Origin of the sequence: Leucobacter sp. BZR 635 (assembly GCF_048061935.2) — a bacterium.
In the GTDB taxonomy this organism is placed as follows: Bacteria; Actinomycetota; Actinomycetes; order Actinomycetales; family Microbacteriaceae; genus Leucobacter.
In genome coordinates, this window is record NZ_JBLUNZ020000056.1 from 1 (window position 1) to 57,671 (window position 57,671).

43 protein-coding genes, 1 tRNA gene, 3 rRNA genes and 2 pseudogenes (1 of these 49 running past the window's edge) are annotated in these 57,671 nt (G+C 65.0%); 37 read left to right on the forward strand and 12 right to left on the reverse strand.

Annotation, left to right across the window (positions count from 1 at the left end; all coding sequences use genetic code 11):
- The first annotated feature begins 250 nt into the window (after positions 1 to 250).
- The 6 genes from ACI1US_RS11485 (at position 251) to ACI1US_RS11510 (ending at position 10,013) form a co-directional block, all read left to right on the forward strand.
- Positions 251 to 1,773 (forward strand): 16S ribosomal RNA (locus ACI1US_RS11485).
- A gap of 446 nt (positions 1,774 to 2,219) precedes the next feature.
- Positions 2,220 to 5,329, forward strand: a 23S ribosomal RNA gene (locus tag ACI1US_RS11490).
- Positions 5,330 to 5,469: 140 nt separating this feature from the next.
- A 5S ribosomal RNA gene (rrf, locus tag ACI1US_RS11495) occupies positions 5,470 to 5,586 on the forward strand.
- The 16S, 23S and 5S rRNA genes sit together here, the layout of an rRNA operon.
- A gap of 129 nt (positions 5,587 to 5,715) precedes the next feature.
- Positions 5,716 to 8,301 carry a tetratricopeptide repeat protein gene (locus tag ACI1US_RS11500; protein WP_461640568.1) on the forward strand — a complete coding sequence of 862 codons (2,586 nt, stop codon included), beginning with the start codon at positions 5,716 to 5,718 and terminating at the stop codon, positions 8,299 to 8,301.
- A gap of 4 nt (positions 8,302 to 8,305) precedes the next feature.
- Positions 8,306 to 9,343, forward strand: a complete 1,038-nt coding sequence (locus ACI1US_RS11505; RefSeq protein WP_461640569.1) for an HAD-IIA family hydrolase — start codon at positions 8,306 to 8,308, stop codon at positions 9,341 to 9,343.
- 52 nt (positions 9,344 to 9,395) lie between these two features.
- Positions 9,396 to 10,013, forward strand: coding sequence for a PepSY domain-containing protein (locus tag ACI1US_RS11510; RefSeq protein ID WP_461640570.1), 618 nt, complete (start codon positions 9,396 to 9,398; stop codon positions 10,011 to 10,013).
- A 28-nt stretch (positions 10,014 to 10,041) separates the two neighbouring features.
- Here the strand turns inward: ACI1US_RS11510 and ACI1US_RS11515 are convergent, their stop codons facing one another.
- Positions 10,042 to 11,295 carry an Nramp family divalent metal transporter gene (locus ACI1US_RS11515; protein WP_461640572.1) on the reverse strand — a complete coding sequence of 418 codons (1,254 nt, stop codon included), beginning with the start codon at positions 11,293 to 11,295 and terminating at the stop codon, positions 10,042 to 10,044.
- A 97-nt stretch (positions 11,296 to 11,392) separates the two neighbouring features.
- Here ACI1US_RS11515 and ACI1US_RS11520 point away from each other — a divergent pair, with 97 nt between their 5' ends.
- The 13 genes and pseudogenes from ACI1US_RS11520 to ACI1US_RS11580 all read left to right on the forward strand — a co-directional run bounded on the left by ACI1US_RS11520 (position 11,393) and on the right by ACI1US_RS11580 (position 24,434).
- Positions 11,393 to 11,596, forward strand: a complete 204-nt coding sequence (locus ACI1US_RS11520) for a hypothetical protein (RefSeq protein ID WP_461640574.1) — start codon at positions 11,393 to 11,395, stop codon at positions 11,594 to 11,596.
- A gap of 4 nt (positions 11,597 to 11,600) precedes the next feature.
- Positions 11,601 to 12,449 (forward strand): TlyA family RNA methyltransferase, encoded by an 849-nt coding sequence (locus tag ACI1US_RS11525; RefSeq protein ID WP_416550132.1) that lies wholly within the window; start codon positions 11,601 to 11,603, stop codon positions 12,447 to 12,449.
- Positions 12,446 to 13,531: an NAD kinase gene (locus ACI1US_RS11530; protein WP_416550133.1), complete on the forward strand. Its 1,086-nt coding sequence runs from the start codon at positions 12,446 to 12,448 to the stop codon at positions 13,529 to 13,531. The genes ACI1US_RS11525 and ACI1US_RS11530 overlap by 4 nt, the downstream gene beginning before the upstream one ends.
- Positions 13,528 to 15,213: a DNA repair protein RecN gene (gene recN, locus ACI1US_RS11535; RefSeq protein WP_416550134.1), complete on the forward strand. Its 1,686-nt coding sequence runs from the start codon at positions 13,528 to 13,530 to the stop codon at positions 15,211 to 15,213. The genes ACI1US_RS11530 and recN overlap by 4 nt, the downstream gene beginning before the upstream one ends.
- A 206-nt stretch (positions 15,214 to 15,419) precedes the next feature.
- Complete coding sequence (locus ACI1US_RS11540; RefSeq protein WP_416550135.1) at positions 15,420 to 16,673, forward strand: AI-2E family transporter; 1,254 nt, start codon at positions 15,420 to 15,422, stop codon at positions 16,671 to 16,673.
- A gap of 45 nt (positions 16,674 to 16,718) precedes the next feature.
- On the forward strand, positions 16,719 to 18,413 hold the full coding sequence (locus tag ACI1US_RS11545; RefSeq protein WP_416550136.1) for a CTP synthase: 1,695 nt from the start codon (positions 16,719 to 16,721) through the stop codon (positions 18,411 to 18,413).
- Between the two features lie 30 nt (positions 18,414 to 18,443).
- On the forward strand, positions 18,444 to 19,076 hold the full coding sequence (locus ACI1US_RS11550) for an NUDIX domain-containing protein (protein WP_416550138.1): 633 nt from the start codon (positions 18,444 to 18,446) through the stop codon (positions 19,074 to 19,076).
- 2 nt (positions 19,077 to 19,078) lie between these two features.
- Positions 19,079 to 20,110, forward strand: coding sequence for a site-specific tyrosine recombinase XerD (locus ACI1US_RS11555; RefSeq protein WP_416550137.1), 1,032 nt, complete (start codon positions 19,079 to 19,081; stop codon positions 20,108 to 20,110).
- 416 nt (positions 20,111 to 20,526) lie between these two features.
- Entirely contained in the window at positions 20,527 to 21,381 is an 855-nt protein-coding gene (locus tag ACI1US_RS11560) for a ParA family protein (RefSeq protein WP_416550139.1), read from the forward strand.
- A gap of 10 nt (positions 21,382 to 21,391) precedes the next feature.
- Positions 21,392 to 22,216, forward strand: coding sequence for a segregation and condensation protein A (locus ACI1US_RS11565; protein WP_416550141.1), 825 nt, complete (start codon positions 21,392 to 21,394; stop codon positions 22,214 to 22,216).
- Positions 22,209 to 22,841 carry an SMC-Scp complex subunit ScpB gene (scpB, locus tag ACI1US_RS11570; protein ID WP_416550140.1) on the forward strand — a complete coding sequence of 211 codons (633 nt, stop codon included), beginning with the start codon at positions 22,209 to 22,211 and terminating at the stop codon, positions 22,839 to 22,841. Before ACI1US_RS11565 ends, scpB begins: the two co-directional genes overlap by 8 nt.
- 85 nt (positions 22,842 to 22,926) lie before the next feature.
- Positions 22,927 to 23,727: pseudogene (locus ACI1US_RS11575) on the forward strand (pseudouridine synthase); the annotation flags it as partial.
- A gap of 320 nt (positions 23,728 to 24,047) precedes the next feature.
- Positions 24,048 to 24,434 (forward strand): GNAT family N-acetyltransferase, encoded by a 387-nt coding sequence (locus ACI1US_RS11580; RefSeq protein WP_461640580.1) that lies wholly within the window; start codon positions 24,048 to 24,050, stop codon positions 24,432 to 24,434.
- Between the two features lie 146 nt (positions 24,435 to 24,580).
- Here the strand turns inward: ACI1US_RS11580 and ACI1US_RS11585 are convergent, their stop codons facing one another.
- The 3 genes from ACI1US_RS11585 to ACI1US_RS11595 all read right to left on the reverse strand — a co-directional run bounded on the left by ACI1US_RS11585 (position 24,581) and on the right by ACI1US_RS11595 (position 28,952).
- A complete protein-coding gene (locus tag ACI1US_RS11585; RefSeq protein WP_461640582.1) occupies positions 24,581 to 25,111 on the reverse strand; it encodes a PACE efflux transporter in 531 nt (176 codons plus the stop codon).
- Between the two features lie 236 nt (positions 25,112 to 25,347).
- Complete coding sequence (locus tag ACI1US_RS11590) at positions 25,348 to 26,595, reverse strand: MFS transporter (RefSeq protein ID WP_461640584.1); 1,248 nt, start codon at positions 26,593 to 26,595, stop codon at positions 25,348 to 25,350.
- Between the two features lie 236 nt (positions 26,596 to 26,831).
- A complete protein-coding gene (locus ACI1US_RS11595) occupies positions 26,832 to 28,952 on the reverse strand; it encodes a choice-of-anchor Q domain-containing protein (protein WP_461640586.1) in 2,121 nt (706 codons plus the stop codon).
- A 184-nt stretch (positions 28,953 to 29,136) separates the two neighbouring features.
- Here ACI1US_RS11595 and ACI1US_RS11600 point away from each other — a divergent pair, with 184 nt between their 5' ends.
- From ACI1US_RS11600 to ACI1US_RS11620, 5 genes are all read left to right on the forward strand, one after another.
- Entirely contained in the window at positions 29,137 to 30,225 is a 1,089-nt protein-coding gene (locus ACI1US_RS11600; protein WP_416550142.1) for a prephenate dehydrogenase, read from the forward strand.
- Between the two features lie 6 nt (positions 30,226 to 30,231).
- Positions 30,232 to 30,957 carry a (d)CMP kinase gene (gene cmk / locus ACI1US_RS11605; RefSeq protein ID WP_461640588.1) on the forward strand — a complete coding sequence of 242 codons (726 nt, stop codon included), beginning with the start codon at positions 30,232 to 30,234 and terminating at the stop codon, positions 30,955 to 30,957.
- A 146-nt stretch (positions 30,958 to 31,103) separates the two neighbouring features.
- A complete protein-coding gene (gene der / locus ACI1US_RS11610) occupies positions 31,104 to 32,519 on the forward strand; it encodes a ribosome biogenesis GTPase Der (protein ID WP_416550144.1) in 1,416 nt (471 codons plus the stop codon).
- Positions 32,520 to 32,786: 267 nt separating this feature from the next.
- Positions 32,787 to 33,656 carry a DUF817 domain-containing protein gene (locus ACI1US_RS11615; protein ID WP_461640590.1) on the forward strand — a complete coding sequence of 290 codons (870 nt, stop codon included), beginning with the start codon at positions 32,787 to 32,789 and terminating at the stop codon, positions 33,654 to 33,656.
- Between the two features lie 88 nt (positions 33,657 to 33,744).
- Positions 33,745 to 34,719 carry a bile acid:sodium symporter family protein gene (locus ACI1US_RS11620; RefSeq protein WP_461640592.1) on the forward strand — a complete coding sequence of 325 codons (975 nt, stop codon included), beginning with the start codon at positions 33,745 to 33,747 and terminating at the stop codon, positions 34,717 to 34,719.
- A 259-nt stretch (positions 34,720 to 34,978) separates the two neighbouring features.
- Here ACI1US_RS11620 and ACI1US_RS11625 read toward each other — a convergent pair whose 3' ends face one another.
- The 3 genes from ACI1US_RS11625 to ACI1US_RS11635 form a co-directional block, all read right to left on the reverse strand.
- Positions 34,979 to 35,497, reverse strand: coding sequence for a DUF4190 domain-containing protein (locus ACI1US_RS11625; RefSeq protein ID WP_461640594.1), 519 nt, complete (start codon positions 35,495 to 35,497; stop codon positions 34,979 to 34,981).
- A gap of 114 nt (positions 35,498 to 35,611) precedes the next feature.
- On the reverse strand, positions 35,612 to 37,189 hold the full coding sequence (locus tag ACI1US_RS11630; protein ID WP_461640596.1) for an MFS transporter: 1,578 nt from the start codon (positions 37,187 to 37,189) through the stop codon (positions 35,612 to 35,614).
- Positions 37,186 to 37,803 carry a TetR/AcrR family transcriptional regulator gene (locus ACI1US_RS11635; protein WP_461640598.1) on the reverse strand — a complete coding sequence of 206 codons (618 nt, stop codon included), beginning with the start codon at positions 37,801 to 37,803 and terminating at the stop codon, positions 37,186 to 37,188. The genes ACI1US_RS11630 and ACI1US_RS11635 overlap by 4 nt, the downstream gene beginning before the upstream one ends.
- A 173-nt stretch (positions 37,804 to 37,976) precedes the next feature.
- On the opposite strand from ACI1US_RS11635, the gene rraA reads away from it, so the two are divergent.
- Together rraA and ACI1US_RS11645 are read left to right on the forward strand one after the other, a co-directional pair.
- The gene (rraA, locus tag ACI1US_RS11640) at positions 37,977 to 38,444 is read left to right on the forward strand and encodes a ribonuclease E activity regulator RraA (RefSeq protein ID WP_461640600.1); all 468 of its coding nucleotides are present in this window, start codon (positions 37,977 to 37,979) and stop codon (positions 38,442 to 38,444) included.
- Positions 38,444 to 39,175, forward strand: coding sequence for a lysoplasmalogenase family protein (locus ACI1US_RS11645; protein WP_461640602.1), 732 nt, complete (start codon positions 38,444 to 38,446; stop codon positions 39,173 to 39,175). Before rraA ends, ACI1US_RS11645 begins: the two co-directional genes overlap by 1 nt.
- Positions 39,176 to 39,381: 206 nt before the next feature.
- Here the strand turns inward: ACI1US_RS11645 and ACI1US_RS11650 are convergent, their stop codons facing one another.
- From ACI1US_RS11650 to ACI1US_RS11660, 3 genes are all read right to left on the reverse strand, one after another.
- A complete protein-coding gene (locus ACI1US_RS11650) occupies positions 39,382 to 40,278 on the reverse strand; it encodes an NUDIX domain-containing protein (RefSeq protein WP_461640604.1) in 897 nt (298 codons plus the stop codon).
- 139 nt (positions 40,279 to 40,417) lie between these two features.
- Positions 40,418 to 42,409, reverse strand: a complete 1,992-nt coding sequence (locus ACI1US_RS11655; protein ID WP_461640606.1) for a hypothetical protein — start codon at positions 42,407 to 42,409, stop codon at positions 40,418 to 40,420.
- 276 nt (positions 42,410 to 42,685) lie between these two features.
- Positions 42,686 to 43,150, reverse strand: a complete 465-nt coding sequence (locus ACI1US_RS11660; protein ID WP_461640608.1) for an SRPBCC family protein — start codon at positions 43,148 to 43,150, stop codon at positions 42,686 to 42,688.
- Between the two features lie 396 nt (positions 43,151 to 43,546).
- On the opposite strand from ACI1US_RS11660, the gene arfB reads away from it, so the two are divergent.
- The 3 genes from arfB (at position 43,547) to ACI1US_RS11675 (ending at position 44,933) form a co-directional block, all read left to right on the forward strand.
- Positions 43,547 to 43,969, forward strand: coding sequence for an alternative ribosome rescue aminoacyl-tRNA hydrolase ArfB (gene arfB, locus ACI1US_RS11665; protein ID WP_461640610.1), 423 nt, complete (start codon positions 43,547 to 43,549; stop codon positions 43,967 to 43,969).
- A 66-nt stretch (positions 43,970 to 44,035) separates the two neighbouring features.
- A complete protein-coding gene (locus ACI1US_RS11670) occupies positions 44,036 to 44,383 on the forward strand; it encodes a hypothetical protein (RefSeq protein WP_461640612.1) in 348 nt (115 codons plus the stop codon).
- Between the two features lie 100 nt (positions 44,384 to 44,483).
- Complete coding sequence (locus tag ACI1US_RS11675) at positions 44,484 to 44,933, forward strand: hypothetical protein (RefSeq protein ID WP_461640614.1); 450 nt, start codon at positions 44,484 to 44,486, stop codon at positions 44,931 to 44,933.
- Positions 44,934 to 45,002: 69 nt separating this feature from the next.
- Here ACI1US_RS11675 and ACI1US_RS11680 read toward each other — a convergent pair whose 3' ends face one another.
- Positions 45,003 to 45,374, reverse strand: a complete 372-nt coding sequence (locus ACI1US_RS11680) for a DUF2200 domain-containing protein (protein ID WP_416550146.1) — start codon at positions 45,372 to 45,374, stop codon at positions 45,003 to 45,005.
- Positions 45,375 to 45,466: 92 nt separating this feature from the next.
- Between ACI1US_RS11680 and ACI1US_RS11685 the strand changes: the two genes are divergently transcribed.
- The 4 genes from ACI1US_RS11685 (at position 45,467) to ACI1US_RS11700 (ending at position 49,921) form a co-directional block, all read left to right on the forward strand.
- On the forward strand, positions 45,467 to 46,984 hold the full coding sequence (locus ACI1US_RS11685) for a class I adenylate-forming enzyme family protein (RefSeq protein WP_416550147.1): 1,518 nt from the start codon (positions 45,467 to 45,469) through the stop codon (positions 46,982 to 46,984).
- Complete coding sequence (locus ACI1US_RS11690) at positions 46,981 to 48,375, forward strand: beta-ketoacyl-[acyl-carrier-protein] synthase family protein (RefSeq protein WP_416550148.1); 1,395 nt, start codon at positions 46,981 to 46,983, stop codon at positions 48,373 to 48,375. Before ACI1US_RS11685 ends, ACI1US_RS11690 begins: the two co-directional genes overlap by 4 nt.
- Before the next feature lie 42 nt (positions 48,376 to 48,417).
- Positions 48,418 to 49,620, forward strand: a complete 1,203-nt coding sequence (locus tag ACI1US_RS11695; protein ID WP_416550149.1) for an acyl-CoA dehydrogenase family protein — start codon at positions 48,418 to 48,420, stop codon at positions 49,618 to 49,620.
- Between the two features lie 227 nt (positions 49,621 to 49,847).
- Positions 49,848 to 49,921 (forward strand) — tRNA-Pro (locus ACI1US_RS11700).
- Positions 49,922 to 50,033: 112 nt separating this feature from the next.
- Here ACI1US_RS11700 and ACI1US_RS11705 read toward each other — a convergent pair.
- A complete protein-coding gene (locus ACI1US_RS11705; protein ID WP_461640618.1) occupies positions 50,034 to 50,252 on the reverse strand; it encodes a hypothetical protein in 219 nt (72 codons plus the stop codon).
- Between the two features lie 114 nt (positions 50,253 to 50,366).
- Here ACI1US_RS11705 and ACI1US_RS11710 point away from each other — a divergent pair.
- The 4 genes and pseudogenes from ACI1US_RS11710 to ACI1US_RS11725 all read left to right on the forward strand — a co-directional run.
- Positions 50,367 to 51,589, forward strand: a protein-coding gene (locus ACI1US_RS11710; protein WP_461640620.1) for an IS3 family transposase whose coding sequence is annotated in 2 segments (ribosomal slippage) — positions 50,367 to 50,652 and positions 50,652 to 51,589 — 1,224 coding nt in all. Because the reading frame shifts where the segments join, the coding sequence is not laid out codon by codon here.
- Positions 51,590 to 51,730: 141 nt separating this feature from the next.
- The gene (locus ACI1US_RS11715) at positions 51,731 to 55,444 is read left to right on the forward strand and encodes a YobI family P-loop NTPase (protein ID WP_461640622.1); all 3,714 of its coding nucleotides are present in this window, start codon (positions 51,731 to 51,733) and stop codon (positions 55,442 to 55,444) included.
- A 184-nt stretch (positions 55,445 to 55,628) separates the two neighbouring features.
- A pseudogene (locus ACI1US_RS11720) lies at positions 55,629 to 56,793 on the forward strand (IS3 family transposase).
- A 155-nt stretch (positions 56,794 to 56,948) separates the two neighbouring features.
- On the forward strand, positions 56,949 to 57,671 hold the beginning of the coding sequence (locus tag ACI1US_RS11725) for a hypothetical protein (protein WP_461640624.1). The gene runs 1,212 nt beyond the window's last position; only the first 723 of its 1,935 coding nucleotides appear in the window; the start codon lies at positions 56,949 to 56,951; its stop codon lies off the right edge, out of view.

The window sequence follows — 57,671 nt, forward strand, 5'->3', positions numbered from 1 at the left end:
AGTTGCTCTTCGGAGGGTCTCTTGGTTGAGGCCGGTACGGTGGGTGTCTGGTTCTTGAGAACTCAATAGTGTGCACTTAAATTGTCAAATGCCAATTTATTATCCCCGGCATCAGGCCTTTTGGTTTGGTGTTGGAGATTCCTTTTTTGGATAACAAACGAAATTTCGTCAGTATTGATGAGTTTCTGTTGTCAGGTTAAACTCGCTCGCTTACACGGCTTATTCCGCGGTGTTGGTGGGCATGTAATTTTTTACGGAGAGTTTGATCCTGGCTCAGGACGAACGCTGGCGGCGTGCTTAACACATGCAAGTCGAACGATGAAGCCCAGCTTGCTGGGTGGAAGAGTGGCGAACGGGTGAGTAACACGTGAGTAACCTGCCCTGAACTCTGGGATAAGCACTGGAAACGGTGTCTAATACTGGATACGACCTATCACCGCATGGTGTGTAGGTGGAAAGATTTATCGGTTCTGGATGGACTCGCGGCCTATCAGCTAGATGGTGAGGTAATGGCTCACCATGGCGACGACGGGTAGCCGGCCTGAGAGGGTGACCGGCCACACTGGGACTGAGACACGGCCCAGACTCCTACGGGAGGCAGCAGTGGGGAATATTGCACAATGGGCGCAAGCCTGATGCAGCAACGCCGCGTGAGGGATGACGGCCTTCGGGTTGTAAACCTCTTTTAGTAGGGAAGAAGCGAAAGTGACGGTACCTGCAGAAAAAGCACCGGCTAACTACGTGCCAGCAGCCGCGGTAATACGTAGGGTGCAAGCGTTGTCCGGAATTATTGGGCGTAAAGAGCTCGTAGGCGGCTTGTCGCGTCTGCTGTGAAATCCCGGGGCTCAACCCCGGGCCTGCAGTGGGTACGGGCAAGCTAGAGTGCGGTAGGGGAGATTGGAATTCCTGGTGTAGCGGTGGAATGCGCAGATATCAGGAGGAACACCGATGGCGAAGGCAGATCTCTGGGCCGCTACTGACGCTGAGGAGCGAAAGCATGGGGAGCGAACAGGATTAGATACCCTGGTAGTCCATGCCGTAAACGTTGGGAACTAGATGTAGGGCCTGTTCCACGGGTTCTGTGTCGTAGCTAACGCATTAAGTTCCCCGCCTGGGGAGTACGGCCGCAAGGCTAAAACTCAAAGGAATTGACGGGGGCCCGCACAAGCGGCGGAGCATGCGGATTAATTCGATGCAACGCGAAGAACCTTACCAAGGCTTGACATAACCGAGAACGCTGTAGAGATACAGAACTCTTTGGACACTCGGTTACAGGTGGTGCATGGTTGTCGTCAGCTCGTGTCGTGAGATGTTCGGTTAAGTCCGGCAACGAGCGCAACCCTCGTCCTATGTTGCCAGCACGTAATGGTGGGAACTCATGGGATACTGCCGTGGTCAACACGGAGGAAGGTGGGGATGACGTCAAATCATCATGCCCCTTATGTCTTGGGCTTCACGCATGCTACAATGGCCGATACAAAGGGCTGCGATACCGCGAGGTGGAGCGAATCCCAAAAAGTCGGTCTCAGTTCGGATTGGGGTCTGCAACTCGACCCCATGAAGTCGGAGTCGCTAGTAATCGCAGATCAGCAACGCTGCGGTGAATACGTTCCCGGGCCTTGTACACACCGCCCGTCAAGTCATGAAAGTCGGTAACACCCGAAGCCGGTGGCCTAACCCTTGTGGAGGGAGCCGTCGAAGGTGGGACTGGTGATTAGGACTAAGTCGTAACAAGGTAGCCGTACCGGAAGGTGCGGCTGGATCACCTCCTTTCTAAGGAGCATCTGGCACCCAGCAATGGAGTGTCCAGGCGCCAGATCGAGACCGAATGTGTTTCGCTGGTTAGCTCATGGGTGGAACATTTGATGACGTAGATCATAGTGCGAGTGTTTGGACGTAGTACGCCGCTTTCGAGTGGTTGGAACGGTTCGGGCAGTTGTGTTGTGGTTTCTTTGAGTGCATACTGTTGGGTCCTGGAGACCCAGACCACCTGATTGCGGGAACGTGATTGTGGTGTCTGTGTTTCTTCAGCCCGCGTGTCTAGAACGTGTTGTCTAGATGGGTGGGATTGACCGTACGTTGAGAACTACACAGTGGACGCGAGCATCTTCGATACACGCACTTGATCAGCCTTTGGGTTGGTGGGTGTGTGTCTCATTGGTTCGTGTCATTGACCTTTCGGGGTTGGTGATGCGTTTCTAAATAATTTACTTATGTAATTTCAAGTTTCGAAGAGCAAACGGTGGATGCCTTGGCATCTGGAGCCGAAGAAGGACGTAGTAATCTGCGATAAGCCTCGGGGAGCCGATAAACGGGCCTTGATTCGAGGATTTCCGAATGGGGAAACCCCGCCAGCACGCATGCGTAGCTGGTGACTCCCGCCTGAATATATAGGGCGGGTAGAGGGAACGTGGGGAAGTGAAACATCTCAGTACCCACAGGAAGAGAAAACAACATGTGATTCCGGTAGTAGTGGCGAGCGAACCCGGAAGAGGCTAAACCGGTGGTGTGTGATACCTGGCAGGGGTTGCATCATCGGGGTTGTGGGACGTGACTGAAAGCGCTGCTGAGCTTTCGACGTGAATGATCAGGTTATAGGGGAACCGCTTGGAACGGCGGACCGGAGTGGGTGAGAGTCCCGTACCCGAAATGACCTGGCTGCGTGTGGCGTATCCCAAGTAGCACGGGGCCCGAGAAATCCCGTGTGAATCTGTCAGGACCACCTGATAAGCCTAAATACTCCCAGATGACCGATAGCGGACTAGTACCGTGAGGGAAAGGTGAAAAGTACCCCGGGAGGGGAGTGAAATAGTACCTGAAACCGTTTGCTTACAATCCGTTGGAGCAGCCTTGTAGCTGTGACAGCGTGCCTTTTGAAGAATGAGCCTGCGAGTTAGCGATATGTGGCGAGGTTAACCCGTGTGGGGAAGCCGTAGCGAAAGCGAGTCTGAATAGGGCGATTCAGTCGCATGTCCTAGACCCGAAGCGAAGTGATCTATCCATGGCCAGGCTGAAGCGCGTGTAAGAGCGCGTGGAGGGCCGAACCCACTTAGGTTGAAAACTGAGGGGATGAGCTGTGGATAGGGGTGAAAGGCCAATCAAACTTCGTGATAGCTGGTTCTCTCCGAAATGCATTTAGGTGCAGCGTTGCGTGTTTCTTGCCGGAGGTAGAGCTACTGGATGGCCGATGGGCCCTACAAGGTTACTGACGTCAGCTAAACTCCGAATGCCGGTAAGTGAGAGCGCAGCAGTGAGACTGTGGGGGATAAGCTTCATAGTCGAGAGGGAAACAACCCAGATCACCATCTAAGGTCCCAAAGCGCGTGCTAAGTGGAAAAGGATGTGGAGTTGCTGTGACAACCAGGAGGTTGGCTTAGAAGCAGCCACCCTTGAAAGAGTGCGTAATAGCTCACTGGTCAAGTGATTCCGCGCCGACAATGTAACGGGGCTCAAGCACGCCACCGAAGTTGTGGCATTCATATAACAGGTAGGCCTTCGTGGTCCAGCCGTATGGATGGGTAGGAGAGCGTCGTGTGGCGAGTGAAGCGGCGGTGTGAACCAGCCGTGGATGCCACACGAGTGAGAATGCAGGCATGAGTAGCGAAAGACGGGTGAGAAACCCGTCCTCCGGAAGACCAAGGGTTCCAGGGTCAAGCTAATCTTCCCTGGGTAAGTCGGGACCTAAGGCGAGGCCGACAGGCGTAGTCGATGGACAACGGGTTGATATTCCCGTACCGATTAGTAACCGTTCAAGACCTAAGCAGTAGTGCTAAGCAAACCAAAGCTTTACGGATCCTTCGGGTGATGTGGGGTGGCGGCTGCGAACCCGAACTGTGGTGGTGAGCGTGAGGTGTGACGCAGGAAGGTAGATGATCCCGGGCGATGGTTGTCCCGGGCTAAGCATGTAGCCCGAGTCGTTGGCAAATCCGCGACTCGTTGAAGGGTGAGATGCGATGGGGACCCGTATGGGGAAGTCATTGATCCTATGCTGCCAAGAAAAGCATCGACGTGAGGTTGCTAGTTGCCCGTACCCCAAACCGACACAGGTGGTCAGGTAGAGAATACTAAGGAGCTCGAGATAATTATGGTGAAGGAACTCGGCAAAATGCCCCCGTAACTTCGGGAGAAGGGGGGCCATCCGCCTATTAGGATTTACTCCGAAAGGGTGTGGTGGCCGCAGAGACCAGTGGGGAACGACTGTTTACTAAAAACACAGGTCCGTGCTAACACGCAAGTGGACGTATACGGACTGACGCCTGCCCGGTGCTGGAAGGTTAAGAGGAGCGGTTAGTGTCTTCGGACGCGAAGCTGTGAATTTAAGCCCCAGTAAACGGCGGTGGTAACTATAACCATCCTAAGGTAGCGAAATTCCTTGTCGGGTAAGTTCCGACCTGCACGAATGGCGTAACGATTCCCCAGCTGTCTCCACCATAAACTCGGCGAAATTGCAGTACGAGTAAAGATGCTCGTTACGCGCAGAAGGACGGAAAGACCCCGTGACCTTTACTACAGCTTGGTATTGGTGTTCGGTGTGGCTTGTGTAGGATAGGTGGGAGACTGTGAAGCTGGCACGCTAGTGTTGGTGGAGTCATTGTTGAAATACCACTCTGGTCATATTGGATATCTAACGACGAACCCTGATCGGGTTTTCGGACAGTGCCTGGTGGGTAGTTTAACTGGGGCGGTTGCCTCCTAAAAAGTAACGGAGGCGCCCAAAGGTTCCCTCAACCTGGTTGGCAATCAGGTGGCGAGTGTAAGTGCACAAGGGAGCTTGACTGTGAGACTGACAGGTCGAGCAGGGACGAAAGTCGGGACTAGTGATCCGGCAGTGGCTTGTGGAAGCGCTGTCGCTCAACGGATAAAAGGTACCTCGGGGATAACAGGCTGATCTTGCCCAAGAGTCCATATCGACGGCATGGTTTGGCACCTCGATGTCGGCTCGTCGCATCCTGGGGCTGGAGTCGGTCCCAAGGGTTGGGCTGTTCGCCCATTAAAGCGGTACGCGAGCTGGGTTTAGAACGTCGTGAGACAGTTCGGTCCCTATCCTCTGCGCGCGTTGGAAATTTGAGAGGATCTGACCCTAGTACGAGAGGACCGGGTTGGACGAACCTCTGGTGTGCCAGTTGTTCTGCCAAGGGCATGGCTGGTTGGCTACGTTCGGGATGGATAACCGCTGAAAGCATCTAAGCGGGAAGCCGGCCTCAAGATGAGATTTCCGTAGGGTTTAACCCTGTGAGGCTCCCAGTAGATTACTGGGTTGATAGGCCAGATGTGGAAGCGCGGTAACGTGTGGAGCTGACTGGTACTAATAAGCCGATGACTTGATTTTTTCCCTCCCTGTTTGGGTGGGGCATGAGTGAAGTGTTGTAACGATGTTCGCGTCTACTTTGTGGTTCTTGACGTACGGCCACAACCCCTGACACCCTGTGTGGCGTGTTTGATAGGTGGGTTGGGTTATGTCAATAGAGTTTCGGTGGTTATAGCGTCAGGGAAACGCCCGGTCACATTCCGAACCCGGAAGCTAAGGCTGACAGCGCCGATGGTACTGCGAGGGGGACCTCGTGGGAGAGTAGGACACCGCCGAACAACTTTTATAAGGGGTTGTTCAGATGAATTCGACCATGTTTGGTCAGTTCGTCTGAGCAGCCCCTTTTTTCATTTTGTACACTAAGAAGTACTGTCTCTCAGAGACAACAACCACATAGGGAGCACCATATGAACGACCGTAAGGACCGACCCGAGGATACCGGGCGACCCCGCCGTTCTGATGGTGATCGCCCCCGCAGCGGTGGATACGACCGCGCACCCCGCAATGACCGCAATGACCGCAACGAGCGGTCGGAGCGCAGCGATCGCAAGCCGTTCCGCGATGACCGCGGTGCACGCGGTGCAGAGCGCCCGTACCGTGGCGACCGACCCGCAGGCGGAGAGCGTGCTCCCTACCGCGGAGATCGCCAATCGGGTGGGGATCGCGCCCCGTTCCGCGGTGATCGCAGCGAGCGCACCGGGGGCGACCGTGCTCCGTACCGTGGTGGCGATCGGAACGATCGTTTCCAGGGCGGCGACAAGCCCCGCTCAGGTGGTTACGACCGGAACGATCGCGACCGCAAGCCGTTCCGCGACGACCGCCAGGGCGGCGGTGATCGCGCCCCGTACCGTGGTGGCGATCGGAACGATCGTTTCCAGGGCGGCGACAAGCCCCGCAGCGGTGGCTACGACCGGAACGACCGCGACCGCAAGCCGTTCCGCGACGACCGTGGCGGCCGCGACGAGCAGCGTCCATTCCGCGGTGACCGTCCAGCAGGCGGCGACCGTGCTCCGTACCGCGGTGATCGGAGCGAGCGCCCAGGTGGCGACCGTGCCCCGTTCCGCGGTGGCGACCGCAACGACCGCCAGGGCGGCGGGGATCGTGCCCCGTTCCGTGGCGGCGACCGCGATCGCAAGCCGTTCCGTGACGACCGTCAGGGCGGTGGCGACCGCGCCCCGTACCGCGGTGATCGCAGCGAGCGTCCCGCGGGCGACCGTGCCCCCTACCGTGGTGGCGATCGGAACGATCGATTCCAGGGCGGCGACAAGCCCCGCTCAGGTGGTTACGACCGGAACGATCGCGACCGTAAGCCGTTCCGCGATGACCGCCAGGGCGGCGGGGATCGTGCCCCGTTCCGTGGCGGCGATCGTGACCGTAAGCCGTTCCGTGACGACCGCCAGGGTGGTGGCGATCGCGCCCCGTACCGTGGTGGCGATCGCAACGACCGTTTCCAGGGCGGCGATAAGCCCCGCTCAGGTGGTTACGACCGGAACGATCGCGACCGTGCTCCGTACCGCGGTGATCGGAGCGAGCGCCCGGGTGGCGACCGTGCCCCGTTCCGCGGCGGCGACCGTAACGACCGCCAGGGCGGCGGGGATCGCGCCCCATACCGTGGCGATCGACAGGGCGGTGGAGACCGGAAGCCGTTCCGTGACGATCGTGGCGGACGCGACGACCGCCGTTCGGGTGGCGACCGTGCGCCCTACCGCGGCGACCGCCCCTCGGGCGACCGGCCGCCGTACCGCGGCGACCGTGAGACAGGTGGTGGCCGTCCCCCTTTTCGCGGTGACCGCGACGACCGCGGGTACCGTCAGGACACTGACTCCCGCGGCCGTGGCGGAACCCGTGGCGGCGGCCGCAGCGACCGCGGTGGCCAGGAGCGCGAGTTCACTGAGGAGGAGCGGCTGCAGCACTCGCTGCGTCCCGTACGCAGTGAGCACGACGACCCGATCATCGCGGAGCACATTCAGCCGAGCGACCTGCATCCCTCGGCCCGTAACGAGCTGAAGACGCTCCAGCCCGAGGTGCAGGAGCGTGTCTCGCTGCACCTCGCGATGGTTGCCGAGCTGATTGAGGACGATCCCGAGCTTGCGCACCAGCACGCGATCTCGGCGAGCCGCCGCGCGGGCCGGATTCCGGTGACGCGCGAGACGCTCGCGATGACCGCGTACCGCACCGGTGATTTCGCGCTCGCGATTCGCGAGCTGCGTACCTTCCGCCGTCTGAGCGGGCGGGACTCTCACCTGGCGATCATGGTGGACTCGGAGCGCGGTCTCGGCCGCCCCGAGAAGGCGATCGAGACGGGTCTCGAGGTCGACGTGTCGACGCTCGAAACGCCGGACCGTGTCCGCCTGGCCATCGCGATGTCGGGCGCGCGCCTCGACCTCGGTCAGACCCAGCAGGCGCTGTTCGAACTCGAGATCCCTGAGCTGGACCCGAAGACCGGCTTCTCCTGGAGCCCCGAGCTGTTCGGCGCATACGCGACCGTGCTTGAGGATCTCGGCCGTGACTCCGAAGCCGCCGAGTGGTTCGCTCACGCGGATCGCGCGCAGGCCGCGCTCGAGGAACACTTCGGTGGACTCGACGAGCTCGAGGTTATCGAGATTCTCGAGCACGAGGATCTCCACGAGGAGGAGCTCTCGGAAGCCGATCGCTACGCGGACGAGTACGACGAGTTCTCCGAGGCTCATCAGGCTGATGCTGATGCTGATGCTGATGCTGATGCTGATGCTGATGCTGGTGCTGCCGGCTCCGAAGCCGCAGCGGATACTGACACTGAGGCAGCGGCCGAAACTGAGGCAGCAGAGCTTCCCGCAGCAGCCGACGACACCGCAGCAGCCGACGACACTGACGCTGCCGACGAGACCGACGAAGCCGACGAGACCGACGAAGCCGACGAGACCGACGAAGCCGACGCGTACCTCGATGCGTACGTCGAGGCGGAGTCCGCAGAAGCAGAGACGCCCGAGACCGGGCAGGACGACAAGGAGTAGCTTGATGGCGCTGTTCGGTAGGCGTGAGAAGTTCGACCCGGCCCCCATCGAGGGGCGTGAGCTGCTGCTCACCGACCTCGACGGGGTGATCTACCGGGGCGAGGGCGCGATCGCGGGAGCGGTCGATGCACTGAATCTCGCCGCCGAACGGGTGCGCGTGGGCTATGTCACGAACAATGCCGCGCGCACCGACGCGACCGTTGCAGCCCATCTCACCTCGCTCGGCCTGCGTGCCGCGACTGAGGATGTCATCACCTCGCCGCAGGCAGCGGTAGCGCTGCTGCGCGAGGTGGTGCCCCCGGGCTCCCGAGTGCTCGTGGTCGGCGGCGAGGGGCTCACGCACGAGCTCGAGAAGGCCGGCTTCGAGTGGACGCGCAGCGCCGACGACAACCCGGTCGCGGTCGTGCAGGGCTTTGCCCAAGACGTGGGCTGGGAGCAGCTCGCGGAGGCCGCGTACGCGCTCCAGGAGGAGCCGGGCCGGCCACTCCTGCCGTGGATCGCGACGAACACTGACTGGACGATCCCGCGCGCTCGCGGCATCGCGCCAGGCAACGGAACGCTCGTGTCCGCCGTGCACACCGCGGTTCAGCGGCTGCCCGACTTCGCTGGTAAACCCGAGACGCCGATCTTCGAGGCCTCGTTTGAGCGTTTCGGTTCGCGTAACGCGCTGATGCTCGGTGACCGACTCGACACCGACATCAAGGGCGCGGTTGCGGCCGGGATCCCCTCGCTGTTCGTGCTCACCGGGGTGGATCGACCGAAGCAGCTCATCGCCGCCTCTGCCGAGATGCAGCCCACGTACACGGTTGCCTCCCTCGCTGAACTCCACGAGCCCTACCAGCGGGCGGAGACGCTTCGCGACGGCACTGTGCGAGTTGGAGCAGCGAAGGTGCGCATGGACGGGCACATCGTGAGCGTGGCCGCCGAGGGTGACACCCCAATGGAGCTGTTGCGCGCGGGCTGCGCCGCGATCTGGGCCTCGGGGCTCGCGATCTACGGCTTGAAGGTGCCCGAGATTCTCCTGGAGGATCACTGGCGCTAAGCCTGCTTTGTGTTTCGCTCTGTAGTCTCTAGGCAACAAACGAGGAGATGCCATGAGTAAGAGCGCACGACGAATCGCGGCAGCAGCGGCCATCGGCAGTGCGCTGCTCCTCACCGGCTGCTCGGTGGTGAAGCCGGTTCCGCCGGCCGATACGCAGCAACCGGCTGATCCCGCTCCCGGCGATCAGGGCGGCACGGGCTCCGGGCAGGGCACGCCACAGGGCACTGACCTCGCGGGCGCGACATTCGAGATGAGCTGGACTGACGCACTCGACGCGGCGGCCGAGCAGTTCGCCGGCGACCCGGTGTCGCTCGCGCTCGAGTGGAAGCGCTCCGGCTTCGCCTACACCGTCGAGTTGGTGAACGACACCGAGAGCTTTGAGGTGCGTTTCAACGCCGACACCGGTGAGCTGGTCGAGCAGCAGGCGGAGAAGGAATCGGCTTCCGATATCGCCGAGAAGCGGCTCGGGATCATCAAGCCCGACGAACTCATCGACCCCGCCGCTGCGATGGCCGCGGCCGTCGCTGCCGAGGCCGGCCCGGTCACCGAGTGGGAGATCGACGACGAGAACGGCCAGCTGACCTACGAGGTGCAGATCACCACCGGGACCGGCGATGCTGACGTGCGAGTCGACGCCCGCTCAGGCGAGATCCTGAAGGTCGATCGCTAGGCGCTCGCCCGCCGCGAGACGGGCGCTGCTACGCGCCCCAGACGATGGTTGAGAAGATGAGCCAGAGGTTCAGCGCAACGATCGCCAACACCACGAAGAGCGCGACATAGCGGAGCGGTTTTCCGTTCGTGAACTCACCCATCACATCCGCCCTGCCGGTGAGATTGATGAGCGGAATGAGCGCGAACGGGATCCCGAACGACAACACCACCTGGCTGAGCACGAGCGCCCATGTCGGGTCGATGTTGAAACCGAGCAGAATCAGCGCCGGGAGAATAGTGATGACCCGCCGGGTGAGGATCGACACCCGCACCTTCAGCAACCCCGCCATGATCTCCGCGCCCGCGTACGCGCCGACCGAGGTTGAGGCGAGGCCAGAGACGAGCAGACCGATCGCGAACAGCAGGCCGACAACCGGGCCGACGTGCGTAGTGATCGCCGCGGCGGCACCCTCGATGGTGTCTGTCCCGTCGATCCCGGGCAACGACGCGGCGGCGAGCAGCAGCATCGCAATGTTCACCCCTCCGGCGACGACGAGCGCGAGCACGACGTCGAGCTTCGTTGCGCGGAGCAGATGCCGGATGCGCTGCGCCCGGCCATCAACGTGGTCTTCGGGGGTGTGGCCGTGCCGATCCCGTGCGAGCGAGGAGTGGAGATAGATGGCGTGCGGCATCACCGTCGCCCCCAGCATGCTTGCCGCCAGCAGCACCGACTGCGTGTCAACGAAACGGGGAACCAGACCCGCGAACATAGCCCCCAGATCGAGCTCGCTCACGAACAGGCCGCCCACGAAACCGATCGTGATGATGAGCAGCATCGCCATAATCACCGCCTCGAACCGGCGCTGATACTTGCCCTGCAGCATGAGGATCAGCAGCGATACCAGCCCCACGATGACGCCTCCCGCGAGCAGCGGCACTCCGAACAAGATGTACAGCGCAATCGCCCCACCAATCACCTCGGCGAGGTCGGTTGCCGCCGCGACGATCTCGGCCTGTGCCCAGTACAGCCTGCGGTTTCTCGGGCGCAGACGCTCGCCGAGCAGCTGCGGCAGGCTCTTGCCCGTGACCAGCCCGAGCTTCGCCGACAGGTACTGCACGATGACCGCCATAGCGTTGGCTGCGACAAGCACCCAGAGCAGCGTGTAGCCGTACTTTGCTCCCGCCGACAGGTTCGCCGCAACATTGCCAGGGTCGACGTAGGCGATTGCAGCAACGAACGCGGGACCAAGGAGGTGGAGGAGTCTGCGTTCCGGGCGCGTCTTCACGCTGGGGGAGGTCATGCGACCATAGTAAGTACGGAAAGCCGCACAATCAAGTTCGACCAATCGAACATGCAGATTCTGGCGGGTGTCAGAGGCCTGCGGCTAAGCTTGGGGCATGGAACGCGACGCAGAAAACGGGCAGACGCCCCACGCAGAGCAGTCGCGTGAGCCAGCCCCAGAACTCGGCGGAAGCGACGGCCTGCTCGACAAGCTCGGACTTATCGAATCGCAGCCGCTCGACCAGCGCGCCCGTGGCTTTGAACAGCTCCACGACGAGCTCCTCCAAGAGCTCCAGCGCAGTGATCAGGACGGGGTATAGCCCGGTGCAGGTTGCAGATCACTGGGCCGGGGCCGCTGAACGTCTCGACCGCGCCCTTGTCGAACTCGGCCTCGTGCGCTCACGCAGCCGCGCGGCCGAACTTATCGCCGCAGGCAGCGTCGACATCGACGGCAACCCCGCGGGCAAGCCCGGCGCTCGCGTGCGCGAGGGATCCCTCGTGACCGTGCGCGGCGACGACCACTACGTGAGCCGCGGTGCCCACAAACTCCTCGCTGCCCTCGACCGCTTCGGCATCGACCCTGGCGGCAGGCTCGCGCTCGACCTGGGGGCCTCCACCGGGGGCTTCACCCAGGTGCTGCTCGAACGCGGCGCGCGCGAAGTGCTCGCGGTCGACGTCGGCCACGACCAACTCGCCCCCGAGCTGCGCGCGGACGACCGTGTGCGCGTTGTCGAGGGCTGCAACGCCCGAGCGCTCGACGCCGAGGTCTTGGCCAGGCTCACCGGAGTCGACGAACGCCCGACGCTCGTCGTCGCAGACCTGTCGTTCATCTCGCTCACCCTGATCCTCCCCGCAATCACCCGCTGCACGGGCGAAGGCGCTGATCTCGCGCTGCTCATCAAACCGCAGTTCGAGGTCGGCCGCGTGCGCGACGGGATCGTCACCGACCCGGCGCAGTGGGCCAGCGCGATCGACAAGGTGCTCGCAGCTGCCGCGGCGAACGAGCTCCGGGTGCTCGGCCTCGAACCGTCGCCAATCGCGGGCGGCGAGGGCAACCGAGAGTTTCTCGTGCATCTCGTGCGCGGCGTCCCCGCCGATCCGAGAGAATGGGAAGCGCGCATACGCGAAGTCTGCGCCACAGTTCGCGAGGGCGAAGAAGGAGGCCGTGAGTGAGTGCTTCGACTGGAGAGCGGTGCATGCTCATCGTCTCCCACACCTACCGGGCCGAGGCGATCGAGGCGACCGCCGCCGTGGTTGACGCACTGCTCGCCGCCGGCGTCGTACCGGTGCTCAGCGCCGACGACCACGCCGCCTTCGCCCCACACGTCGACCTGAAGCGCACCGCCGTGCTCAGCGACGACGTTCCCCTCGACAAGCTCGAAGCCGCGATCGTGCTCGGCGGCGACGGCACGATCCTCCGCGCCGCCGAAATGCTGCGCGGCTCGGCCTGCCCGATCGCGGGCGTCAACCTCGGGCACGTCGGCTTCCTCGCCGAGATGGAGAGCTTCGATCTCGGCTTCACCGTCGAACAGGTGCTCGCCGGCAACTACACCGTCGACGAGCGACTCACCCTCGAGGTGCGCGCCGAGCTCGACGGCGAAGTGCTCGCGGAGACCTGGGCACTCAACGAGGCCACCGTCGAGAAGCGGCGGCGCATGCTCGAGGTCGCCGTCGGAATCGACGACCATCCGGTTTCAGTCTTCGCCTGCGACGGCGTCGTTCTCGCGACGCCCACCGGCTCGACCGCCTACGCATTCTCCGCGGGCGGGCCCATCGTCTGGCCGTCTGTGCAGGCGCTCCTCATGGTGCCGATCGCGGCGCACGCCCTCTTCAACAAGCCGCTCGTTACGGGCCCCGACTCGGAGCTCACGGTGCGGATCCTGCCCGAAAACATCGGCCCCGGCGTGATGTGGTGCGACGGTCGTCGCCGCACCGAACTGCCAGCGGGTTCCGTCGTGACCGTGCGCCGGTCGCCGGAGACGGTGCGGATCGCGCGCCTCGACGAGGCCCCCTTCTCCGAGCGCCTCGTGCGCAAGTTCGACCTGCCCGTCACCGGCTGGCGCGGAGACCGCAACGGCAACGGCAGCCGCAACGGGAACGGCGGACGCAACGGGAACGGCAACGGCTTTGGTCTGGCGAACGGTCTCGGTAGCGGCCTGCGCAATGGCCTTGGCAGCGGCCCGGACGGTGGCGACGGCAACGGCGATCGCTCCGGCCACAGTGCGCCTGGCCTTGAAGGAGGCGACGCCGAATGATCGAAGAGCTCCACATCAAAGACCTCGGCGTCATCGCCGACTCGACGCTGCCGCTCGGCCCCGGCTTCACCGCCATCACCGGCGAGACCGGAGCGGGTAAGACCATGGTCGTCAGCGCCCTCGGTCTGCTCATGGGTGAGCGCTCCGATGCGGGGGCCGTGCGCGTCGGCGCGACGCAGGCACGCGTGAGCGGCATCGTGCACAGCCGCGACGCAGCCGTGGCCGCGATCGTCGACGAGCTCGGCGGCGAAATCGAGGACGGCGAACTCATCATGAGCCGCACCGTGTCCGCTGAGGGGCGCAGCCGCGCATCAGTGGGCGGCACGAGCGCCCCCGTCGGCGCGCTCGGCAGGCTCTCCGAGCGCCTCTTCGCTGTACACGGGCAGTCCGAGCAGCTCAGGCTGAAGTCGCAGACTGCGCAGCGTGACACCCTCGACAGGTTCGGCGGGGCAGCGCTCGCCGCGACCCTCCGCGAATACCGCGAGGCGCACGCAGCCCGCGCCGAAGCAGAGCAGCGCTTCCAGACGCTCACCGAAACCCGAGACTCCCGCGCAGCCGAAGTAGTGAGGCTCCGGGGTGAACTCGAGGAGATCACCGCGGTCGATCCCGTCGCAGGCGAAGAGACCGAGCTCACCGCACGCATCGAACTCCTCGCAAACGTCGAGGGGCTCAGGGCTGCGGCCGTCGGTGCCGGGGAAGCGCTCGCGAGCGAGTCAGACGATCCGATGCAGCGAGACGCCGGCGGCCTCGTCGACATCGCCGTGCAAGACCTCGAGCGGGTCTCGAGCCTCGACCCCCGAATCGCCGTCATCGTCGAACAACTGCGCTCCGTGAGCTTCCAGATCGCCGACGCCGCCAAGGAGCTCGCCGCATACGCGAGCGACCTCGACGAGGAGGGCCCGGGCGAGCTCGCCCGCGCAAACGACCGACTCGCGGCGCTCTCCGGCCTGTTCCGCTACTACGGGGCAAGCACCGAAGACGTGCTCGCGCACGCTGACGCAGCCTCCGCGCAGCTACTCGCTCTCGACGGCGACGATGAGGCCCTCGAGGGCCTTGAAGCACGCGTCACCGAGCTCCGAGAGCAGGAGCAAGCGCTCGCCGCAGCCCTCACCGCGCTGCGCGAGTCGGCGGCCGAGCGACTCGGCGAGGCGGTGAGCCTTGAACTGCGCGAGCTCGCGCTACCCGACGCCCGCTTCGTCGCGACAGTCTCTCCGCTTGACGCGCCCGGTGGCGCCGGCGCAGACGAGATCCAATTTCTGCTCGCCCCGCACCCCGGCGCGACGCCCCGGCCGATCGCGAAGAGCGCCTCGGGCGGTGAGCTCTCGCGGGTGATGCTCGCGCTCGAGGTCGTGCTCGCTGGAGCCGACCCGGTGCCGACCTTCGTGTTTGACGAGGTCGACGCAGGCGTCGGCGGCGCCGCGGCCATCGAGATCGGGCGGCGGCTGCGACAACTCTCGAAGACATCGCAGGTCATTGTCGTCACCCACCTCGCCCAGGTCGCCGCGTTTGCGACGAACCACCTGCGCGTGGTGAAGGACTCAAGCGGCGGCTTCACCCAGTCGAGCTGTGTCGCGCTCGAGGGCGACGCGCGGCTCGCTGAGATGGCGCGGCTGCTCTCGGGGCTCGACACCTCCGAGAGCGCCCTCGACCACGCAGCGGAGCTCTTGGAGCTCGGTAAGTAGGGCCCGCCGCCCGCCGCTCGCTGCTCCGCCGGCAACTCCTGGTCAGTTGTGACCGCCGCGGCGGCGTGTCGGCAGGGCTTCGTGGCGCAAACTGACCAGCAGCTGCGCGCCAGAGCGATTCGAGCCGTAGCCCGCGGCGATTCCAATGCCCGCAGCGCACCACCAAAGCCTCGCCCTAAGTCACTGGCCGCTGCTACGCTCACTGCATGGCAATATTCAAGTCCATAGGCTTCGGAAAGAAGCCCCAGGTAGCAGCGTCGAGCGCGCCCGTCGAAGCGCAGCCAGACGAGCACAAACTCGTGCTCCACGCTGACACAAAACTCATGGACGCGGATGTGCGCGAGATGTACCGCGACGCGCAAGAGGCGGCGCTCGACGCGAAAGACGAGGCGCGCGAGAAGAGGCAGCGTGAATTCGCAGTCAAGCAGCCCTTCGCGCTCGGCTTCACGGTGACGCTCGGCGTGCTCGTCGCCGTCGTGTTCGGCCAGATGATTGGTCAGCTCTCGACGATCCTCATGTACGTGGTCGCCGCGCTCTTCATCGCGCTCGGCCTCGACCCGGTGGTGCGCTGGCTCGAGCGGCACGGACTCAAACGCGGGCTCGGCATCGGCGTTGTGTTCGCGGGCTTCATTCTCGTTATCGGCGGCATCCTCGCGATCGTCATCCCGATGATCGGCAACCAGGTTGCACAGCTCGTGTCGAGCGCACCGGAGATCGTGCGCAACCTCACGAGCGAGCAGTGGTACAAGGACATCAACGAGCGCTTTGGTGACTTCGTTGACTTCAACGCGCTGCTCACGATGGGCCAGGATTTCATCGGGAAGCCCTCGAACTGGGCCTCGGTGGCAGGCGGCGTCTGGCAGGCCGGCATCGGCATCGCAAATGGCCTGACGGCGACGCTCATCGTGTTGATCCTCTCGCTGTACTTCCTCTCCTCGCTGCGCACCATCAAGCGCGGCTTCTACTCGGTGGTGCCGCGTTCGGGCCGCGCGAAGGTCATCGACATCACCGAGCAGGTGACGAAGTCGGTCGGTGGCTACGTGAACGGCATGGTCGTGCTCGCGCTCGTCAACGCGACGCTCGGCTTCATCATGATGACGGTCGTCGGTGTCCCGTTCGCGGGCCTCGTCGCCGTCGGTGTGTTCATGCTCGCGCTGATCCCGCTCATCGGTTCGGTGCTTGCCACCGTGCTCGTGACGGCGATCGCGCTGTTCAACTCGCCGCTCACCGCGCTCATCGCGGCGATCTACTACCTCATCTACATGCAGCTTGAGTCGTACCTGCTGACGCCGCGCATCATGAACCGCGTTGTCTCAGTTCCCGGGTCGCTCGTCGTGATCGGTGCGCTCGCGGGCGGTACGCTGCTCGGGCTGCTCGGTGCGCTCATCGCGATCCCGGTCACGGCCGCGGTGCTCATGATTATTAAACAGGTGTGGATCCCTCGCCAGGACGCCCGCTAGAGTCGCGCAGCGAAAGCAGCGCCAGAGGTGATAGGATCGAAGCCCGTGGGAGCAAACGCGGATCAGACCAAAACAACCAAGCACATCTTCGTGACCGGTGGGGTTGTTTCCTCACTCGGCAAGGGGCTGACAGCCGCGAGTCTCGGTAATCTTCTTACCGCACGCGGCCTGCATGTCGTCATGCAGAAGCTCGACCCCTACCTGAACGTCGACCCGGGCACAATGAACCCGTTCGAGCACGGCGAGGTCTTCGTGACCGATGACGGCGCCGAGACGGATCTCGATATCGGGCACTACGAGCGGTTCCTCGGAATCAACCTCTCGCAGGCCGCGAACGTGACGACCGGGCAGATCTATTCTGAGGTTATTCAGAAGGAGCGCCGCGGCGACTACCTCGGCGCGACTGTGCAGGTCATCCCGCACATCACGAACGAGATCAAGCGCCGCATGCGGCTGCAGTCCGAGCAGGAGCCGCAGCCCGACGTCATCATCACCGAGATCGGTGGCACGGTTGGCGATATCGAGTCGCAGCCGTTCCTCGAGGCGGCACGCCAGGTGCGCCACGAGCTCGGCCGCAAGAACGTGATCTTCGTGCACGTCTCGCTGGTTCCCTTCATGGGTGCCTCGGGCGAGCAGAAGACGAAGCCGACGCAGCACTCGGTCGCGCAGCTGCGCTCGATCGGCATCCAGCCGGACGCACTCGTGCTCCGCTCGGATCGCCCGGTCACCGGCGATAACCTCCGCAAGATCGCGCTCATGTGCGATGTTGAAGAGAGCGCCGTCGTGAACGCGATCGACGTGAAGAGCATCTACGACCTGCCGCAGCTGCTGAACACGCAGGGCCTCGACCAGACCATCGTCGACCACCTGCAGCTCACCGAGCGCGTCACCGACGTCGACTGGACCGGCTGGCGGCCCGTGCTCGACGCCGTGCACAACCCGAAGGGTGAGGTCACGATCGGCCTCGTCGGCAAGTACATCGACCTGCCCGACGCCTACCTCTCGGTCACCGAGGCACTGCGGGCCGGCGGCTTCGCACACTCCACCAAGGTGAACATCGAGTGGATCCCGTCAGACGCCTGCGAGACACCCGAGGGTGCCCGTGAGCAGCTGTCGCACCTGCACGGCATTCTCGTGCCGGGCGGCTTCGGCATCCGCGGCATCGAAGGCAAGCTTGGCGCGCTCCGCTTCGCACGCGAGAACGGTATCCCGACGCTCGGCATCTGCCTCGGCATGCAGTGCATGGTCATCGAGTACGCGCGCAACGTCGCCGGGCTCGAGGGCGCATCCTCGACCGAGTTCGATCCTGAGACGAAGGTCCCCGTCATCGCGACGATGGCCGAGCAGGTCGACATCTTGGACGGCGGCGACCTCGGCGGCACGATGCGTCTGGGCCTGTACGAGGCGAAGCTTGCCGAGGGATCCCTCGCAGCCGAGGTGTACGGCGACACGACCGCGAGCGAGCGTCACCGTCACCGCTACGAGGTGAACAACGCCTACCGCGACGAGATCGCGGCCGCAGGGCTCTCGTTCTCGGGCCTGAGCCCCGACGGCAGTCTCGTCGAGTACGTCGAGCTGCCCCGCACGGCGCACCCGTACTACATCGCCACCCAGGCGCACCCCGAGCTGCGTTCGCGCCCCGGCAAGCCCCACCCGCTGTTCGCAGGCCTCGCAGGCGCTGCGATCGAGCGGCGCGAGGCTGCCAGCCTGTTCGAGGTTGAGGAAGCCGCGGGGGAGTAACCCGTGACACACACGACCAGGCCCGAGCTCATGCTCGCCGACGAGCCCGCACACGATGTGCGCGTGCTCGAGAGCCGTGAGCTCGTGGCCGGTCATGTGTGGGACATTAGGCGCGACCGGCTACAGTTCGCGGATGCCGTGCTTGAGCGCGACTTCACGGATCATCCCGGAGCGGTCGCCGTGCTCGCGCTCGATGAGCAGGATCGCGTGCTGCTCATTCAGCAGTACCGGCACCCGATCGCGCACCGCGACTGGGAGATCCCGGCAGGCCTCATGGACGTTCCGGGCGAGAGTGGGCTGATCGGCGCGCAGCGAGAGCTCGCCGAGGAAGCCGACCTCGCCGCTGAACAGTGGGATCTCCTGCTTGACCTGTTCCTCAGCCCCGGCGGATCGAGCGAGGCCGTGCGCGTATTCCTCGCCCGCGGGCTCGCACCCGCCACGCATGACTTCGTGCGCGAGGGCGAGGAAGCCGAACTCGTGCCGACGTGGATTCCGCTCGACGACGCGGTCACCGCGGTCCTCGAGGGCAGGATCGCGAACAGTATCGCCGCCGCGGCAGTGCTCGCCGCGGCGGCAGCCAAGGGGAGGGGCTGGGCGACGCTCCGCGATCCTCATCTCGCCTGGACCGCGCGCGACACGGTGCGCGGCGAACGATCGAAGTAGCGATGCAGCCGGATGCCGCAATCGGGAAGTACCTCAGGCACCTGAGCATCGAGCGCGGCCTGTCCGACAACAGCATGGCCGCCTACCGGCGTGACTTCGCCCGCTACGGGGAGTGGCTCGCGCAGCAGGGCGTCGACGACCTTACCGCGGTGACCCCCGAGACGCTGTCCGCCTACGTTGCCGCGCTCGCGACCGCGACCCGCGCGGCGAGCGAGGAGGGTGGGCCGCCCGTGCCCGCCTACTCGCCCTCATCGATCACGCGGATGGTGTCGACCGTGCGGGGCCTGCACCGCTTCCTTTTCGACGAGGGCGAGCTGCCCGACAACGCCGGACGCGGGGTGCGCACCCCGAAGAAGGGGCAGCGGCTGCCGAAGGCGATCTCGATCGAGGACGTCCAGGCGCTGCTCGAAGCTGTGAGCGGAGACGACCCCGTTTCGCTGCGCGACCGGGCGCTGCTCGAACTGCTGTACGCGAGCGGTGCGCGCGTGAGCGAGGTCACCGCGATCGACCTCGACGACCTGTACGCGGGCAGTGGCGGCGGCGCTGGCGGTTCTGCTGGCGGTTCTGCTGGCGGCGGCGCTGGTGGTGACGTGTGGGGTGACCCCGAGCGCGCGCTTGGGGACGGCGGCCTCATGCGCGTCACGGGCAAGGGTGGCAAGACGAGGATCGTGCCCTACGGCCGCTACGCGGGCTCCGCGCTTGCCGCCTACCTCGTGCGCGCCCGCCCGCAGTTTGCGGCCCGCGGATCCGGTAGCCCGGCGCTGTTCCTCGGCCCTCGCGGGGCGAGGCTCTCGCGCCAGAGCGCCTGGCTCGTGATCCGCGCGGCAGCCGAAGCCGCCGAGCTCACGGTCGAGGTTTCACCGCACACGCTGCGCCACTCCTTCGCGACCCACCTGCTCGCGGGAGGAGCCGACGTGCGCGCCGTACAGGAGCTGCTCGGACATTCTTCCGTGACGACGACGCAGATATACACGCAGGTCACCGCCGACACCCTCCGCGAGCACTTCGTGAACGCGCACCCGCGCGCGAAGTAGCGGGCCGCAGCTGCGCGGGAGCGGTTGGGCCCCAGCCCCGCGTGCGATAGCGCAGCGCCGGCGCTGCTCGTCAAATTGCGCACGCTGCTCGTCAAATCGCGCAGGATTTGCCCGATCCGGCGCTGTGCGGCGCAGCCGCTGCCTAGCCTTGGTGTTTGGGGAGCCCGCAGGTGCACACGGTGTGCCACCGCTCCCGCCGCCGGGCGTAACGCACCCGCCATAAGCCGGAAGTGGCCAGCCTGCCCGTGGGGATCGGGGAGTCTGGTCGCTTTCTTTTTCTTGTAAGGATTGGCGCCGTCGGGGTCGTCGCCCGTAGCGGCGCTGCCTGCACCGCCGCGCCGTGCTGGCGGCTGCACGCCGATCCTCCAGCCCGCGCCGCGATATGATGGGGTGTGAGCGAGGGAAGGGAATCGGAAGTGGCGAAGAAGCAGAGCGAGCTGGGGCCGACAGGGCGCCCGGATCGTGTGATTCCCGCGCCGAAAATGCTTGAGCGCCACGGACCCGCCCGCATCATCGCGATGTGCAACCAGAAGGGCGGCGTCGGAAAGACGACGTCGACAATCAACCTGGCCGCCGCACTCGCGCGCTACGGGCGTCGCGTGCTCGCCGTCGACTTCGATCCGCAGGGCGCGCTGTCCGCGGGGCTCGGCGTTCCCGCGCACGACGTGCCGACGATCTACGACCTCATGCTCGGCAAGATCAAGGATCCGCGCGAGACCGTGCAGCAGACCGGCACCCCTGGCCTTGACGTGATCCCCGCGAACATCGACCTCTCTGCTGCCGAGGTGCACCTCGTCAGTGAGGTCGCACGCGAGCAGATCCTCGGCGGCGTGCTTCGTCGCATCGCTGATGACTACGACGTGATCCTCATCGACTGCCAGCCCTCGCTCGGGCTGCTCACCGTAAACGCGCTCACCGCGAGCCACGGCGTGCTCATCCCGCTCGCGTGCGAGTACTTCGCGCTGCGCGGCGTTGCGCTGCTCGTCGAGACGATCGACAAGGTCCGCGACCGGCTCAATCCGTCGCTCGAACTCGACGGTATTCTCGCGACCATGTACGACCCGCGCACGCTGCACGCGCGCGAGGTGCTCGAGCGTGTCGTCGACACCTTCGGGGACTCGGTATTCGACACCGTTATCGGCCGCACCGTGAAGCTCCCCGACGCGCAGATCGCCGCGCAGTCGGTGCTTGAGTACGCGCCGTCGAACCCGGCATCCGAGGCATACCTGAAGCTCGCCCGCGAGCTCGTGCAACGCGGCGTGGTTGCCTGACCCGGTAGCCATGGCTGCGCTCGAGACCGAGGCCGCTCCGACGGGCGGTGACCCGGGCTTTCGGGTGTCGACGGGCGGTTTCGACGGCCCGTTCGACCTGCTGCTCAGCCTCATCGGCAAGCACGAACTCGACATCACCGAGGTGTCGCTGTCACTTGTCACCGACGAGTTCATCTCGTACCTCGCGACCCTCGAAGGGAAGGGGCTACTCGCCCTCGACCAGGCCTCCGAGTTTCTCGTTGTCGCCGCAACCCTGCTCGACATGAAGATCGCGAGCCTGCTGCCGCAGGGCGAGGTCGTCGACCCCGAAGATCTCGCGCTCCTCGAGGCCCGAGACCTGCTGTTCGCAAGGCTGCTGCAGTACCGCGCGTTTAAGCAGGCGGCCGAGTGGTTTCGTGAGCGGCTCGTCGCCGAGGAGTCGCGGCACCCGCGCCAGGTGCCACTCGAACCCAAGTACCGCGAGCGCGGCCCCGAACTCGTGTGGACGCTCTCAGCTGAGGACTTCGCGGCCATCGCGCTGCTCGCGTTCACGCCTCGCGAGATCCCGACCGTGGGCCTCGACCACCTGCACGCGCCGCTCGTGTCGATTCGCGAGCAGGCCGCGATCATCGTGTCGATGCTGAGGAACGGGCCCGCACGGAGCTTCCGGGAACTCATCGCGGGAGTCACCGAGAAGGGCGTCATTGTCGCGCGGTTTCTCGCGATCCTCGAGCTCTATCGGCGCGACGCCGTGCTCTTCGAGCAGGCGGAGCCCCTCGGCGAACTCAGCGTGCAGTGGTCGGGCGAAAACTGGAACGACGAAGAACTCTCCACGCTAGGAAGTGACTATGACTGAGCAGGTGCTGACTGAGCAGGTGCTGAACGAGGAGGCTCCCCACACGGAGCTCGACCGGGCGCGATCCGCGCATTCCCTCGCGCAGCAGCTCGAGGCGCTGCTCATCGTGGCCGACGAGCCGCTCTCTGCCATGACGCTCGCGACCGCCTGTGACCGCCCGGTGCGTGAGGTGCGCAAGACGCTGCATGAGCTTGTCGCCGACTACGACGGCACCGCGGCGGGCGGGGCTCCCCGCGGCTTCGAGCTGCGCGAGGTCGCCGGCGGCTACCGGTTTTACGTGCGCGAAAGCCTCGACCCCGTCGTCGCCGACTTCGTGCAGCAGCAGACCCCGGCGAAGCTCTCGCAGGCCGCCCTCGAGACACTCGCCGTCATCGCGTACCGGCAGCCGGTATCGCGCGGCGCGATCGCGTCGATCCGCGCCGTGAACGTCGACTCAGTCGTTCGCACGCTGCTTGCGCGCGGCCTCGTCTCAGAGGTTGGGCATGACGGTGAAACGGGAGCGATCCTCTACGGCACGAGCGACCAATTGCTCGGCCATCTCGGCATCGGGGACATCAGTGAACTTCCGTCGGTAGCTCCGCTGCTCGACGATGGATCGGAAGGATTTGACAATGAATCGCTCTAACGACGGCGACGACCGCGACGACCGCGACAACAACGGCAGCATCGGCGGGGAGTTCACCGTTGACGGACAGGCCATCGAGATTGACATGGCCGAGTGGGGGTGGGACCGCCCCGTGACCTCCGACTCCGCGCCCACCGAGCGGCCCGGAGAAGAAGGCACGATCAGGCTGCAGAAGGCGCTCGCGAACGCCGGCGTCGCCTCGCGCCGCGCCTGCGAGACGCTCATCACGAGCGGCCGCGTGCAGGTGAACGGCGAGCAGCAGCGCGAGCTCGGCTCCCGCGTGCACCCTGACACTGACGAGGTGCGCGTCGACGGTGTCGTTGTGCAGCTCGACTCGACGAAGCGCTACTTCGTGCTGAACAAGCCTGTCGGCGTCGTCTCGACGATGCAGGACGAGCAGGGCAGGCCCGACCTGCGCGAGTTCACCGATCAGGTGGAGGATCGGCTCTACAACGTCGGCCGACTCGACACCGACACGAGCGGACTGCTCATCCTCACGAACGACGGCGAGCTCGCCCACAAGCTCGCCCACCCGAGCTTCGGCGTCGAAAAGACGTACATCGCGAAGGTGCGTGGGGAGGTAACCGCGGCGGTGATCCAACGCATGCTCGACGGCGTCGAACTCAAGGACGGGCCGATGCACGCCGACCGCGCGAAACTGCTGCCGAACGGCTCAAGCAAGACGCACTCGCTCGTCGAACTCACCATCCACTCGGGAAAGAACCGCATCGTGCGCCGCTTCATGGCCGAGCTCGGGCATCCCGTTGAGGAGCTCGTGCGCCGCCAGTTCGGGCCTCTGAACCTCGGCACGCTGCGGGTTGGCGAACTGCGTGAGCTCTCGGCCGCCGAGCGCGGCGCGCTGCTCTCAGCCGGCGACGGCGACTCGACCAAGGGCGGCCGCTGGGGCGACAAGAAGACCGCCGTCACCGCCGGCCGGCCGGGCGACGGGAAGGGCGCGCGCGGCATGCGCGGAATCGCGTCGCGCGGCAACCCCAACGCCGGCCGGGCAAACCCCGAGCCGCGCGGCGACTTCGATGCACCGCGCGGGCGCGGCAAGGGCGGGGACTCACGCAGGAACTCCGGCGGCTTTGGCGGAGGATCCAAATCCTCGCGCGGGCGTTAGCGGCGGGCGCGTAGCCGCAGGCCGCCGCCTCACCCAACTACTGGTCAGTAAGCGCCAACATTCCGCAGTCTGTCAGCCCCGCAATGGCGCAAATTGACCAGGAGTGCACGGTCACTGAGGCGTGCGCCCTGCCTGAGGCCTGGGTTGCAGAGCTGCCGGGAACCGGAGTCATCGGGGCGCTCGTGCTCGGTGAAGCCATGGAGTATGTAGCTCCTGCCCTGGGGTCGGAGCTCTACGTCAGGATGCTGATTGCGAGCCGCCGTGTGGAGGCGAGCGGTGTCGGCCGGAGCCTCATGGAATTCGCCGAAGAGCGCGCGAGAAGCGCGGGCGTGCCCAGCCTGCGGGTCGACCGCGACGCGGGCGGCTCAGGAGATCTGGTGAAGTTCTATGAGTCTTGTGGCTATACCCGGCTCGGAGGCTTCGCGGTCGCGGGCTGGCCGGGAGAGGTGCTTGGCCGCGCAGTGAGCTGATGTGTCTCCGCACGCCCGCCGTTAGGGTGCACGCGGGGCACCCGGTCGCCGGGCCGCAGTGCGCTGTTCGCCGGGCGCCGGTCGCCGGGCCCGTTCGCCGCGCGCCTCGCGCTTGGCACGCTCACCAGAGCGCGAGAGCTAGCGGCCTACCGCGCCGACTCGGGAAGCCCCACGATCTTGTCAAACGCCCACGAGTACACGTAGGTGAATACGAGGAAGAACACGAGCAGGCTCGCCTCGATCATCAGCGCTTCAAGCAGGCTCACGCCGAGCATGAACGCGACAAGCGGCACCGTGAAGATGAGCACTCCGCCCTCGTAGCCGAACGCGTGGCCGAGGCGCACTAGGACGCCGCGGCCGGTCCATCCGAAGCGGCGTTCTGCGCGCTCGAATATGGTGTTCCAGGCGTAATTCCACACGGTTGCCGTGGTCGACAGGAGCACAGCCGTGAGCGTCGCCTGGCCACCTGAGTGGCCAAGCGCGCCGTTGAGTACGAGCACGGTGAACAGCACGCTGAGGAGCTCATAGCCGCCGACGTAGATCACGCGGCGAAGGATCGGGTGCATCGCGGCGCGTTGCGCGGGAGCGTTGACGGCGAGCATGCTGCCGGTGGTCGGGATGGTGAGAGAAGCGGTAGCGGGCGCTATCGACGGATCGTGGTGGCCTTGGCCGGTCACGGGTATCACTCCAGAAGCGAAAGTTTCGTTGCGGAGGGGTCTTGGCGCGACCGCACCTCCGGATTGCGGATTGCAACGTGATTTGAGCATATCTCAACTGATTCCGTTGCCGCAAGTCGGATGCCTGCCGGAAAGGTCGGTTTTGGTCACCGTCTGCCGCCAGTCGTCCGTCGCCAGCTGTCAGCAGTCCCCGGCGGCCAGTCCCAGCCCCCAACCCAAGCCTAAGCCGGCAATCGCTAGGCGCGCGCGTCCCGCCGCGCCGACCTCAACGCGACGACCGCGAGTGCCGCGCACCCCAGTGAGATCGCGCACGTGAACACGAGGACAGCGGGGGTCATCCCGAACGCCGTCGCCGCGACACCGAGCCCGAGCACGGGGATCGTGCTGCCGAGGTACGTGACCGCGTAGATCGCGTTGACCGTGGCAGCGTGCCGTGAAGCAGGCACTGCGGCGACCGCAGCGCCGAACGTCGTCTGGAACGCGACGCCCTGCCCGGCACCCGCGAGGAGGCACGCGAGGACGGTGAGGGCAGGGCTTGCGAGCGCTGTTGCCGCACCGAGCAGGAGGGCGCCGGTCGCGAAGGCGACGAGCCCGAACATGGCAGCCCAGCGGCCCCGCACCGGGAACAGCTGCACCGCCGCAGAAGCAAGCAGCGCAAGCGACGCAAGCAACCCGAGCATGGGTCGCGACGACGCCCCAAAGAGCTCAGCGAAATGGCCGGGGGCGAGCGAGAGTGCGAATCCGAAGAAGGCGAAGCTCATGAAGCCGACGAGCGCAGCCATGCGGATTGCGGGCAGAGAAGCTGCGACGGCAGCGGGCGTTGAGAGCTGCTGCGTTGCGGTGCTCGGGGTGGCGGCCTTCGCCGCGGCAAGGGGCCGGGACTCAGGGTGCGGCACGATGATGAGCACCACCGGGATAAGCGCGAGCAGCAGGATCGACCACACTACGAACGGAAGCTGTGTGGGCTCGCCAAACAGCGACAGCACGCCGCCGAGGATCGGCCCGACCGCTACGCCTCCAGAGGTCGCGAGCAGCGTCAGCCTGCCGCTGAGGGTAGGCCGGCCAGGAAGGAGCACGCGCAGTGCGCTCGAACCGGTTCCGGTAGCTGCCGCAATTGCGAGGCCCTGGACTGCGCGGGCCAGGCAGAACCAGGCGAGTGAGGGTGCGAGCGCCAGCCCGAGCGTGGCAGCGGATGTCGCCGCGAGCGCCCAGATGAAGACGGTGCGGCGGTTAGCGCGGTCGCCGAGCGGGCGGAACAGCACGAGGCCAACAAGCAGGCTGAGCACATAGCTTGCGAATGCGACGGTGATCCCGAAGGCATCGACCTGGAGCCGCCCGCCGATGAGCGGATACAGTGCCGTGGGGAGGTTCACCGCGGTGAGAAGCCCGAAGAGACTGACGATGGTGAGGGTCGCGCGGAGCTTGGGGCGCCGGAGGGAAACTGGCGCGCTGCCTGGCTGCGCGAGGGCATGGGTGGAGCTCAACAGAGTGCTTTCGTACTGGCAACCGGGGTAGTGGTTGCGTGCCGTGCTGCGGGAGCCGGGTGAGGCGTGCAGCGATGCGGGGCGCGGTTGGTTGACCGTACCCCGCAGAGCATTCAACCCTACGGCGGGATCAAGCGCAACCCGACCGCCTGAAACCCAAAGAGCCGGTCCAGCATCAGCTGGACCGGCTCAGGGGTGCTCAACGGCTCAGGGCTGTTGACGCTGGGCGGCTGCGATTATGCGCGTCCGCGGCGCCGCAGGGCGATCAAGCCAGCCCCGGCAAGGGTAGAGACGCCCGCCACGAGAATCCACGGCAGCAGACCGATCCCGCCCGTGTGCGCGATATCTGGTGGCGTGACCTCGCCGTCCGGGTCAGGCGTGACTTCCGGCACTGGCGGGGTGGGCGGCGGCGTGACAGTGGCATCCACTGCGGGGAGGATCGCCGCAGCGCTCTCGCGCGTAATCGTGAGGCCCTCGCTCGGGTCGCTGAGTGTGACCGTGAAAGAACGCGCAGCGAGCTCGCCCGAACGCTTCGTCGTGGGCACCGAGAACGTCTTTGCTCCGCTCTCGCCTGCGGCCCAGTGAACCGTTGCCTCGGATGCCGTGTAGTCGGTTCCGGCGATCGCGGTGCCGTCAGAGGTGCTGATCCGCACGGATGCCTCGGGGAGTTCGCGATCCGTGTCCGTGACGCTTCGCTCGATAGCGAAGACCGCGGTCTCGCCGTTCGCGACCGTGACATCGGCCACCACGCCAACCGATGACTCGGCGGGCAGCAGCGCCTCTTGGACCTCGACCGCGCCGATGTCGGCGTTGCCATTCGCGGGGCGTGGCAGGCCGCGCTGATCGGTGCTCAGCGGGCCAGCCTCGGTCACCGCGTCAACGAGGGGCGACGAGTCGGTGGGGAGCATGGTCGCCGTCGGCCCACCATTGTCAGCGAGGGGGCCGAGTTCGAGCGCCGCGAGGGGCAGCACCTGCGAGCTGCCCGACTCAAGGTCGGCGCTCGCGCTCGGGCTGGTGAAGACTGAGTCTGTGACGGTGATGACGTGCGGCGCGAGATCTTCTTCTGTGCGCGGCGTCAGCGGGTCGCTGCCGCCAGAGTCGATCGCCGAACGCGCGATGGCGAGGCGGTCTTCCGGCCCCTTACCGATGAGGTCAATCGTCGAGGCCACGGCAGTGACCTGGTCAAGCTCGATGCCCGCCGACCCGTAGGCCTCGGTGATGAACGCGCTCGACTTGTTGTCTGCCGCAGCCGCCGAACCGTCGAAGGTGCTGTTCTCAACCCTGAGCACCAAGGGCGTAGTGTCTGGGGCGTCATCGGCAGCGTCATCGGCTGCGCGCAGCATGGGTGGGGACGACAACAGGATCCCAGCGGCGCGAGCGTCGTAGCTCTCCTTGAACTCGCCGCCGATGTTGCCTGAGAACGTTGAGCCGCTCACGAGCACGCGGGGCTCTGCTGACATCGACTCTTCTCCCCACTCCGGCTGGTAGTCGATGGCACCAACTGCAACGCCCACGTTGTTCTCGAAGGTGCTGTCGACGATGCTAACTGGGATGACGCCCTCGCCGGCCGTTGCGAAGTCGCCCCCGAGGCTGAGCGCGCCTGTTTGTGGGCCCCAGTCCTCTTCGACGAGCTCACCGTTGTCGGCAAAGCGCACGCGCTCGATCCGGGCACCCGGGCCGGTGCCCGGGGTGAAACCGTGGAGCTCGAAAGCGGTCGCAAAGTTGTGTTCGAAAACAGAGTCGGTGACGGTAAAAGCCGCGTCCTTGAAAGACCACGCACCTAGGCCAACGCCGTTGCTGCTGAGCGTGCTCCCCGTCATCGTGAAGTCGTTGTCGGTGACCCCCTCAATGGCAACTCCCCGGTCATTGAAGCCAGTGATTGTGGTGTTTGTCACGCTGCTCGCGCCAACGTGGCTATCCGCGTAGCCAATAAGCACGCCGGTTGCGTCGGACTGGCCGTCTCCGGTGAGCGTCACGCCATCGAGCTGGAGCGCGGCCCCCTCGAAGCCGAGGAGAAAGTACTCCTCCGGCGACGCCGGGGCGAACTTGAGCTCGGTGTTGTCTTGTCCGTTGCCCTGCACCGTGAGTGCGACGCCCGATTGGAGGGCCTCGGTCACTGTCACGGTTGTCACCGACGCCGCGAATGTGATCGTGGTCGCAGTCTCGGGCGTCGCGTTTGCGGTGTCGAATGCCTCGCGCAGCGTGCCCGGGCCCGCGTTCTCACCCGAGGTGACCTCGATGGTGGTGGCGGCAGCCGGCGCGGGTGCAGCGATCGCGGGCGTGGCAGCACAGAGGGAGCCTCCCAAGAGCAGCACTGTTGAAAGCGCGCCTATGCGCGCGCGAAAAGAAGTCGTCATTCGGTCTGCTCCCAGCAAAAGTCCCCGTTGAAATTCACCCTTAGCTTACGTGCTTCATTGACAGATGGCAGCCCCGATCTTCGGCCGTGAGCCGAGCGCCCGAAAAGCCGCTAAAATCAAGGGAGTTTCATCTCCTGGCGCTGGCGTAGCGCCCGCAGCGCCACGAACGGAGAACCTACCCGCGATGAATGAGCTTGAACCCCGCGTCCGCGGTACTGTCCACATCGTCGGCGCGGGCCTCCTCGGCGCGAGCGTCGGACTCGGTCTGCGCGAGCGCGGCACCGACGTCACGCTCGAGGACATCTCGCCGACGGCGGTGGCGCTCGCCGCAGATTACGGGGCGGGGCGGATCAGGGCGCAGGGCGATCCAGAACCCGCCGTCGTCGTGGTCGCCACCCCACCCGACGTTGCCGCCGATGCCGTCGAGCGCGCGCTCACTGAGTTTCCCGGCGCGGTCGTCACCGACGTCACCAGCGTGAAGCTTGCGCCGTACCTCGAACTCGTGCGCCGCGGCGTTCCCCTGAAGAACTACGTTGGCTCGCACCCGATGGCGGGCCGCGAGCGCGGCGGCGCAATCATGGCGCGAGCTGACCTCTTTACCGCGCGCCCCTGGGTGATCTGCCGCGACCGTGACACCCCCGCCCAGGCACTCGCACTCGTCGAGGCCATCGCGCTCGATCTCGGCGGGGTGCTCGTCGAGATGACGCCTGAAGAACACGACCGCTCGGTTGGCCTCGTCTCGCACCTACCGCAGGTCGTGTCGAGCCTGCTCGCCGCACGGCTCGTGCCAGCGGCCGAGCAGGCGATCGCGCTCGCCGGCGGTGGGCTCCGCGACACGACCCGGATCGCGTCGAGTGACCCGGAGCTCTGGGTGCAGATCCTTGGCGCAAACCGTGAGCCCGTGCTTGAACTCCTCGAGGCATTCGCGGACGATATTGCGACCTTCACGGACGCGCTGCGTGAGGTCGATGCCCCCGGCGCGAAGCGTCGCGTTGCAGACCTGCTCGCGGCCGGGAACCGCGGTGTCGGAAGGATCCCGGGGAAGCACGGATCGTCCGAGCGGTTCATCCCGATAACCGTGCTCATCGACGATACGCCGGGTGAACTTGGGCGGCTGCTCACCGAACTCGGAGAACTCGGTATTAACATGGAAGACCTGCGCCTTGAGCACTCGCCGGGCGCACAGATTGGCTTTGCGGAAATCGCCGTGCTGCCCGAGGCCGCCGAACGCGCGGTCGCTGACCTCACCGAGCGCGGATGGAGAACACTGTAAATGGGTATGCACCCCGTAGCAACCGAGCCCATCCTCGTCGCGATCGATGGCCCCGCGGGCAGCGGCAAGTCGAGCGTCTCGCGGGCCGCGGCTGAACAGCTTGGCTTTGGGATCCTCGACACCGGTGCCGCGTATCGGGCGCTCGCTTGGGCCTGCCACGAAGACGCGGTCGATCTTGACTCCGAAGACTCCGTCATCGCGATGCTCGACGGCTGGGTCTACTCCATTACGCTTCGCGGCGAACAGCGCGTGCAGGTCACGCTGCCTGGCGGAAGCGAGGCGCTCGACGTTTCTGCAGTGATCCGCACCCCCGAAATCTCGAGCCAGGTGAGCCGCGTCTCGAAGCACGCCGAGGTGCGCGTGCGCCTGAACAACATGTTCCGCGAGATCGTGGCAAGCTCCGGCCTGCCCGGCGTGGTCATCGAGGGGCGCGACATTACGACCGTCGTCGCGCCTGATGCACCCGTGCGGATCCTCATGACCGCGTCGCCCGAGGTGCGGGCGACCCGCCGCGCGGGCGAACTCGTCGGCGCGAGCCACGAGCAGGTGCTCGCCGACATCCTGGCGCGCGACGCCAAGGACTCCGCGGTCGTAGATTTTTTCACTCCGGCCCCCGGCGTGACGCTCATTGACACGAGCGACCTGAACTTTGGGCAGTCGATCCAAGCCGTGATCGACACCGTTGACGAGGCCCGCGGGGCCCGCCCATCGAACGACAAGGAACGACGATGAACGAAGAACACGAATTTGATCTCTCGCAGGTCGACCCGAGCGAGATCATCTCGGGCGAGGTTGCTGAGGGCGAGATCCACGCTGACGCTGAGCTCGACGACGCCGGTTTCACCGGAGAGGTGACCGACGAGGAGCGCCTGCGCGCGATGCGCTCGACCCTCGATGCGTTCGAGCTCGAGGAAGACGACCAGGACATCCTCACCGCCGACGGCGAGTTCATCGGCTTCGCCGAGCCGAGCCTCGAGGCGTTCCCGGTGGTCGCAATCGTCGGCCGCCCGAACGTCGGCAAGTCGGCGCTCGTGAACCGTATCCTCGGCCGCCGCGAAGCCGTCGTCGAGGATATCCCCGGCGTCACCCGTGACCGCGTCACCTACCCGGCGCTCTGGAACGACCGGCGCTTCTCGCTCGTCGACACCGGCGGCTGGGAGCCCGACGCGAAGGGCATCGACGCATCCGTCGCCCTGCAGGCCGAGGTCGCGATCGAACTGTGCGACGTCGTACTGTTCGTCGTCGACTCGCGCGTTGGCGCGACCGCGACCGACGAGCGCGTCGTGCAGATGCTGCGCCGCTCGAAGAAGCCCGTCTTCCTCGTCGCGAACAAGGTTGACGATTCCGTCCTCGATCCCGAGATCGCCGCCCTGTGGTCGCTCGGGCTCGGCGAGCCGCGTGCGGTCTCCGCGCTGCACGGCCGCGGCGTCGCCGACCTGCTCGACGACGTCATGAAGGTGCTGCCCGAGGTATCGGCTGTCGCCCAGCCGAAGCTCGCCGGTCCCCGCCGCGTCGCGCTGCTCGGACGCCCGAACGTCGGAAAGTCGAGCCTGCTGAACAAGGCCGCCGGCGAAGAGCGCGTCGTCGTGAACGAGCTCGCGGGCACCACCCGCGACCCCGTCGACGAGCAGGTTGAGATCGCGGGCCGCGTCTGGACCTTCGTCGACACCGCCGGTATCCGCCGCCGCGTGCACCTGCAGAAGGGCGCCGACTTCTACGCGACGCTCCGCACCTCTGCGGCGCTCGAAAAGGCCGAGGTCGCCGTCGTGCTCATCGATGTCACGCAGGAGATTAGCGACCAGGATCTGCGCATCATCGACCTCGTGCTCGAGTCGGGCCGCGCGCTCGTGCTCGCGTTCAACAAGTGGGACATGCTTGACGACGAGCGTCGCAAGTACCTCGAGCGTGAGATTGAGCAGGATCTCGCGCACGTCGACTGGGCACCGCGCGTGAACATCTCGGCGCGCACGGGCCGCCACCTCGAGAAGCTCGTGCCGGCGCTCGAGGAGGCGCTGGAGTCGTGGGACACCCGCGTGCCGACCGCGAAGTTCAACGCGTTCCTCGCGGAACTCGTGCAGGAGCACCCGCACCCGCTGCGCGGTGGCAAGCAGCCGCGCGTGCTGTTCGGCACGCAGGTGCAGAACCGCCCGCCGACGTTTGTGCTGTTCACCTCGGGCTTCCTCGATCCCGGCTACCGCCGCTTCATCCAGCGCCGCCTGCGCGAGACCTACGGCTTCGAGGGCACCCCGATCCAGATCAACGTGCGCGTCCGCGAGAAGCGCGAGCGCCGCTAAGTAGCAATCGGAGCGCGGGCCTGCCTTGGCGGCCCGCGCTCTGGCGTTCCTGGGCGGCTTGGCTTCTGGCTGGCTCGGCTCCTGGCGGCATGTGGCGGCCCCGGCGATCCTTACTGACCCTTTTAATCGAGTCTGACGCGTATCTACCCGGATTTGGGGTCGGTTTAGATTAATTGGGTCGGTTTCGTCGTGTCCCGAGGGAGGGCGGGCGGACCCGGCCTTGGCACAGCAAAGCTGGCATAGGGTTGAGCGGTGAACGCAAAGCCAATGCCTGAGCACAGACTCACATCGCTTGAGCGCGCAATCGACCGGGCAATGAACCGGCTACTCGATGGCGCACCGGCCCACGGCTTCCGCGCGGTGGCCGTTGAGTGCGCGGTGTTCGTTTTGAAACAGGCCTGGGCCTGCATCTTCGGGTTCCTGCTGCTCGTCGTGCTCGTCGCGGCGAGACTCTGGTATCCCGAGGACGCGCTGCTCGCGCGCAACGACGCACTGACGATTGCTGCGGTGGTCATCCAGATCCTGCTGCTCGTATTCAAGCTCGAGACGGGCCGGGAGCTGTGGGTGATCCTGCTGTTTCACGTCACGGGCACGGTGATGGAGCTCTTCAAAACCGATGTCGGCTCGTGGGCGTATGAGGGGGAGGGGATCCTGCGGATCGGTGCGGTGCCGCTGTTTAGCGGATTCATGTATGCGGCCGTCGGCTCATACATGGTGCGCGTGTACCGGCTACACGACCTGCGGTTCTCGCGCTATCCAGCACGATGGTTGACGACGGTGATCGCCGTGCTCATCTATGTGAACTTCTTCTCGCACCACTTCATCGTCGACCTTCGGTGGGCGCTGCTCGCGGTCGTGATCGTCGTGTGGTTCCGCACCCAGATGCACTTCCGGGTGTATCGAGTGACGCTGCGCGCGCCGCTGCTCGCGGTTTTTGCGGGCGTTGCGGCGTTCATCTGGATCGCCGAGAACATCGCCACCTGGGCGGGCGCGTGGCTCTATCCGCACCAGGCCGACGGGTGGGAACTCGTCTCGCCGCAGAAGTTCATTGCGTGGTTCCTGCTCATGATCATCTCGGTGGTGATGGTGACCTGGGTGTATCCGCCGCGGGAGCCCGCGGGCTCCGTCAGGGACTAGACCTCTCGCGCGAAGGGTTGACAGGAAACAAGAATTCGCGATATTTAACACTTGACAGGAATAACAACCAGCGGTGTAGTCTTTCCGCATGATTGTAGACGGAGCACGCCAGGCCGAGAGTGCCAGCGTTGGTGTGCGCGTCGGGAGAGTGGCCGGTGCGTGGTTCCCGGTGTTCGTGTTGGCCGCCGGGGCGATCGCAGCGTTCTTTCCAGCCCCATTCTTGGTGCTTGGCTCGTATGTGACCCCGCTGCTCATGGTCATCATGCTCGGCATGGGAATGACCCTGAAGGGCTCCGACTTTGCGCTGGTTGCCAAGCGCCCGGTGCCGCTCGCCGTCGGGGTGCTCGCGCAGTTCATCATTATGCCGCTCTCCGGCTTTCTGCTTGTCACCCTGGTCGCCCTAGAGCCCGCGGTCGCAGTCGGAGTGATCCTTTTGTCTGCCGCACCCGGCGGGACGGCCTCGAATGTCATGGTCTACCTCGCACGCGGAGACGTCGCGCTATCGGTGGCGATGACGTCAGTATCGACGTTCCTCGCGCCCGTACTCACGCCGCTGCTCGTGCTGTGGCTCGCAGGTTCGTATCTCCCCGTTGACACGGTGGGTATTTTTCTCTCCATCGTGCAGATCGTGATCGTGCCGATCATCGCGGGGTTGTTGCTCCGGCGATTTCTCCCCAGGCTCGTCGAACGAATCGTGGACTGGATGCCGCTCGTCTCGGTCCTCGTGATCACCACGGTGATCCTGGCAGTCGTCTCGGGCAGCGCGGCAACAATCTTCACGACGGGATTGATCGTCGCCGGAATCGTCATCGTTCAGAACGGAGTCGGGCTGCTGCTGGGATACCTCGCTGCACGAGTCGTCGGACTCGATGAACGTGCCCGTCGCGCCGTGAGCTTTGAGGTAGGGATGCAGAATTCAGCACTCGCCGCCGGGCTCGCCAGAACTCACTTCTCGCCGGAGGCTGCGCTGCCCGCTGCGTTGGCGGCGGTCTGGCACAACCTCTCGGGGGCAATCCTCGCGGGCATCTGGAACCGGCGGCCGCCGCGCGTTCGCGACGAGTAAGGCTGTCTCGGTGGCGATCCGGCTACACCTCTCGCCCAGCGGCGCAAGGGCCCAGCGGCGCAAGGGCCCAGCGGCGCAATGGCTCATTGGCCCAGGCGACCGGCGGCGCAGGGGAGGAGCGGGCCAAGGGAACAGCGCGCCAAGGGAACAGCGGGCCAGGGGAACGGCGGCCCAGGGAGCAGCCGCCCGAGGGAGCAACGCAGCTGCTCAGCTGAGCAGACGCGTGCTCCCGGGTTAGATGGAGAAGCTTGGTCGCGGGCTAGGGGACAATGCCGGCGAAGGCCCCCGCAAGCAGTCCGAAGGACGCGAGCGCGATAAGCAGTAGGACACCGAGCACCGCGATCGCCAGAATGACGCCGTTGAGCCAGACGCCCCACAGCGCGAGAGTGCGCTCGGGAGTGTTCCGGCGCAGCGCGAGCACGCCGAGCACGAGGCCAACGATCGGAGCGACGAACGTCCAACCGCTCACGATCGAGGCGATGCCGATGACGAAGCTCGCGATCGTGTAGCCGTGGGCGTTCTTGCCGGGAGCCGGCTGCGACAACTGGTACTGCTGACCGGGAACCGCGTACTGGGCGTCAGAGTACTGCGCCTCAGCGCTGTGCGAGGCAAGGTTCTGCGTCTCAGCGGTGTGCTGGGCAGGGTACTGTGAGGCCTCGGGCGGCGTGACGTACGCGCTGTGAGGTGCGGGTGCTGCCGCGGCGGAGGGTGCTGCCGTGGCCGGATCGATCTGCGCGACTCCGCCGGTGAGCTGCTGGGTGTGTGCATCGGTGGTCATGGTGATGATCCTTTCTGCTTTCGTTGCTTGTGATATCTCTAGGCTACGAGCCTCACGGCGCAGCGGCGTCCTGCCCCGGTACCGGGGGGATGGTACCGCGGTACCTATCGGCGGCTAGTGACCACCCTCTGAAACGTCCGTGCCCCTTGGCGTCAGGAAGAATACGAGCGCACCAATCGCGAGCATGCTCAGGCCGCCGATAATGCCGGTCGTCTGCATCGAGTCGGTGAACGCGTTGCTGGCGGTCGACAGCAGCTCGGGGAGCCGCAGCTCTTCGGCGATTGCCGCCGCCGCGCCGAGCGAGTCGTTTGCCTGCTTTGCGCCCTCGGCGCCGAGTCCCTCGACGACCGGGTTGCCCGTGAGGCCCGAGCGGTAGAGGATCGCGGCGATGGACCCGAGGATCGCGACGCCGAGCACCGCCCCGAGCTCGTACGAGGTCTCCTCGATAGCACCCGCACTGCCCGCCTTGTCCTCGGGGGTGCCGTACATGATCATTGCAGAGCCGATCGCGAGCGAGCCGGTGCCGAAGCCCACGAGGATGAGCGCGATGAGCACGGTCGTGTATGAGAGCGTGCCGGGCTGCAGGCCGATGGCGAGCATACCGATGCCCGCGAGCCCGATGCCGCCGCCGAGCACCGCCCGTGCGCCGATAAGTCGAGCGATGGGAGGGGCGGCGAGGGAAGCGACGGCCCCGGCGATCGCGACGGGGATCAGCCGCACACCCGCCTCGATCGGGGTCGCGCCGTCGATGATCTGCATCCACTGCGCGAGGAGCAACAGCGCCGCGCCCATCGCGAACGAGGAGCCGAGTGCGGCGATGATGCCCGCCGAGAACGGCCGGTTCTTGAAGAGCGCGAGCTCGAGCAGTGGCGAATCGCTGCGGAGGCAGCGGAGCACGAACCAGGACAGCAGTGCGAGGCCGAGGGCGAACGCGGTGAGCGCGCTCGGTACGAGCAGGCTCGACTCGGCGGCGAAAGTCTTGACCGCCCAGATCACGAGCGTCATGCCAGCGAACGAAAGGATCGCTGCGACGAAGTCCCAGCGGCCGGGGTTCTTCACCTTGGATTCGGGGAGTACGAGTACGCCCGCGATGACTCCCGCGAGCATGAGCGGGACATTCACGAGGAACGCTGCGTGCCACGAGAAGTGCTCAAGAAGGACGCCTCCGATGAGCGGACCGACCGCGGCACCGAGGCCCGAGACCGCCGCCCAGATGCTCAGCGCGGTGGCGCGCTCGCGCGGATCGATGAAGGTCACGCGAATGAGCGAGAGCGTCGTCGGCATGATCATGGCCCCGCCGATGCCGAGCAGGGCGCGGATGGTGATGACGGCCTCCGCGCTGTTCGCGATGAGCACGAGCAACGAGGCGAGCCCGAAGAGCGTATAGCCGAGCATGAGCATGCGCTTGCGGCCCCAGCGGTCGGCGAGCGCCGCGAAGGAGACAAGTAGGCCCGCGAGGACGAGGGAGTAGACGTCGATGATCCAGAGCTGCTGCGCACTCGTCGGGTGCAGTTCTGCCGCCATCTGCGGGAGCGCGATGTTCAGGATGGTCATGTCCATCGTGATCACCAACAGGCTTGCCGTGAGCACGGCGAGTGCTCCCCAGCGCCGGGCGCGACTGATCGGTGCGGGCAGCTCGGTGGGATGCTGCGGGGCCTGTGGCGTGCTCTCAGCGCGCGTGTTCTCAGTCATTCGCTGTGTGTTTCTGCGGTTTCCGCGGTCGGGGTGGTTGTGGTGAGTGGGGCTGGGGCTGGGCCGGCGAGCGCGAGGATCGCGTTCGTGATTGCCTCTCGGCTGAGCGGGTGTTCGTGCAGGCCCGCGTGGATCGTCGCGCCGTCGAGAAAGACAACGACAGCCTCGGCGCGTTCTCGCCCGATGTGCTGGGTGAGCATATCGGCGAGCTTGTCGTTCCAGCGCAGCGCGAGCTCGCGCAGTCGCGGATCAGTTGTGGCGCTCCACATGAGCGCGATATCCGCGTGCACGGTGCGGGAATCTTCGATGTAGCGAAGAAACTCCGTGACCGCGGGCTCGGGGTGCGTCTGGATGTGTTCGAGGTATGGCGCGACGCTCGCGAGCGACTCGTCGATCTCCTGGGCGAGCTCGTGCAGGGCGGTTTCGCGTAGCTCGTCGATCGAGCTGAAGTACTGGGTGGTCGAGCCGAGAGAAACCCCGGCGAGCGCGGCGACGGCGCGGTGGGTGAGCGCGGCGGGACCAAGGGTCACGATGATCTCGGTCGCGGCACGGAGGATCGCCCTGCGGCGCCCCGCAGGGTCGCGTTTGCCTGGCGCGAGTGGCTCGGTGTTCATGGATCCTCAGTTCCTGTACTTATGTACATGTACATTTGTACATCATTGCCCCGTAGCGACGCAACTCCCCGGCGCGGTAGCGTGGAGGTGGCGGCAGAGCTGCTGCCCGCAACAGCCCGCGGGCCCCCGTGGGCACCTATCGGGGTTGAGAACGAGGAATGAGGCCCAGTCAGATGGACACCATCAGCACGGCAGATCTCTACGACGAGCGCGGCGACGAGCTCCAGTCAGTGTCGCTCCAGTTTCAAGACTGCGGGGGCGACACCAGCTTCAGCGGCCCGGTGCGCACCGTGAAGTGTTTCCAAGACAACGCCCGGCTCAAGGCCGTGCTGTCGACCCCGGGCGACGGGGCGGTGCTCGTCATCGACGGCGAAGGATCGCTCGAAACCGCGCTCGTCGGCGACATCATCGCCGGCCTCGGCGCAGACAACGGGTGGGCCGGCATCATCGTGCACGGCGCGATCCGCGACCGCGTTGCGATCGGCACGCTGCCGCTCGGCGTGAAGGCGCTCGGATCCAACCCCGCGAAGTCGACGAAGACCGGCAGCGGCGAAACCGACGTGCCCGTCACCTTCGGCGGCGTCACCTTCACGCCCGGAGCGACGGTGTGGTGCGACGCAGACGGGATCCTGGTCGAGTAATGACCGCTGTTGTGACTGGCGGCAACGGCGCCGCCAGTGAGTTTGGTTCGCGCTCGAGCCTGCAGTCGCGGCTGCTGCCCTTCGCCCCGTATGTCATCGTCTCCGCGGTGCACGTGTGGCTGCGATTCGCCGATCACCCGGCGTCGGGACCCACCAAGCTTGCGCTGATGCCGCTGCTGGCCGTCGCCGTTTGGTGGGCGACCGCGCGTATTCGGCCATGGCCCGGGGCAGCCGTGGGCATGCTCACGCTCGGCATCGTGCTCTCGTGGCTCGGCGACGGCTCCTCGACCTTCTTCCCGATGTTTGAGAATGAAGTGCCGATGATGATCCTCTGCTTTGGCCTCGCGCACGTTGTGTACGTTCTGCTCATGTGGCGAGGGCGGGGGATCGCGCAGCGCGGTTTTCCCAAGTGGTCGCTCGCCTATATCGCCGCGTACATCGCGCTCATGGCGGTGCTCGTGCAGCACACGGGTTCCCTCACCGTTCCGGTGCTCTGCTACGGGGCGCTGCTTGTGGCAACGGCGGCATTCGCCTCGCGGTGCGGGCCGGTGGTGGCGCTCGGCGGACTGTTCTTCCTCGTCTCCGACGCGATTCTGTCGTTCCGCATCTTCGCCCCTGAGACGATGCCCGACTGGACGAGCGGCGCGGTGATGCTCACCTACACCCTCGGGCAGGGGCTCATTGCATATGGAATCGTGCAGGCGCTGCGGCTGCGGTCGGCGGCGCGCTAGCGCGGGCGAGAACTCGTCTGCGGGGCCGAGCGGATGCAGCTCCGCGCGACCGGGGCGGGCCTTGGATGTGCATCCTCACCCCCCGATTAATCTAGACCGACCCTTACTCAGGCCGAAAACGGGTCGGAATGGATTACACGGGGGGTCGGAGGGGTTGGGCGGGAGCTCGGTGCAAGAGCAGCGGCACTTCTCGTGCCCGGGAGGTCCTAGCGCTCGGACCGCTCGAGCAGGTCGAGCAGCTGCTTTGATCCGCGCGCCGTCTCGACACCCGCAGCCGCGCAGCGCACCCGCAGCTCGGCGTCGCTCGTGACGACCACGCCGAGGCCGCCCCGCTCGGAAACAGCCTGCGCCTCGGCGACGATCGCGTCGTCGCCCGAGGTGGTCGCGTCGATCACGCGGACATTGTCGGTGGTGGTGATGCCGCGGGCGGTGCTCTCGGTGATGAACACCCAGTCGGGAAAGACGAGGCCACCGTGCAGGTTCGCAGGCATGTCGAAGAACGCCGGGCGCACGCCCGCCGCGGAGACCGCGTGCGCCTCGATGCGGTCGCGGAGGCGCTCGGTGGATCCCTTGCGATCCTTCCACCATCCGTCTGGCACCGTGCCGACAACGTTCGCGGCGTCCACGATGATGGTCGGCGTGCGGCGCACGAGCGGCCGCAGCAGCTGCCAGGTGGCGGCAAACGCGGGGTGGAGATCCTTCTGCTCGACCGCGTCGACCGGCACCCACTCGAGCGCGTGGCTCTCGGGGTCGGTGATCTCGGGGGTGAACGGAGTCGTCACCTCGGCAACGACGGTCGTATACGCCCACCCGCCGCGCTCGAGCACGTGGGTGTACCGGGGGGCCACGGCGTTATCGGGAACGCCGGCCTCCTCCTGGGACTCGCGGATCGCTCCGGCGATCGCTTCCTCGCCCTGGTTGAGCGCGCCGCCGGGAATGCCCCAGGTGTTGCCGTGGTCGCTCCAGCTCACGCGGTGCTGCATGAGAATAGCGTCTAGCTCGCGGTCGTAGGCGAGCAGGCCGGCCGCGCCGAACTTGCCCCAGTAACGGTTACCGTCGGCGGCCGTCACCCATGCATCGCCGGGATCTCGAAGGTCGCTCATGGTCTCCAGACTATCGGGCCACACCCGAGGGGCGGTGCCGCGGGCGGACGAACCGCTCGCGACACCGCCCCTGGACGGGCCTGTGACTCGGTGCCTATTACACAGTGCCTATTACTCGGGGCCTATCCCACTGTGCCCGTTACTCGCTGACCTCCGAGAACCGCCTACGGCCCGCGAGCAGTGCCGCCGCGACGGCGAGGCCCACGAGTCCCAGCGCTCCGATGATGATCCACGGGTTGGTGAATATGTTGCGCGGGGCGAGCGGTGCGACCCGCTCTGACAGCTGCGTCGTGCCGGCCGAGAGCTCCTGCGATCCAGCGCTCAACGCGGTAGCGCCGGTCGAGGCGCGTTGCGCACCGGTGTCGAGGGTGGTGGATCCCGCCTGCAGCTCCGTGAGGCCACTGTCGAGTGTGCGTGCGCCGGTTGACAGCTGCTTCGAGCCGTCTTTCAGTGACTCCGCTCCCGTGACGAGCTCGCTGATGCCGGTGTCGAGGCGTGCGGAGCCGTCGCGGATCGTGTTGGATCCGACCGCGAGGGTGTCGATGCCGGTCGTGAGCCGGGCCGCGCCGCCGCCGAGCTGGTCGGTGCCTGCCGCGAGCCGGTGCGCGCCGTCATTCGCCTGCTGCGCGCCCGCCGCGAGCGCACCGGCCCCGGCGTTGAGCTGCGCGGCGCCCTGCTGGAGGTCGCTCGTGCCCTGCTGCAACCGTGCCGCTCCCGCGTTCGCGTCTTTCACGCCCTTCGCGAGGTCGCGGAAGTCGACGAGGAGTTCGCTCATGCCCGAGGCGACGACCGGGGCACCCCGTGTGAGGGGTACGGCCTGCGCCTTGAGCTGCGTGAAGCCTCCGGTGAGTTCTTCCAAGCCAGATCCGAGGTCGGCGATGCCACCCTCGACCCTGCCGAGTCCTGCGCTCAGAGCCTGAACGCCTCCGTCGAGGGGTGCGACAGCCTGCGCTTCGATGTCGGCGGTGCCCTTGGCGATGCCGTCTGCACCGGCGCCGAGTCGTTGAGCCGCATCGGCAAGCATGTCACCAAGCGGAGCGATTCCGGTCGCGGCTGGCCCCTGGTACGCGGCTACGGTGCCGGCCCCGGTGGCGATCGCCGCGCTCAGCTCCTGCAGCGCCGCAAGCTGATCGGCAGTGGGAGCCGCATCTGCGCTGAGCCCCGCAACGAGGGCATTGAGCGCTCCCGCATTGTCGACGACCCCGTTCAAGTGCTGGCCGGCTGCGGCGAGGGCGCCGTTTGCGGCCTTGATTCCATCCGCAGCCTGGCCAACGCCGGCGGCCGCCCCGCCGATGACCGTGGCCCCTTCAGAGATGCCAGTGAGCCCGCCTCGAATGCCTGCGATAGCCTTCGGGAGGCTATCGACGCCACCGCGAAGCTGTGTGCCACCCGCCGCGAGCTGGTCTGTGCCAGCCTTGGCCTTGATGGCGCCCGCTTCGAGCTGGTCGACGCCACCCATGAGCGACTTCACGCCGCCCGCGATCGCAGTTGCTCCGGCATCGAGCTGCTCAACCTTCGGGGTCTTCGGTTGGATGCGGGTATTGAGCTCGTTCGTCCCCGCCTGAAGCTGCCTGGCCCCGGCGTTGAGCTGGTTGGCTCCCGCGGTCGCAGACCCGGTGCCGGCGCTCAGCGTTGCCGAGCCGCTCGCGAGCGCGCTCGTGCCATCAGCGAGTGTGTAGGCTCCGCTGCCTGCGTCTGCGATACCCGCTTGGAGAGTGCCAGCGCCGTCGAGGAGTTCGATCGTGCCAGAGGCGGCCCGATCCGCTCCGTCGGCAAGTTCAGCGCTGCCTTCCTTCGCCGTCTCGGCTCCCGTGTGGAGGCGGGCCGCTCCGTCGGAGACGCTGTTGATGCCGGTGCGGAGCCGGGTTCCGCCGTCACTGAGCAGCGCGGAGCTGTCAACGAGTCTGGAGGTGCCGTCGGCGAGTTCGCCGAGGCCGTTGTCGAGTTCATCGGCACCGGCCGAAATCTGTGTGGCTCCCTCGTTGAGCTGGGCCGCTCCGCTGTTGATAGTGCCGCTTGCCGTGAGCGCTACCGCTGAGGTGCCAATCAGCGCGAGCCCCAGTGCTGAAGCCAAAATTGGCAGAAGCGGGTTTCGTCGCTTCGGGGGCTGAAATTGTTCGTCGGTTGTCATGCTCAGATGCTCCGTTTTCTACCCGTTGCAGATCGACAGTGACCTGCGGGTGACAGTTGGAGCGAGTCTATTGACGGGAAAAATCGGCACCAGGGGTGCTCAATAGATTGGTGCTTTGAGTAGACAGGCTACTGTTATCTGCTTCTTTCTTGGTAGGTTGGCGACAAGTGAATTGGGGGTGCTCGCCCCCGCCTGAATGTGCGCAAGTGGACGTTGAGCGTCGCTCGAAAGAGCTCTTGCGCACTCTCGCCGAGGGAGGGTCGGGGTGCTGCACGGCTAGTCGCCGAATCGCTCCTCGAGCCCGGCAAGGGTGCGTTCGATCCCGACCCCGTTGCGGCGCGGGAAGCCGAGGAGCGCCATGAGCCAGGGGATCCTCGCGCCGCGGTAGTCGAAGACCTCGGTGACCTGCGTCTGGCCCGGGGCGAGGGGCGCGAGCTCCCAGCGCCAGCGGTGCCCGGCTGGGAGGCTCCATTCGATGACGCGGCCGGGGATCGCTTCGGTGACGAGGTTCGTCATGCGGTACTTGACCGGGCCGAGCTGCATGCCGACGGTGAACGAGTCGCCCTGCGCGAGTGCCTCCGGGCCATCGACCACGGCGGAGACGGTGCCAGAGCCGTCGAGCTCGTGGTGGCGGCGGGGGTTGGCGAGCGCTGCATACAGGGCCTCGGCCTCGACTGCCACGACGCGGCGGCGCGCGACCCGGCGCCTTCCCAGGTCGACGATCTCGGTCTGGTGCTGCATTGCGCGGTCTCCTTTGGTAGCTGCGGCCGGTGCCTGTGATGCCGGGGGTCGAGGTGAAATAAACCCCCGGGGGTATTTGTGATCCTATTGCATGCGGGCCGACAAGCCGCATTCGGCGGTGCCGGGAGAAGCCCGGAACAGCGCCACCGGTGCTTGGCGGGCCCTCTGCGAGCCGATCGTGCACCGGCGAACAACAGAGGTAATCATCGGCCGCACAACCAAGTCCAAGATTCGCCGACGGCGCATGGCTCGGCGCGCTGGGGTCGGGGAGCAGTCCTCGCGATCCGGGTCGTTCGACTGTTCGCTGAAATTCTCGGGTGGGTGAGGTCGCGTCTCTGATTGGCTCCGGCCGGTAGGGGGCGCGTTGCGGCTGGAGCGGTGTGGGATCCTTGACGCATGGATCTCGAGGTCACGCTGAAGCTGACCATCCCGGCCGCCGAGCTCGGATGGCGGTTCTCGCGATCCTCCGGGCCGGGCGGCCAGCACGTGAACACCTCGGACAGCCGTGCCGAGCTCACGTGGGACGTGGCGGCGTCGAAGGCGCTGAGCGATGAGCAGCGTGAGCGGCTGCTCGACAAGCTCTCCGGCAGACTGATCGACGGCACGCTCACCGTGTCAGCATCGGAGCAGCGCTCGCAGCTGCGCAACCGCGAGACTGCCCTCGAGAAACTCGGGCAGATACTCGCTGCGGCACTCGCGCCCGACGGGCCGAAGCGCCGGCCCACGAAGCCGACCCGCGGATCGCAAAAGCGTAGGCTCGAGGCCAAGGGTCAGCGATCGCAGGTGAAGAAGAACCGGCAGCGGCCTGGCTTTGAGTAGCGTCCACCAGCGAGGGAGCGGATGAACTCGCAGGCTCCTGCCGCGTCTTTGCCGCTGTTGAGCAAGGTGGCGAATGCCACCCTTCGGCTCGACGGGCTCGGCGACTTCTCGCGTGTGCGCGACGGCATGGTCTGGGTCGGCGGTCGCGTGGAGCTCGGGACCGAACGGCTGATGTTTCACGCGAACCGGGCGAACCGCTTGATCACCCCCGCGGTGCTCGGCCCGCAGCACCCCATGACGATGGATTTCGGACTCAGCCTCGACGCCGAATTCGAGATTATCGTGCACAATCGGATCGGTGCGTCGACCATCGAACTTGTGCTTGCGGACGACTCGCAGATTGGGATCCGCTGTTGGAGGGCGGCAGCGTTCGCCGAGCAGATTGCTGCCCGGCGCCACCCCGGCCCGAATTGAGTACTGCCTGTTGCGGCTTCGGCAGGTAACCCCCAGCCTGGTGAACCGTAAGATGAGCACGTGTCCTGGATTCGCCGGGCGAAATGAAGGGGACATCACTATGGGAGCATGGGGAAGCGCGCCGTGGCACAACGACGCGGCAGCTGACTGGTTCGGAGACGTCTTCGCGGGCATCGACATTGATGCTCACATCACTGACGCCTTCCAGTACGACGACGACTACGACCGGGTGCGCGCGGCCTGCTACCTGCTCGCCGTGCTCGGGCACAGCGCAGTCTGGCCGGGCGAGCTCGAGCAGCTCGACGACCATCTCGAACGTGGTATCGAGCTGCTGAACGACATGGTCGAGCCGGGGTCTGACTTCCGCGAGCTCTGGGAGGACGACTCCGAGGTCGTGCTGGCCGTTCGCTCCGAGATCGCTGAGCTCGAGGCGCGCCTCGACGGCGACTTCGACGACGAGGATGACGACGACGAAGACGAAGGCGACGACGATGACGAAGACGCCGAGGATCTCGACGACGACGACGAAGAGATCGACGACGACGAGTAAGCCCGTCACCGAGTACCGGTGCCGACGCGTAGCCCGCCGACTCGGTGGGCTACGCGTCGGCGCGGGGCACTACGCCGGCGTCGGCAGCGTGCGGAGGATCTTCTCCATCGCCTTCCCTTTGGCGAGCTCATCGACGAGCTTGTCGAGGTAGCGAATGTTCAGCATGAGGGGATCCTCGATCTCCGCGAGCTTCACGCCGCAGACCGAACCGGTGATCGCTTCGCGCGCCGGGTTGAGCTTCGGGGCGTCGCGGAAGAACTCCTCGAGGTTCACGGGGTTGCCCTCGGCGATGAGCTCGTCGAGCTGCGCCCGCGAGTAGCCGGTGAGCCACAGGATGACCTCGTCAACCTCGGCCACGGTGCGGCCCTTGCGCTCGGCCTTGTGCGTGTAGTTCGGGTAGAGATCCGAGAACGCGAGCTTGTAGATGCGGTGTCCAGCCATGCGACCAGGATACGTCGGGTTCCCTGGGGAACGCGAGGGTGCGGGCATAGACTGGACGGAGTTCAACTAAGCCGAACGCGAGGAGCTGCCGGGTGCCGATCACGCAGACGATTCTGGAGGTCGCGAGCCGCGATCCCGAGCAGCTCGCGATCGCGGGATCCGACGGCCGACTCACCTACGCTGATCTCGTCGAGGATTCCCGCCGTGTGTTCGCGGCAGTCCAGGCGCTGCACAGCGCGCAGGCGGATCCGCCCGCCCCGGCCCCCGAGACCGGCGGCATCCCGATTACCGCGGTGAGCATCGACTCCGCGTTCCACACCTCGCGCATCGTCGCGGGGCTCGCCGGCTTCCGGGCGGTGTCGGCGACGCTCGACCCCCGCTGGCCGCTCGCACACCGCGTCGCCGTGATCCTCGCGACCGGCATCGGACTCGTCGTGAGCGATTCCGACGACCTCGCGCCCGCGCTCGAGGCGCGCGGCTGGGGCGGCACGGTCGTCTCGCTCGCTGACTTCAAGGAACAGGAGGCGCGGCTCGATCCAGCGCCCGCGCCCTCTGTGCGCGACGGTGACGAGGCGTTCCTGCTGCTGTTCTCCTCGGGCACGACGAGCGACCCGAAGGGGTTTCTCAAGACCCGGGCGCAGTACCGGGCGAACGTTGCCGTGTCGAGCGCGTACCTCGAACCGCTGCCGGGCGTCGCGACGCTCGCGCCGGGGCCGGTGTCGTACAGCCTTACGCTGTACGCGCTCATCGAGTGCCTCGCGACCGGGGGAGCGGCGCACATGAGTGACGCCTTCGACGCCGCCCTGATGGCGAAGCGCGTCGACGAGGAACGGATCACCCGCGTCGTCGCCGTGCCAGCGCTCGTGCAGGCCCTCAGCGACGCCGCACGCCGCGACCCGGCACGCTTCGCCTCGCTCGAACTCGTCGTCACCGGGGGAGCGAACCTCTCCGCCTCCCTCCGTGCGGGCCTGCTAGCGGTGCTGCCCGGAGTGCGGCTCATCAGCTACTACGGGGCCGCGGAGATCGGCTTCATCGGCGACAGCCGGGGCGGAGACGGCACCCGCATCTCGGTGTACGACGGCATCGGGTACGAGATCCGCTCTGCCGAGGGGGATGCGGTGCCAGACGGCGAGCTCGGCACGCTCTGGATCGACGCCGCAGCCTGCTCCGACGGCTACCTCGCTGGCACCACCGACGAGGTGCTGCGCGGGCCGGACGGCTGGGCGACCGTGCACGACCAGGGGCGCATCGTTGACGGCAAACTCGAGCTCGTTGGCCGCGCCGGCGACATCGCGGTGACCGGTGGGCACAAGGTCGCCCTCACCGAGGTCGAGCGGGCTTTCGAGGGGCTGCCCCGAGTCGGGGCGGTGTGCGCGGTCGCGCTGCCGCATCGCAGGCTCGGCAGCGTTGTCGCGCTCGTCGTCGAGGGGCCGCGAGACGTCGTGCCCACGAAGGACGCGCTGCGTGCGCTCGCGAAGGAGCGCCTCGCCCCGCAGTTCGTGCCGCGGCAGTGGTACCGCATCGACAAGCTGCCGCGCACCGTCGGCGGGAAGATCCGCCGTGCCGAGACCGTTGCACTCGTCGAGGCTGGCGAAACGGAGCGACTGTGAACGACAAGACTGCACAGCGATCGAACGGGCGACGCGTCGTCATCACCGGGCTCGGGGCAATCACGCCAAGCGGCCTCGATGTCGCGTCGCTCTGGGACGCGGTGGCCAGCGGCCGCAGCGCGATCTCGCGGCTCGACGGCCCCGAATTCGACGAGCTCGCGGTCAGGATCGGCGGGCAGGTGCGCGGCTTCGACGTCGCCGCGCTCCCCGCGCCGGGAATCGAGAGGAGCCTCGCCAGGCGGCTGAGCCCCGTGCAGCACTGGGCGATCGCCGCAGCGGATCAGGCGCTCGCGCAGGCCGGGGTCGATCCGGGGCAGGTTGGTGCTGAACGCGTGCCCGCTGGTGGCGACGGTGGTTCGGGCGATGGCGCGGCTGGCGCTGGCGCTGATGCTGATGCTGGTGGCGCTGATGCCGGCGATGCCGGGCCCGCCCTTCCGTGGGATGCGACGCGCGTCGCGGTGATCGCGGCGACCGGGTCCGGGCCCATCGACGCGATGCAGGCGGCGACCCGGGTGCTCGACGCGCGAGGGCCGCGCGCGGTGCCGCTCACGCTCTCCATCCACGGCGCCCCAGACTCGGCGGCCGCGCTGCTCAGCCAGCGGTACGGGATCCGCGGGCCGGCGCAGGGCGTCTCCGCGACCTGCGCGAGCGGCGCGGTCGGGCTCGGCGACGGGCTCCGGCGCATCCGGCACGGCTACGCCGACGCCGTGCTCGTCGTCGGCTACGAGGACTGCCTGAACGGCGTGAACCTCTCCTCAAACGCGAATATGCGGGCGCTCGCCGCAGGCTACGAAGACGCACCCGAAACGGCGTCGCGGCCGTTCGATCGCGCACGCGCAGGGTTCGTGATGGCGCAGGGAGCGGCGGCGATCCTCATCGAATCCGAGGAGAGCGCGCTCGCCCGCGGTGCCGAGATTCTCGCGGTGCTCGCCGGCTTTGGCTCTGCGAGCGACGCGCACCATCCGACCGCCCCGCACCCCGAGGGGCGCGGGGCCGCGCAGGCGGTGCGGGAGTGCCTCGCCGACGCGGGCGTCGAGCCGGAGGGCGTCGACCACATCAATGCGCACGGCACCGGCACCCCCGCCGGCGATGCGGCCGAGCTGCTCGCCCTCGAGGCTGCGCTCGGGGCGCACGCGCGGCGCACCCCGATTTCGGCGACGAAGTCGAGCACCGGGCATCTGCTTGGCGCGGGCGGGGTTGTGGAGGCGATCATCTCCGTCATGTCGGTGCGCCAGCGGCTGCTGCCGTCGACCGTGAACCTCGACGACCCAGAGTTCGACGGTTGGGACTTCGTCACGGGGAAGGCGCGGCCCGTGGTGGTCGACCGCGTGCTGTCGACGTCGTTCGGTTTTGGCGGGCACAACGGTGCCGTGCTCATCGAGCGACCGTAGCCCACACATCTACTTGACTGAGAATCGATGATCGGAGAGAGAATGAGCGACCGAGAGACGCGGCATCAGGAGCTTGCCGAGCGGTACCTGCCGGAGGAGCTGCTGGAGCGATTCCGCGAACGGGCTGCCGTGTACGACCGCGAGAACAGCTTCTTCCACGAGGATCTCGCTGAGCTTCGCGAGCAGGGCTACCTTACGGTGTTCGTGCCCGAGGAGTTCGGCGGGCCGGGACTGACCCTTAACCAGGTGTCGCGGCTGCAGCAGCGCCTCGCGACCGCTGCCCCGGGCACCGCGCTCGCGATCAACATGCACCTCATGTGCACGGGCGTGATCCGCGCGATGTACGAGCGCGGCGACCACTCCCTCGACTACGTGTTCGAGGAGGCCGTCGCCGGCGAGATCTTCGCGTTTGGTATCAGCGAGCCCGCGAACGACTGGGTGCTGCAGGGTTCGAAGACGAAGGCCGAGCCGCAGGACGACGGAGGCTACCTGCTCTCCGGCGTGAAGATCTTCACGTCGCTGTCGCCGGTGTGGACGCGGCTTATCGTGCACGGGCTCGACCAGGCGACTGCGGATACCGACGCCGAGACGCTCGTGTACGGGTTCCTCGAGCGCACGCATGAGGAGGCCGCGGCGGGCGGCGGTGCGGGGATCACCGTGTCGGATCAGTGGGACGTGCTCGGCATGCGGGCGTCGCAGAGCCGGGCGACGATCCTCGACGGCGCGCGCATGCGGCCCGAGAAGGTCGGCCGCAAGATCCCGGCCGGGCGGCACCCCGACCTGTTGACGTTCGCGATCACCGCGAACTTCCAGCTGCTCATCGGCTCCGTCTACGCGGGCGTCGCGCGCCGCGCGCTCGACCTCGCGGCCGCGGGCATGCAGAAGCGCCGCTCCGCGAAGGCTGGCACCTCGCACGCCGAGGTGCCGGAGGCGCGCGTGCGCCTCGCTGACGCCCACATGGAGTACATGGCCGTGCCCGCGCAGCTCGACGCCTACTCGCGCGACTTCGACGAGCTCGTCGACCACGGGGCTGACTGGCCGCTGCGGCTCGTCTCGGCCCGTTTGAACGCCTCGACGGCGGCCCGCCGCAGCGCCGGGACCGCGCTCATCTGTGCCGGTGGATCGGGCTTCGACAACGGCAGCGAGCTCAGCCGCCTGTACCGCGACGCGACAGCCGGCCTCTTTCACCCGCCGAGCGCCGACGCGGCACGCCCGATGTACGCGGCGGCGCTGCTCGACGAGTAGGACTTGTTTGCGTTGGCCCGGGTCTGGCGCGTGCCGGGCCCGGGCCGCGCGTTGATTGGGGTGTGCTGCGGGCTGTTGGTGCGCGGGCGGTGCGCTTTGCGCGGGTGCCGCCGAGGAATCTGCGACTCATACCGCCGCGCGTTCTTCGGTTCGCAAAAGTATGGCTAGAATAGAGAGGTTGCTTCGGCAGTGAAGTCGGCCCCGGCCGGTATCGCTCGAAAAGACAACGGGCTGTGGCGCAGCTTGGTAGCGCACTTGACTGGGGGTCAAGGGGTCGCAGGTTCAAATCCTGTCAGCCCGACAGAAAAGCCCTGATGAGAAGTGATTTTCATCAGGGTTTTGTCGTCTCTGGGGAGCATCAGGGGCAGGAACGTAGGCATACAGGACAGAAATAGTGGACAGGCTCGGGCGCGTTAGCCTCGGCCCTCCCATCCCTGCCTCACCCAGAGCCCTTCTCCTGCGTCGAGCCCAGTGTCGTACAGGCTCCTACTCTGCCTGGTTTCTGGTTCCACGAGTGGTTTCTCCTGTGCCGGGGGTTGCGGAACGGTGAACAGCTGGTGTGCGTGTTCGAGCGGGATCTCCCGCAGTGTGAGGAACCATTCCGCTGCCCGCTTCATGTGTGCTTCGCTCATCCCGCGATGATTCCGTAGGATAGTCGGATGCCGTTATTGATGCCGCTCTCCAGCGGTGACCTTGATTTGGCCGTGGTTTAGTTCGGATCTTTCATCAAGGAGGATTGGAGCATCATGCCCAAACCATACGAACCAGAGTTCAAAGAACGAGCACTCCGCATGCTCGCCGAAGCGCTCCCCGAGCAGGCGAGCGTGCACGCTGCGAGCAAGCATGTCGGAGGGCTGCTCGGCATCTCGCCAGACACGCTCAGAATCTGGCATCGACAAGCGCAGATCGATACGGGCTCAAAGCCCGGCGTGACGACTGATATCGCTGCCGAGAACCGTCGCCTCCAGAAAGAGAACGCGGAACTGCGCAAAGCGAACGAGGTCCTCAAAGCCGCGAGCATATTTTTCGCGAAGGAACTCGACCAGCCACGAACGAAATGATCAGATTCATCGACGAGTATCGTGATCGTTTCGGGGTCGAGTTCCTCTGCCGTACCCTGCGTGCGGCAGTTCGTGGATTCCTCACGTCACGCGGATATCGGGCAGCGAAGAAGCGGCTCCCCTCGCCCCGCCAGCTCCGCGACGAGATCCTCGTTCCCGAGATCAAACGGCTCCACCATCAGCATTACGGTGTGTACGGGCGCCGCAAAATGCATGCCCTGCTGCGACGCGAGGGCTGGGAGGTCGGCCGTGACGCATGCGAGCGGCTCATGAAGCTCGCTGGAGTGCGGGGCATGAGACGCTCTCGGCGGGCGTTTACGACGAAGAGTGACCCGGCAGACCGGCTCCCAGGCGATCTGGTCAACCGGAACTTCACAGCGACAGCTCCCAAGCGGCTCTGGGTCGTCGACATCACGTATGTCGCGACGTGGTCCGGGTTCGCATATGTGTCGTTCGTCACTGACGTGTACTCGCGTCGGATCGTGGGTTGGAACGTTGCTGCAACGCTGAAGGCTGAGGTGTTGCCGTTACCGGCCCTCGAGATGGCGGTATGGCAGGCCGGCGGTGATCTTGAGGGGCTCGTGCATCACAGCGATCACGGCTCGAACTACATGTCGATGGTTTACACGAACCGGGTCGCGGAACTCGGCGCGATCCCGTCGACCGGGACCGTGGGTGATAGCTACGACAATTCGATGGCTGAAGCCGTGAACGCGCTTTACAAGGCTGAACTCATCCGGCAGCAAGGACCTTGGAGAACGGTCGAGCAGGTTGAACTCGCCACGTTGAAGTACGTGTGGTGGTGGAATAACGAACGCCTGCACGGGGAACTCGATATGCGCACCCCGGCAGAAGTGGAAGCGGCGTACTACGCTAACGCTGAACCGGTGTCGGAACTCATTCGGTAACGGACAAACGGGTCGGAACTAAACCCAGGCCAAATCAAATATCAGCAGACCTGCTGGATGCCGGAAGCGCTCGCTACGATAATCAAACGCCCTATGCGCCACCTGAGTAATAGTCATGCCCCAGCGGAAGGTCGAGACAGAGTGACAAATATAGAGTTGCGATCGCTTGCTCCGGAATACGACGCCGATCATCACCAGAGTTACGTGTCCCGGCTCAACGCCGCCGTGTCCGACCTGCGGAACAGGAATATCGCGCTTACCGGCCGTTACGGCGCCGGTAAGTCGAGCATCCTCGACGCGTTCATCAAAGGCAGGGAGACGTTCCTACTCCCAGCAAAGAAGAAGTGGGGGCGGAAGCGGTCTTCCCCCACGAAGGTTCTTCGAATCAGCATCAATACGCTCGGACCCGACAAAGGTGAGGATCTGACAAACCGGATCCAGAAGGAGCTGGTGAAGCAACTCGTATATCGAGCAAAGCCAGGAGAGGTCCGCAGCTCGGAGTTCTCACGGGCACCTGAGCTGACATGGTGGCAGGCGGGCTTTGAAGCACTCATCGTGGCGGTGGCTCTTGTCGGAGTTCTTTGGCTCTTCGGGCTGCGCCCCAAGGAAGACTCGCTGGGAACCGACGGCTTCCTACTGCCGTTGCTCGTTTTCTTTCTTCTCGTTTTCGCCATCCTGTGGGCAATACGTTGGTATATGGGAAGCCGCGTGGTCGCCCAGGTATCGGCCGGCGGCGCGTCGATCGCACTTGAAGGAAAGAACGATTCTTTCTTCGACAAGTACCTGGATGAACTGATTGCGTTTTTCGAGGCGACGGAGCCGGACATTGTCGTCTTTGAGGACCTTGATCGATTTGATGACCCACGAATTTTTGACTCCTTGCGTGAGCTGAACACTCTGGTCAACACGTCTGCGCATTGGATGAGCCGGCCGGAAAGGCCACTCAGGTTCGTCTACGCCATCAAAGACAGTCTGTTTGAGAAGCTCGGCGATAAACAACAGCAAAAAGATGTGGACGGCGAGCCGGAGCCTGAAGAGTGCGTTGACGAGCTTCTTGCATGGCAAGAAAAAGGGACTAGCACTGCGACACAAGCCGTAGAACGGGCGAACAGGACGAAATTCTTCGAGCTTGTTATACCAGTGGTGCAGTTTCTGTCGCACAGCAACGCGCGTGACCACTTCCTCACAGAACTCGGAAAGCTGAAGCTCCCCAAAGGTTCAGATATTGATCACGGTCTCATTGATATAGTTGCGCGCCACACAACGGACATGCGCTTGATGATCAACATTGGCAACGAGTTCATCGTCTACGCGGAACGTCTACTGTGGGTCGAAGAGAAGAAAGTCGCTCCCGGACTGACTGCTGATCTCCTGTTCGCGCTTGTCGTTTACAAGAACTTTCATCTCAAGGATTTTGAGGCTCTCCCGAACCGCGGCAGTGCCCTCGACACGTTGGACCAGTCTCGTCGCGATTTGGTCAACGCGTCGATCAAAAGGTTGCAGGACGAACATGTGAGCCTTGTTCGTGGGACAGAGAGGCAGCGTAAACAGCAGGACCTAGCAGCGATACTTGGCCGCCGTCTTAGTGCGGTTCTTGTGTCTACCGGCATGACGCTGCAGGAAGCTACGGCTCTTGATGTCCGTCTCGACACCGCCATGACCGACGACCGGGCATTCTGGGGGCAAGTTGGTCGTGCTGGTTCGCTCGAACTATCCCTTCATCATCGCAATTCTGGACATACGGAATCGCCGAGGTTTGGACCCGCGGAGCTCAAGGAGCTGTTCCCTGAAGCAGCGAGCCCGAGCGAGTGGCTTGATTCAGAGTCGACACCGGCCGATCTCGCGAGAATCAATGAAATCGATGCAGAGATTGCAACGTTACGTGGCGAAGACTATAAGAACCTCATTGACGATGAACGATATGAGCACAATGGTGAATTTTTCAGCGAGATAGCCGCACGCGTTCTGCCGTCAGGTCTTGCTCTCGATCTGGTCAAGCGAGGGAAAATTGACCGGTACTACGCTGAGTATGCGACCGTTTTCTTCGGAGAGTTCCTGGGTGTGGACGTCGCGAAGTTTTTCCGCAACTGCGTGTGGCCAAACAAGATGGAACCGCAGTTCGAGTTCACGACCGCTGGTGCGGTGGAAAACGTCTTGGCACAAGCCCCGGCCGACTTTTTACATACACGGAGCGCCCTCAATATCGACATTGTCAACTATCTAATGGGAATGGACGCCGTGTCGTCGAGCGCCCTTACGACTTTCTTAGCTCGACCGAACAATTCGGAAGGAAAAGAATTCCTCGCGACATATTTTAAGACCAAGGGAAGTCGCAGCAAGGAAATCGTCTCCCGCCTCGCGGCCAAACCATGGCCGGAACTGTTCAGCTTCATCGCTTCAGAGGGAACTATCGAAACCGATGCAAAGAGTGCGGAACTCCTCCACGCCGCGCTGATGAGCGCACCCGCCTTTGAAGCATTCGAAGTTGATGATGCAGCGCGAGCACTGATCAGGAGGCTACACACAGAGATCCCTGCGTTCCGAGACCCTCAGCCTAGAAACCTCATCAAGACTTGTTTTAACTTCCTAACCGATGCCGTGCCGAGCATCCCTGCCCTTCGGGTAATCTCTCCCGCTCTGCAGGAGGAAGCTGTACGCACGCAGCATTACGATTTGAGCATTGGAAACATTCGCAACGCCGCTCGGCTACGGGACGAACAACCGATTTCCGCTGACAGCCTCATCACAAAGCCCGAGGTCTGGACATACTGTGCCGATAACCTCGACATCTACCTCGAACTTGTCGAAAGCGACAACGGCACATCCTGGAGCTGCGTTTCCCCAGAGGTCCTCGCACAGGTCATCGAGGCGCAACATGAGGCATGGTCAACCGGGCAGATGGAGGCTTTCCTAAACTCCAGCGCTGAGGGAACGGCATTGTCGGATATCGCTGTGATCCCACAAACCGTATGGCAGACAGCCGCTGAAACATCGCGGATGACCCCGAACGTCGTGAACCTTGAGCAATATACGACCGAGATCGGTGTAGACGTTGTTCTCGCTTCGCTATTGACCGAAAACGACGGAACAGTCGTTAACATTATCGGGTTGGAGGACGCGACCGAAGAACAACTTGACACTTTGATCACGTTGTTTCTCAACGCAGAGGAAGTCTTTGATTCACAGCAGCGTGTGATGCTCGCCAAACAGCTGTGGACTCATCTTTCGGAACCTGGTCTCTACCTCGATGAAATCACCGCGAGCCCCGACGGGCTCCTGGCAGAGCTCCTGCGAGAGGAAATGGCTGACGACAGCGAAGAGGTCTTTGCTCACTTCTCAGAGGCTGGGTGGCCCTCGATTGGGCCGGCACTGCAAGTCTCCACGAATGCCGCGACGTTCCTGACCCCCGAACTCATAGAGGGGCACGCTGCGGAGTTAGTGCGAAACAATGAGGTCCCTGAAGCAACAAGAAAAGCGGTTCTCGACCGGTTGACCGAATTCGCTCAATCAGAAGGTCAGGGGTTCCTTGCGGCGGCGGCCTCCGTTGCGCGGGCCCTGAACTTCCGGCTATCAGTGGAGGCCCTTGAGCTCATTGCGCCTACTAGTGGTGCGCAAGTAGACCTTCTGTGGCAACTCCACGAACAGCGTGAATCGATCTCCGCAGCTACAGGCAAGCGGATCCTCGGGAGCATGCCTGGAGACTTCGCCGGGTTCGCTGGAGCAACGGGGCAGAAATTTGAGGTCGCTGATGTGGCATTTTTGAAGGCCAGCTTGGTATGGCTCAAAGACGCCGGCGAGATCGTCTTTCAGCCCGGTCGGCAACCGGCCGGACGGTGGAAGCTTAAGATCGTGTAAGAGCAACTGGCAACCAAACCAGACCTGTGTAGGTCGCCAGGGAAGCCGTTGGATCCTCGTCGTTCATCGTTCATCGTTCATCGTTCATCGTTCACTCGACTCCTATCCCCGAGCTGACGGGTCTGACGCACGATTAGGTGACATTCGACATGGCTAGTTTCTGCTGGCCTGGAAGGATGAACCTATGCCCCCTCGCTACCCCAAAAAGTTCCGCGACGACGTCGTAAAGATCGCGTTGGATCGCGGCCCAGAAGTCACACTCGCGCAGATCGCGAAGGACTTCGGAATCCACGTTGGCACACTCGACAAATTGCTCCGAGAAGAACGCGTCGAACAGGGCCAGAAACCCGGTGTCACCAGGTCCGAGAATGCTGAGCTTCGTGAGCTTCGTGAGCTTCGTGAGCTTCGTGAGTTTCGTGAGTTTCGCAAGCGGAACAAACTCCTCGAACAAGAAGTGGAAGTGCTCCGACGTGCGGCTGCGTATCTTTCCCAGGCACACCTGCCGGGAAAGGCTCTACCCGCTCGTGAAAGAGCTCGCCGGTGACGGGATCCCCGTCCAGGTGTCGTGCCGGGTATTGAAGCTTTCCCGCCAGCCTTACTACCGCTGGCTCCGCAACCCAGTGACTGAGCGTGATCTTACGCAAGCGTATCGCGCGAACGCGCTCCACGACGCCCACCTTGAAGACCCCGAATTCGGGTACCGGTTCCTCGCAGACGAAGCGAAGAGCCTCGGCGAGTAGATGGCTGAGAGAACTGCGTGGCGGCTTTGTCGTGATCAGCTGTGGTGGTCAGCGTTTGGGAAGAAGAAAGCCCGCGGGAAAGGCAGAAAGCCTGGCCCACCTGTTCATGACGACCTGGTGCAGCGCGAGTTCGTGGCCACTACCCCGAACGAGTTATGGCTTTCGGGCATTACTGAGCATTGGACTGGTGAAGGCAAACTCTATCTCTGCGCGGTGAAAGACGTCTTCTCCAACCGGGTTGTCGGCTGCTCCATCGACGCGCAAATGACCTCCTCGCTTGCGGTGACCGCGTTGAAAAACGCCGTGCTTCGCCGTGGTGACGTGCATGGGTGTGTGCTGCACACGGATCGTGGATCGCAGTTTCGAAGCCGGAAGCTACAGCGTGCGCTCACCGGTCATGGCATGGCCGGTTCGATGGGTCGCGTCGGTGCTGCAGTTGATAACGCGGCGATGGAATCATCCTTCAGTCTGCTCCAGAAAAAAGTCCTGAACCGCAAGACCTGGGCGACCCGGGAGGAGCTCCGAACAGCGATCGTGACCTGGATCGAGCGCACGTACCATCGACGCCGCAGACAGGCCCGGTTAGGGCGTTTGATGCCGATCGAATAAGAGTCCATCATGAACGAACAGGTCGCACTCGCTGCCTGACCAACCTGTCACCTAAACGTGCACCAGGCCCCTAAGACAGGGAAACAATCAATGCACCGACGGCTTCCAAGGCTTGACAATCCCAACTTCCTCATCGCTGTGGATAGTCTGTGTCCATGCGCGAAGAGAAGAAAAAGAGGCGGGTTGTGTTCTATCAGCTGGCCCTACTTCACGAAGACCCTGAGCGTACTCGCGCACTGGAGCTAATAAAGAGGCAACGTGATGCACCGTCGCTACTGTCCCTCAACGACGCGCTTGAACTCCACCACGCAATTCAGTTTGTTGAACACAGGGCGTTCCCCTCGTCGGCCTCCGAGGAAGAACAGGCTGAACTCCTACAAACCCGTGGCGTCATGAACCGCGAACTAAGCAAGTACTTTCTCGGCTTAGGGGCTGCGAATTTCTCATCTGCGCTTGATGGCCTCGAGCGCGAGTACATGATGTCGCTCGTTGACCTGCTGTTGCGCTATAAGTCACCACAGAACATGCATAAGGGTCAGGTAGTGGAAGAGCTGACGGCTGTAGGCGTTCCCCTCTGGATGTTGCTGTCTAGCAAGAAGTTCGTCGAAGTATACGATGCGGCTCTGCGCATCCTGTTGCTCGCTGAACCAAGTCAGGCTGAAATCTGGATCCAGAAGCGACTTGTTCACGAAGCGTCTGATCGTTCCTTTCTGCCGCCAAGCCTGACTGACGAGGACGTTCAAGCATGGCTTAATGCCTACATTCAAAGCGAACGTGCACATCTCAACCTTGTCCAGGTAATCGCAGAAGCTCCAAATGAGATGAAATCAATTGTGACGAAGAAGATTCGTCTCGCAGCAAAGCGTAGGGCAGAAGAG

Bases quoted from the DNA above. Each gene is read 5' to 3' on its own strand.
- ACI1US_RS11500 (WP_461640568.1), top strand. From the start codon at position 5,716: ATGAACGACCGTAAGGACCGACCCGAGGATACCGGGCGACCCCGCCGT.
- ACI1US_RS11505 (WP_461640569.1), top strand. From the start codon at position 8,306: ATGGCGCTGTTCGGTAGGCGTGAGAAGTTCGACCCGGCCCCCATCGAG.
- ACI1US_RS11510 (WP_461640570.1), top strand. From the start codon at position 9,396: ATGAGTAAGAGCGCACGACGAATCGCGGCAGCAGCGGCCATCGGCAGT.
- ACI1US_RS11515 (WP_461640572.1), bottom strand. From the start codon at position 11,295: ATGACCTCCCCCAGCGTGAAGACGCGCCCGGAACGCAGACTCCTCCAC.
- ACI1US_RS11520 (WP_461640574.1), top strand. From the start codon at position 11,393: ATGGAACGCGACGCAGAAAACGGGCAGACGCCCCACGCAGAGCAGTCG.
- recN (WP_416550134.1), top strand. From the start codon at position 13,528: ATGATCGAAGAGCTCCACATCAAAGACCTCGGCGTCATCGCCGACTCG.
- ACI1US_RS11540 (WP_416550135.1), top strand. From the start codon at position 15,420: ATGGCAATATTCAAGTCCATAGGCTTCGGAAAGAAGCCCCAGGTAGCA.
- ACI1US_RS11550 (WP_416550138.1), top strand. From the start codon at position 18,444: ATGCTCGCCGACGAGCCCGCACACGATGTGCGCGTGCTCGAGAGCCGT.
- ACI1US_RS11555 (WP_416550137.1), top strand. From the start codon at position 19,079: ATGCAGCCGGATGCCGCAATCGGGAAGTACCTCAGGCACCTGAGCATC.
- ACI1US_RS11565 (WP_416550141.1), top strand. From the start codon at position 21,392: ATGGCTGCGCTCGAGACCGAGGCCGCTCCGACGGGCGGTGACCCGGGC.
- scpB (WP_416550140.1), top strand. From the start codon at position 22,209: ATGACTGAGCAGGTGCTGACTGAGCAGGTGCTGAACGAGGAGGCTCCC.
- ACI1US_RS11580 (WP_461640580.1), top strand. From the start codon at position 24,048: ATGGCGCAAATTGACCAGGAGTGCACGGTCACTGAGGCGTGCGCCCTG.
- ACI1US_RS11595 (WP_461640586.1), bottom strand. From the start codon at position 28,952: ATGACGACTTCTTTTCGCGCGCGCATAGGCGCGCTTTCAACAGTGCTG.
- ACI1US_RS11600 (WP_416550142.1), top strand. From the start codon at position 29,137: ATGAATGAGCTTGAACCCCGCGTCCGCGGTACTGTCCACATCGTCGGC.
- cmk (WP_461640588.1), top strand. From the start codon at position 30,232: ATGCACCCCGTAGCAACCGAGCCCATCCTCGTCGCGATCGATGGCCCC.
- der (WP_416550144.1), top strand. From the start codon at position 31,104: ATGCGCTCGACCCTCGATGCGTTCGAGCTCGAGGAAGACGACCAGGAC.
- ACI1US_RS11615 (WP_461640590.1), top strand. From the start codon at position 32,787: ATGCCTGAGCACAGACTCACATCGCTTGAGCGCGCAATCGACCGGGCA.
- ACI1US_RS11620 (WP_461640592.1), top strand. From the start codon at position 33,745: ATGATTGTAGACGGAGCACGCCAGGCCGAGAGTGCCAGCGTTGGTGTG.
- ACI1US_RS11625 (WP_461640594.1), bottom strand. From the start codon at position 35,497: ATGACCACCGATGCACACACCCAGCAGCTCACCGGCGGAGTCGCGCAG.
- ACI1US_RS11630 (WP_461640596.1), bottom strand. From the start codon at position 37,189: ATGACTGAGAACACGCGCGCTGAGAGCACGCCACAGGCCCCGCAGCAT.
- ACI1US_RS11635 (WP_461640598.1), bottom strand. From the start codon at position 37,803: ATGAACACCGAGCCACTCGCGCCAGGCAAACGCGACCCTGCGGGGCGC.
- rraA (WP_461640600.1), top strand. From the start codon at position 37,977: ATGGACACCATCAGCACGGCAGATCTCTACGACGAGCGCGGCGACGAG.
- ACI1US_RS11645 (WP_461640602.1), top strand. From the start codon at position 38,444: ATGACCGCTGTTGTGACTGGCGGCAACGGCGCCGCCAGTGAGTTTGGT.
- ACI1US_RS11650 (WP_461640604.1), bottom strand. From the start codon at position 40,278: ATGAGCGACCTTCGAGATCCCGGCGATGCATGGGTGACGGCCGCCGAC.
- ACI1US_RS11655 (WP_461640606.1), bottom strand. From the start codon at position 42,409: ATGACAACCGACGAACAATTTCAGCCCCCGAAGCGACGAAACCCGCTT.
- ACI1US_RS11660 (WP_461640608.1), bottom strand. From the start codon at position 43,150: ATGCAGCACCAGACCGAGATCGTCGACCTGGGAAGGCGCCGGGTCGCG.
- arfB (WP_461640610.1), top strand. From the start codon at position 43,547: ATGGATCTCGAGGTCACGCTGAAGCTGACCATCCCGGCCGCCGAGCTC.
- ACI1US_RS11675 (WP_461640614.1), top strand. From the start codon at position 44,484: ATGGGAGCATGGGGAAGCGCGCCGTGGCACAACGACGCGGCAGCTGAC.
- ACI1US_RS11680 (WP_416550146.1), bottom strand. From the start codon at position 45,374: ATGGCTGGACACCGCATCTACAAGCTCGCGTTCTCGGATCTCTACCCG.
- ACI1US_RS11695 (WP_416550149.1), top strand. From the start codon at position 48,418: ATGAGCGACCGAGAGACGCGGCATCAGGAGCTTGCCGAGCGGTACCTG.
- ACI1US_RS11705 (WP_461640618.1), bottom strand. From the start codon at position 50,252: ATGAGCGAAGCACACATGAAGCGGGCAGCGGAATGGTTCCTCACACTG.